Genomic DNA, 57,671 nt, shown 5'->3' with positions numbered 1-57,671 from the left:
CACAATCTGGTCGAGCGTCTGGCTGTACGATTTGCTCGATTGATCGTAAATGTAGGATTGGATTTTATGATACGTTAGAAACCCGACCAAGCTGACGGCGAAGATCATCAGGCTGCCGTAGCTGATGAGCAGTTTGTTGCGAAGCTTGATATTGTTGAGGGCTTTCATTCGTGTCCGTGAACCTCCTTGTTACCGTCTGGATGCGTTATCTCGATATTCTTTCGGGCTGATTCCATAGATGTTCTTAAATACGACGCTAAAATAGGAGGTGCTGTTATATCCCGTCTGCTCGGCGACTTCATAGATTCGAACGGACTCGTCGGCAAGCAGGCGGACGGCGTGTTTCATTCTTATTTTCGTCAGATAGTCGATGATGCTCTCTCCAACCGCTTCTCTAAAAATGTTAGAGATGTAATTGGGAGTAAGATGTACGTGCTTGGCAAGCTCATCGATAGATAGGGGCTCTGCATAACGGGTTTCAAGAATATGAATGATGTTCCCGACGATAGTCGTATTTTTCCGAATTCGTTTCGAATGCAGGTGACGACAGGTCGACGCGACCGTTTCCTTCAGCCACTCGCGCATTTCCGGTAAAGTATCGAGAGTCTGAAACTGACCCCAAAATGCATGCTCCTCTCCAAACACCGCTTCGACCTTCTCGTTGGCTTCATGAATGATACGGAAGACGTCGCTTATGATTTTGAAGCAGAAGGCTTTAACGACGGGTTTCGGGGTTGCAGACGTATTGGCGAATGCGTTAAAAATGGCGTCGAGCGACTGCTCCGCTTGTTGAATATGGCCGATCTCCATGGCTTGAATCAAGCTTTCATAAGGCGCTTCGTATTGAGGGGACAACGGTTGTTCGGGCATGCTGTCTTGATAGAAAATGTCCTGGCCTTTGCCGAGATAAAATTTCTGCTTGGACGCATGTGCGCATTCCCGATAGGCCTCGTTCAGCTGGTTTAATTTTGCTTTGCGGCTGCTGACGGAGATCGTCAGAGCATGGCGGTCGGCAGGCGGCAGATAGTCTCTGATCCGGCGGATCGCGCAAAGCGTAGAGGAACGTTCGTCCGGTCCGTGCGCATACAGCACGACGACAAATTCATTTTCCTTCGTTTGCAAGAGTTGTCCCTGATTCTCGGTTACTGCTGTTTGGGCAAGCTGTCTAAGAAATTGCAAGTCGGCTAATGGGTTTTCCGTATCCATATCCGTACTCGGGCGATCCGAAGGATGGTCCAACTGCAGCAGCAAGGTGTCGAAGCCGTGCTCGGGGATTGGGATAGACAGCGTTTTCATTTTATTGCGAATCCGTTCTTCATCTGTCAGAGATCCGTCCAGCATATTCTTAAATAACTTCTCCGCAAGCACCGGCTTGCTTTCCTCGACCTGGTCTTGCAGAGAAGAGAGCGCTTGCCGTTGGAGCTGTTCCTGTTGGATCTGCAGGCTTAATTTGTCCAGTTCCTGGTTGAGCTTGTTAAAGGGGATCGGCTTCAGCAAGTATGCATACGCTTTCAATTCGATAGCGGTCCTTGCATATTCGAAGTCGTCGTATCCGCTGATGATCAGGATCTTAAGCTGAGGATTAAATTGCTTGGCGCGCTCGGCAAGCTCCAGACCGTGCATTCTGGGCATCTTGATATCAGTAATGAGCAAGTCGACTCCGTTCTTGTCGATTAACTCCAAGGCTTGCAAACCGTCTTCGGCCAGTCCGACTACCTGCATCCGATAAGCCGGCCAATCGACATGTTTGGCAATGCCCTCTCTTTGGATTCGTTCATCGTCCGCGATTATGACTTTAAGCATGGCTGCTTCCCCCTGTCTGTTCCAGATGTGCTTTTATCCTCATCATAAAGGCTCGCAACACTATTATAAATAAGGATTTCCCGCATAAGGCAAAGGATTGCGAGATATCGTAGAATAGTAGAAATAGGTTGTAGAATATTTAAACGATCCGCATGTGTCCCGCAGGCCGGCGATGCAAATTGACAAAACAATAGCGATATGCGAGATTTGGATTAGCTAAATTAGCTAAAATTAATTTCGCATAGGGGGAGAGCGCATGAAAGTCAGCTCTACCGAGGTGCAAAACAACTTCGGGAAGTATTTGGCTATCGCAGCGCACGAAGACGTCATCGTAACGCGCAACGGCAGGGAGATCGCCAAGCTGACGGCGGTGGACGAGAGCAGCGCCGGAGTCGTCGCGGAGCGCAGAGCCTCGTACGAATTCGGAAACCATGGCGGCCGGAAGGCAACGTTCGAAGAGTTTCAGGCGCTGTCGAAGGACAATGAAGAGGAACGGTACGAATATATCGACGGCGAGATCTACGCGATGGCCTCGCCCAAGACGGATCATCAGATCGCACTGATGGAACTGGCGGTTATGTTCCACAGTTGGTCTCAAGGAAAGTCGTGCCGGCCGTTCGTCGCGCCTTACGATATTCAGTTGCGTCGAATCGAAAGACAGGACCAGCTCAACGTCGTGCAGCCTGACCTCATGATCATTTGCGATCTGGAGGAGCATCTTGACGCAGACGGGTACTACAAGGGCGTACCGGCCTTGCTTGCGGAGATCTTGTCGGAAAGCACCCGGCGCAAGGATCTCCTTCGCAAAGCCGATTTGTATATGAGGAGCGGCGTGAAGGAGTACTGGATCGTGAACCCGTTCTCGAAGGAAATTACGGTATACCGGTTTGCGGATGGGGAGATCGCGGAGAACGCGACGTTCCGGCTCGGAGAGACGGCTAAGTCCTATATCTTCGAGGAGTTGAGCGCGGAGCTGAATCGCCTGTTTCAGTAATGCCTCGAAGGAATAGCCGGGGTCGCATTTTAATCCGCGCTTGATCTGGTGTACACTGAAGATATCACGACATTTCGAGGAGGTTCGATCATGGGAATTTATGATTTCAAAGCGAACACGATCAAGGGAGAAGAAGTCGGGCTCGATACATACCGGGGCCAAGTCGTCCTCATCGTCAACACGGCCAGCAAGTGCGGATTGACGCCGCAGTACGAAGGGCTCGAGAAGCTGTATCAGCAGTACAAGGATCGCGGCCTCGTCATTCTGGGCTTCCCTTGCAACCAGTTCGGCGCCCAAGAGCCCGGCTCCAACTCCGAGGTGGAACAGTTCTGCCAGGTCAATTACGGCGTATCGTTCCCTCTCTTCGAGAAGATCGACGTCAACGGAGACGCCAGGCACCCGCTGTACGCCTATCTGACCGGGGAGAAGCCGTTCGAAGGCTTCGACCAGACGCAACCGTCCGGACAGAAATTCCACGCGATGTTTGCCAATAACATGCCGGACAAGCTGCTGGACAACGACATCAAATGGAACTTCGCCAAGTTTCTCGTCGATCGCGACGGTCAGGTCGTCGCTCGGTTCGAGCCTCCCGTTCTTCCGGAGGAGATCGCTCCGGAAATCGAGAAGCTGCTGTAGACGCGCGAGTAAGCGGACTTGTTCCACGAGAAGTCACGGAGCAACAACTAGAATTATCGGTGGACATGAACAGGGTATGTATCTCCTTCCGCTGCTGTTACGGTCATGAAATCGGAATAGTTAAACCCGTGGCAGGGTAATTTCATGACCGTAAGAGGCAGGCGCTTCGCTCTACAGGAGATACATACCCTATTTCTATCTCGATAATATTCCGTTGCCTGACTTACGGGACAGCCCCACTTTGTTTAACGATTCAGCAAGTATAAAAATCCGCTATCCTTATCTGAATCGTCTCCGACAAAACGCATTCATCGTCCAGAGGACGCCGAAGACGTTTTTGCTTGCACCCCCGCAACAGTGAGAGAGAAGCCATTAGCGGCTTACGCTCCTACCGGTTGCGGGGGTGTTTTTGTCATGCGGCAAAACGGAAGACGATTACTGCAGTAAATCGAAACTTGGCCACATTGTTGGGGGAAGAGGGCGAATCCTATAATGAAAGCGCGAGAAAAATAGACATAAGGGTGAGAGAGCATGGAAAGCGGTACCGTGAACGGAGCTATTGCGAAGCTGTCTACAGGAACTCCGAAGAAGCCGGGCTTCTGGAAATACGTGCTGAGGCACAGAGCCTTCTATCTGATGCTGGTGCCCGGTATCCTTTATTTTCTGGTTTTTAAGTATTTTCCGCTGTTCGGCAGCGTGATCGCGTTTCAGGATTTCAACATTTTCAAAGGGTTCTCAGGCAGCGATTGGGTCGGTTTCAAATGGTTCGAGCAGTTGTTTACGTACGACAAGTTCACGAGGCTGCTGCGCAATACGCTGATTATCAGCCTCTACCAGATCGTGTTCGCGTTTCCGCTGCCGATCGTCCTCGCTTGCCTGCTGAACGAGGTCAGATCAATGGCGTACAAACGCATCGTGCAGACGGTGCTGTATTTGCCTCATTTTATTTCGTGGACGATCGTGTTCGGCCTTACCTACATGCTGCTGTCTCCTTCCCAAGGACTGGTCAACCAGTTGATCGCGGCGACGGGCGGCGAATCGATCGCGTTCCTTCAGAAGCCGGAATATTTCCGAACGATCATTATTTCATCGGGAATCTGGAAAGAGATGGGCTGGAACTCGATTATTTTCATCGCGGCGCTCGCGGGTATCAACCCGGCGCTCTACGAGGCGGCGCGCATGGATGGGGCGAACCGTTGGAAGCAATTCCTACACATTTCCCTACCCGGCATACTGCCGGCCATCATGATTCTGCTCATGCTGAAAATCGGACATGTCATGGATTCCGGCTTTGAGCAAATCTGGCAGTTCCTGAATCCGGCGACGTACGAGACCGGCGATGTATTCGACACCTACACCTACCGCGCCGGCATTTTACAGGGGCAATACAGCATTACAACCGCAATCGGGCTGTTCAAATCGGTCGTCGGGTTCGTACTTCTGGTGATCGCCAACCGCGTCAGCAAGATGACAACGGGCGAAGGACTCTATTAAAGGGGCGGAATGCAAGATGAAAATAAGGCGATCATGGGGAGAGAAAGTATTCGATTCTGCGAACATCGCGGTGCTGCTGCTGTTTTGCGTGGCGGTCATCATTCCGCTGCTCAACGTTATCGCGGGCTCGCTCAGCTCGAACGAAGCGATCATTCATTCACAGGTTAAGCTGTGGCCCGTCGGCTTTAATCTGAAAAACTACGAATACGTCGTGCAAAACGGGGTGTTCTGGCGCTCCTTCGGTGTGACGCTGCAAATCGTGCTCATCGGCACAACAATCAACATGCTGCTGACGATTCTGACGTCATACCCGCTGTCGAAGAGTTGGCTGGGCGGGCGCAAAATCATACTCCTGTTCATCATTTTCACGATGATTTTTCAGGCGCCGATCGTACCGATGTATTTGCTGATCAAAAATTTGGCGCTGCTCAACAGCATATGGGCGCTCATTATTCCCGGAGCGATCAGCGCATTCAACATGATGCTGTGCATCACCTTCATACGAACGCTGCCGGAGGAGATGTTCGAAGCGGCAAGGGTGGACGGCATGTCCGAATACCGCATCGTCTGGAAAATCGTGGCCCCGTTGATTATGCCGATCAACGTCACCTTGATTCTGTTCTACGCTGTGGGCCACTGGAACAATTACTTCGGGCCGCTGCTCTACATTACGGATCGGGCGCTCCAGCCGCTTCAATTGTACTTATACAACCTAATTTCGCAATTCGATATGGATTCCGTCGGAGGCGGAGAGTCGCTGCTGGAGCTGTCGACCGCCGTTACGCCGCAAGGGTTGCAGATGGCGACCATCGTCGTGGCCACGGTGCCGATCATTATCGTGTATCCGTTTTTGCAGAAGCATTTTATTAAAGGAGCGCTGTTAGGGTCGGTGAAGGAATAACGCCGGATATTCCGGCCGGAGGTGATGCGGCTTCAACGGTGCATGAAGGCATTATCGGCAGGGGTCAGCTATTATAACTAGGGAGGCATTTCTAAATGAAGATTAACGGGACAAAGTGGGTCACAGCATTATGCAGCGTCGTCTTGCTCGGCAGTTTGGCGGCTTGCGCGTCGGGCGGCGGGAATACTTCGCAGCCGTCTCAGTCGGCGCCTGCGGCTTCGGCCGACCAGACGAAGGCTAGCGAAACGCCGGCGGCGCCGGCGAAAATCTCATTGTTCATCTCCAACCATGCTCAGCAGATTCCGGCGGGCAAGTCGATGGACCTTGCTACGGTCAAATATTTGGGCGACAAAACCAATACCGATCTCGATATTACGTTCCTGCCGCATGAAAACTATATGGAGCAGCTCCGGCTCAAGTTCGCTTCCGGAGACATCCCGGACGTTCATCAGGTATGGGGCATCGAGAATTCGGAGCTCGTCACGAACGGGCTTGCGCTCGACTTGAAGCCTTACATCGACGAGTACGGCCCGAATTTGAAGAAGTACATCTCCCAATCCGCTTGGGACGCCGTGACGCTGAACGGTCAAATACTGGCTATCCCGCAAATGGCGCAAGGCAACGCTCCCGCCGAACGCGTTATCTTCGTCCGTAAGGATTGGATGGACAAGTTGAACATCGACGTGCCGAAGACGTCCGACGAATTTCTCGACATGCTGCGCGCATTCCGCGACAACGATCCGAACGGCAACGGCAAGAAGGATGAAATTCCTTTCTCCAGCCGCGAGAAATTCGAATGGGCAGACAACATCTTCGGCATGTTCGGAATCAATGTAGATGCGAACATCATGAGCAATGGCGAAATTATTCCGGGGCATGTACACCCCGACATGAAGAACGCGCTCGGGCTGCTGCGCACGATGTATGAGGAGAAGCTGATCGATGCGGAGATGCTGACGAACACAAGGGCGATCTGGGATCAGAAGATCAAGTCCGACCTTGTCGGCTCGTGGAACCATGTCGTGTTCGGCGTATGGGATCCTTGGCAAAAGGAGCTGAGTACGTTGCTGCCGGACAAAAATCCGAACGTAGTCGCCATCCCTACGCCTAGAGGCGCAGGCTACGAAGGACCGCTCGGACGAGTGGAGAAGCCCGTCCTGAAGACGTTCGTCGTGCATAAGGATGCCAAAGATCCGGCCGCGATCGTGCAAATGTTCGATTGGCTCATTTCCGAAGAAGGTCAGCTATTCACCGAGCTCGGCATCGAAGGCGATACGTATACGAAGAACGGCGACGCTCTCTCGTACAATTCGGATGCCGATACCGACTTACGCTGGCGGACGGCCGTCTTCACGCTGCACGGATTCCACGAGCAGGCGCAGAAGGTGCTGATTAACAACGAAGAGTCCTACAACAAGCTGGTTGAGACCATCAAGACCTCCCAGGCGGAGGGCTTGCCGAACCTGACTGCCGGCATGCCGCCGTCGGAGACGCTGACGAAGAACGCCGATTTGTCCTATAAAGGTTCGTTCCAGGAAGCGGCGGCGAAGATCATGCTTGGCGAGAAGCCGCTTGATTACTTCGACGAATTCGTCGAAAGCTGGAAGAAGCAAGGCGGCAACGACGTGATCAAGGAGTTGACCGACTGGTATAACGCTAACCGCCAATAGCAATGCAGCACCCCGCCTGAAGCTACAGCGCTTCGGGCGGGTCGCATACGCTCGATATTTGAAGAGAAAGGATGGGGAACGTGAAACGAACAGGTTGCAAGATGCTTTCTTTCCTGTTGGCGTGCTTGCTGCTGCTGACGCCGCTGCAGTCCTTCACGGCGATGGCTCAGCCCCTGACGGAAGAAGAATTGAACGGCTTGCCCGGAATCGAGATCGTCATTGCCGATCTGGCGGCACCGGGCGCCGCGCTTAACCCGGAAGCTCCGTCCTATGGCGAGGTGGATGAAATAGCCGCGGAAGGTCAGCCATTCTCATCGGCGTTGCGCTTTACGACCCATGTGGAGCCGCCGGGCACATATTTGCTGCAGTACGTCATTCCCGTAGAGGCGGCTATCGAGAAGGACGATGTGCTGCTGGCGTCCTTCTATGCCAGAACGATCAGCTCCACGCACGAGACGGCCGAAGGCCGACTGTCGCTCGTGATGGAGAAGACGGAAACCTGGGAGAAATCCGTAAATGAAACGGTTTCTGTGCCTTCCGAATGGAAGCGCTTTCTGATTCCGATCAAAGCCGCGTTGACGATGGAGGAGGGGACGCCGCAAGTGACGCTGCGGCTCGGTTATAAGCCGCAGGTGCTTGAGGTGGCCGAACTGAAGGTGATCAACTACAAGAAGCTGGTCACGATCGATCAGCTGCCGAGCACTCCGATCTACTATGAGGGGATGGAAGACGATGCGCCTTGGCGCGACGAGGCGAACGCGCGCATCGAGCAAATCCGAAAAGGCGATCTGGAGGTGCAGGTGGTGGACGGGGACGGCTTGCCGGTCGCCGGGGCGGACGTGCGCGTAGAGATGAAGCGCCATGCGTTCCGATTCGGCACGGCGGTCAACAGCAGTCTGCTGTTCGGAAACGGTGCAGATTCGGACCGTTACAGAGCCCTGCTGAAGGAAAACTTCAACTCCGTGGTCATGGAGAACGAGATGAAATGGGCATGGTGGGAAGCGGATAGGGCAAGAACGGTTAATATGTACAATTGGTTGGGCGAGAACGGATTCGACATACGCGGACATGCGCTGCTGTGGGACGGTCCTACCCGCATGCCTGCCGACATCGGCGGCCTGCTCGGCGACAAGGCGGCGTTGGAAAAGCGCATTCGGGATCATTTTCACGAGCTTGCGGGTTACTTCCAGGGCAGGCTGTTCGACTGGGACGTGCTGAACGAGCCGGTCTTGAACAGCATGATCCGCAGCGTGCACGGGGAAGAGACGATGGCCGACTGGTTCATGTGGGCGAAGGAGGCCGATCCGGCCGCGAAGCTGTTCCTGAACGAGACGCAAATTCTCGGGGTCAGCGCGCCGGTAATCGGGAATCTGACGCATTTGCTTGAAGTGCTGAGGCAGCGCGAAGCGCCGATTGACGGCATTGGCATACAAGCCCACTTCGGCAGCACGCCGGCGAGTCCGATGGCGTTCTACGATCAGTTGACTTACTTCGCGCAATACGCGCCGGAGATTGCGATAACCGAATTCGACTTCAATACGCCGCGGGAGGACATTCAGGCGAAGTTCACGCATGACTTGCTGCTGGCGACATTCAGCCATCCGAACGTCACCTCCTTTACGATGTGGGGATTCTGGGACGGAGCGCACTGGCAGAGCAACGCTCCGCTGTACCGCAACGACTGGTCGCTCAAGCCTTCCGGCGAGCAATGGCGGAGCTTGATTTACGATACGTGGTGGACCGACCAATCCGGCGTCACGGATGCGGAAGGCCGTTACGGCACGCGGGGCTTCTATGGCGATTACGAAGTGACGGTGGACTACGGCGGCGTCATCCAGACGGTACGAACCTCCCTTGTCCAAGGCGGGGACAACCGCTTGATCGTTGTTCTGGGGCAGCCCGGCGAGACGGAAAGCGATGCATTCGAACCGCTGCCGGTGCCGACCCAGACCGGCGACATCACGGCGCCGGTCTGGCCTTACGGAAGCGTCTTCGCCGTCTCCGAAGCTTCTCCGACATCGGCGACGATCGTATGGCCGACCGCATACGACAATACGGGAGTCGCGCGCTATGAAGTGTATCGCGACGGCAGCCTGGCCGCGGAGCTGCCCGCCCATGTTACCTCGTACGATGCCTCCGAGCTGGAGCTGGGCCGTTCTTATTCGTTCGCGATAGCGGCGGTAGACGGAAGCGGCAATCGCTCCATTGCAAGTCCGTCAATCGCGGTCGCCTCCGCCGAAGGAGAAGATGCGACGCGCCCCGGCTGGAACAAAGGCTCGTATTTGACCGTCTCCGATCTGGGCCGCAACGGCGTCAGCCTCTCCTGGCCGGCCGCGGTCGATAACGACGGCGCGGCGAGCTACCGAATTTATTTGAACGGACAGCCTGTCGGAGAGACGAACGAAAGAAGCTATCGACTTGACGGACTGGCGGATTACATGCTCTATACGGTGTGTATAGAGGCTAAGGACTGGGAGGGGAATCTGTCGCAAGGCGGGCCGATTGTCACCTTCCGCACATTGGGCGCGGCAGACTCGACGCCGCCGGTCTGGACGAATCCGTCCGTCCTCAGTGTCGCCGACATTACGGCAGACGGCGTCACCGTGAGTTGGAGCGCCGCGCAGGATGCAAGAGGAGTGACCGCTTACAGGCTGTTCAAGGATGAGATGGAGATCGTGACGCTTCCGTCGTCGGTTCGCTCCTATCGGATAGGCGGCTTATCGCCCAACACGGCTTACGGCTTCAAGGTGGAAGCGGCCGACGGCAGCGGCAACTGGTCCGCGTCGGGCCCGACCGTTGAAGCGCGTACGGCGGCCGAGACGGACCAAGAAGCTCCCCTTTGGCCGGATACGCGTAAGCTGGCTTACAGTTCGCTCGCCGACAGGTCGCTCTCCTTGTCCTGGACGGCCGCGCACGATAACATTGCCGTTACCGCATACAGAGTGTACGGGAATGACGGGGTGATCGCCGAGCTTGAAGCCGCGGAGACCGGCTTTAGCGTGACGGGACTTGAACCGGGAGAGACGTACGCGTTCCGCGTGGAAGCGGGGGACGCGGCTGGCAACTGGACGACGAACGGGCCCTCGGTCGAGGCGAGAACGTTCGAAGGGGTCGTCAGAACGGAACATAAGCTTTTCCCGAGCGACGACGCGTTCATCCAAGCTCCGACGACGCTGGGAGGAGACGGCACAACGAACAACTTGGACTATCTTCGGTACAAGAATGCCGCCGGTTTGTCCGGAAGCGAGCAGAACAAGAATACAGGGAACAACAGACGGGCTTACTTGAAGTTTCCGCTGGATTCCCTCACGGGCAGCGTGTACGAAGCTTCCCTGAATCTGTACGTTTTTGCGGTGCAGACTCCGAACATGGACATCGGCATGGATCTATATGCTGTCGGGGACGGCTGGTCCGAAACGGCCGTCAACTGGGCCAACAAGCCTGCGGACGGAGAACGGCTCGGAAGCGCCGTCGTCCGCAACCAGGGCTTCTGGAAGACGTTCGAGGTTGCCGATTACGTGACCGGGCAAGCGACCGGAGACGGAGCGGCCAGCTTTAAGCTGCAAGACGATTCGTGGGTCGATCAGAACGTGGATTTCTATTCGAAAGAAGCGAGCGGCGCGAACGAGCCGTTCCGGCCGTATCTGTTCGTCAAAACCGAGGAAATTCCGGCGGATGAGGAGTCTCCCGTCTGGACGGACGGAGAGCTGACCCTTACGGACGTAGCCCCCCATGCGGTACGTCTGATCTGGTCCGGCGCGGAGGATGATCGAGGCATTAACGGTTATGTTGTCTATCGGAATGGAAACGCGATTGCCGAGCTTGGCGCGGATGCCCACAGCTACGAAGCAAGCGGCCTGTCGCCGGATACGGCGTATACGTTCCGCGTCGAAGCGCGCGACGGCGTGCGGCAATCCGATACGGGACCGTCGGCGGCATTGACGACCCCGGCGGCCGATACGATCGCTCCCGTGTGGCCGCAGTCGGCTTCGCTGGACATTACGGACATCGGGCGACATTCCGCCTTGCTGACATGGAGCCCCGCCGAAGACAACTATGGCGTAGAAACCTATGCCATATACAACGGAAGCGCGCTTATCGCTACTGTGCAGGGGGACGTCTTGTCCTATCGCGCGATCGGACTTACGGCAGGCACGGAGCACCGCTTCTCCGTAGCGGCGCTTGATGCCGCGGGCAACGAGACGGAGGGACCGGTCCGTTCCGCAACGACGCTGACCGCCGATACAAGCGAACCGATATGGGCCGGAGGAAGCTCCCTGCAGGCGAACGGCATTACCGCATCCGCCTTGTTGCTGGAATGGCCGGAAGCGACGGACGACACGGGAGTGCAGCGTTACGTTATTTACGGTAACGGCAGTCCGATTGCAGAAACGGCAAAAGAGGTAACGAGCTATTACATTACGGGGTTAAATGAAGGAACATTATACGACTTGGCCGTCGTCGCTGTCGATGCGGCAGGCAACCGGTCCCAGCCGCTGGGGCTGAACGAGGTTCGGACGCTGGATGCGGACACGATTACGCCGCAATGGCCGACCGGCTCTCGCGTGACGGCGGAACGACTGAGCGACCGTACCGTATTGCGATGGGACGCGGCGGTGGATAACGTCGGCATTGCCAAATACGACATCTATAGAGACGGCGTATGGATGGCAGAGGTAACGGGTGACTTGACGGAGTATACGGTGTCGGGAGCCCCGGATGAGGCAGACGTATATAAAATCGAGGCGCGCGATCCGACCGGCAATGCAACGGTGTTCGGTCCGGCGACGAGCGATCCCGACATTCCGGTGCCCCGCGATACGACGCCTCCAGGCTGGCCGGCCGGCAGCACGCTCGCATCGGAAGCCGTAACGGCGACATCGGTGAAGCTCGTATGGAGCGAAGCTGTCGACCGCATGGGCGTAACGGGATATCGGGTCTATGTGAACGGGCAGCTTACGGCGACAACGGAGCAGACGGCTTGGCTTACGAGCGGGTTGAACGGCTCGACCACGTATACGTTCAAGGTGGAAGCCGGCGATGAAGCCGGCAACTGGTCGACTAACGGTCCGAGCTTGCAGATCGCGACGTTGCCGGTTTCCTCCGGGCAACCCTCCAATCCCGGAACAGGAGCCGGATCGGGCGTTGCCGAGAGCGCAAGCAGCCCGTCGATCGAGGAACGGAACGGCGGAGTGCAGATCGTGTTTTCGACCGGGCAGCTGAAGCTGGACGGACGGCAAGCGAGCGCATCGGTGGATGCCGACACGCTGAGGAAGGCGTTCAGCAAGACGGAGGCGAAAGGAGGAGCGGCGACAGGAAGCCGCATATCCGTTGTGCTGCCCGTGACAGCGGGAGCGAGCGGATATCGGCTCGAACTTCCGGACGCATTCCTGGCCGAGGGCGCTCCGGGCGACAGAATTGAAGTGGTAACGCCGCTTGGCAGTCTGCTGCTTCCCGGACGTATGTTGCAAGGTGAGGTCGGGGAAGCTCAGCGAGATACAATCTCGATCGGCATCGCATCCGCGGAATCGGTCAACCTCGCAGCCGTCAGAGGCGAGATCAGGACAGCGATTCGGCTGGAAGCAAGCACGGGAGGCAGGATGCTCTCCTTCGACAGCGCGTCCGCGGAAATAGAAGTCAGACTTCCGTACGCTCTAACCGCAGGGGAGCGGAATCGAGCCGATTTGCTGAATGTTTGGCGGATCGGCAGCGACGGAACGACGCGTCTCGTACCGTCCGGACGGTACGACGAGGCTTCGGGAGAGATCGTATTTCTCGCGAATCCGCTCGGCGTATTCGCCGTCTCCTACTTGCAGCGAAGCTTCCGGGATCTGTCGGAGGTGCCATGGGCTTCGGATGCCGTTCTGGCTCTCGCCGCCAAGGGGATGATCGACGGCGTGTCGGAGCATGCGTTCAAGCCGTCCGCCGCCATTACCCGCGCGGACTTCGCGAAGCTGCTCGTGGCCGCGCTTGGCCTGAAGGCCGATCCCGCGGGCTCCTTCGCCGATGTGAAGGAAGGAGACTATTATTACGAGGCAGTTGGCATCGCTCATAAGCTGGGCATCGTGAACGGGAGAGGCGGCGGTCTCTTCGCCCCCAAGGAGAAGATTACCCGCCAAGATATGTTTGTGATGCTGGCAAGGGCGCTGTCCATCGCCGGTAAGCCGCTTCCGGAAGCGACGGCGGATTCTGCAGACGCTTACCTCGATCAGGATAGCGTCGCGGATTATGCCCGTCGGGCGATCGCGGCGCTGGGAGAGGAAGGGCTCGTACAGGGCAGCGGCGGCAACATCAATCCGCTGCGCCATTCTTCGCGAGCCGAAGCGGCCGTCATGCTGTATCGTTTGTTCTACTACGTTTACAGATAGTTGTCGTTGCTGCGCCGCGTCCTCCAGCCAGAGGCGCGGCGCTTTTCGATCGAATCGTACGTTCCCTGCAGTGTATCGGATTCTGGCCCTATTGCGGCGCGCCGTCATCCGTTCTATCATTTGGGGTATCCTATTATGCAATATGCGCCTGTCCGATATACTGTATACACGACGATCACGGTTTTCGCAGAAGGAGGGGCAGCTTGTTCCGGCATCTGGCCAAGATGTACATGCATTCGCTGAAATGGAAGCTGATTTCGATCATTGTAGCCATTTTGATTTTTACGGTGGCGATGATCGGCTTTCTAAGCTATACGGGAACGACAGGCTACGTCAGAAAAGATATCGATCATCTAAGCTTTCAAATTTTGCAACAGGCCAATTTAAACTTGAACCGCTATTATTCGGAATACGAGCTTGCCTTTCTTATGCTTGGCAACAGCGTCGACGTAGGGGACTGGATGCGCTTGTCGCCGGGCGGCATTTCCTCCGATCTGATTAAATCGTACACTCGGATCAAGGACAATTATTTGAACCGTCTGTTTCTGCAATACCCCGAGGTGCTGTCGGTGACTCTGTACAATCCCCGCGGCAGGGAGCAGCATTTCGCCAACAAGTTCGCGCTGCCGCTGTCCTACAGCATTCAGGACGAGCCCTATCTGCTCGGGACGGGCAGTTTCGAGAAGGTCAGATTCATGACCGGAATTTCGGAGAGCTACTTGAATCCGGAGCACGAGCCGATGAGTCTGCCGGTGCTGACGCTGTTCAAGCCTTTCTATAACGGTTACGTGAAAATGGATATTTCGCTGGATCCGTCCCAATCGGTCATGGACCAGATTCATATCGTGGATTCGGGCGTCGCCATCGTGATGGACGAGGACGGCCGGATTATTCATCATTCCCTCGCGGAACGGATCATGGGCCAGATGGACGAAAGAATCGTTCGCATCGTGAACCGGGACAGGGCGGGTTCTTACTACGACCCGGCCGGCAAGGAACTTATCGTATACCAGACAATCGCGATGACCGGATGGAAAATCGTCGCCGTCCTTCCTTACAGCGAAATCGCCCAGAGCATCCGCTACACGCGCACGATTACGATTGCAGTCGCGATAGGCGCATTGATCGTATCGGTCGCGCTGACTTATTTCGCAGCGTCATCGATTACAAGACGGCTATCGGGTCTGCGCAAAACGATGAAAAAAATGCAGCTCAAAAACGATTTCGCGATCAGAGCGGACGTGCAAGGCACCGACGAAGTGGCCGACTTGAGCGTCTCCTTTAACAATCTGCTGGGCCATCTGGAGCAGTCCGTCAACGACTACGCAGAAATGAAGGCGCTTCAACACCAGGCGGTCATCTCGGCGCTTCAATCGCAGATCAACTCCCACTTTCTGTACAATACTCTGGAAACGATCAATTCGATGACCGTGATCGCCAAGCAGCCGCATATTGGCCGCGTGGCCGTCTCGTTGTCCCGCATGCTGCGCTATACATCGGATTACAAGCGCTATCAGGTGATGCTTGGGGAGGAGCTGCTGCAGTTGGGCAGCTTTATGCAAATTATGCAGGCAAGGTTCAAGGACGAGGTTGCGTATGCCGCCGACATCCCGGAAGAGCTGCTGGAGGCGCAATGCTGTAAGGCGCTGCTGCAGCCGCTGGTAGAAAACAGCATCAAGCATGGACGAGAAGCGACGGGAAACGCGGTGCATATCGCCATTATTGCCGAAGCGGTGCGAGCGGACGAGGAGAAGCTTGATGCGCGACCTGACAAGCTCAAGATTACCGTACGGGACAACGGCCCGGGCTTCGCCTCCGACGTGCTGGCGCGGCTGAGGAGAGAGCTCGCCGTCTCCCGCGCCGGCGATTATACGTATACGCGAGTCGGATTGTCCAACCTGATCTACAGATTGCGCAGCTTCTACGAGACGGAAGCTTCCGCCGCCTTCTACAACGATCCCGTTCATGGAGGCGCCGTGGTGGAAGTGCTGCTGCCGCTGCGATACGACGCGGACGATGCGGAAGGAGAACGGATGCCGGATGAATAGGATCATCATCGTGGACGACGAGGAATTGATTCGCGAGAGCTTGACAATCCAGTTGTCGGACCTGAACGGGGCTGTCGTATCGGCGGCGCTGCCGAACGGGAGCAAGGCTCTGGAATGGCTGGAGGAGCATTTTGCGGATATTTGTTTGACCGACGTGCGGATGCCTGTAGTGGACGGATTGCAATTGATTCAGGAAATCAACGCCCGTTATCCGTGGATGACGAACATTGTCATTTCGAGTTACGACGATTTTCAATACGCGAAGAAGAGCATGCTGCTCGGAGCGGTCGACTACGTGCTCAAGCCAGTGGACAACGAGTTGCTTAAGGCAGCCGTCGACAAAGCGATGGACGTCGTACGCAAGCGTCGCCGTTACGATGCCAATCAGATGCTGCTCGAGAAGCTGTCCAATCACAAGGCGATGCTGGACCGATGGCTGGAGATGGTACTGTCCGTTTATTTGCATGGACAGCCGCTGCTCATCGTCGATACGCTCGGCATGTTCGAAGGATGGATAGGGGAACGGTATGAAATTTTGAACGAGCTGTCCATGGCGTGGATCTCCCTCTTGGTCGAGGAACTTAAGAAGCAGGGCATCCATGCGCAAGTCGAAGAAGGGGAGGACATCGGGCTCGGCGAACAAAGCCTGCTCCATTCGGAAGCAAGGCGGTATTTCCGGCTGTGCGCCGTAAGACGGCTGGAGCAGGCGGCTAACCGACTGATGGACGAGGCCCGCAAAGCGAAAAATCTGCAAAGAGAGAGTGCCATCGATCAGGTCAAGCGGTACATCGACGAGCATTACGCCGCAAGCTGGGGGCTGCAGGATCTGGCGGATCACGTGGCGGTCAGCCGTTCCTACTTGGCCAAGCTGTTCAAGGAACAGACGGGCATGACGATCTGGACGTATTGCGTAAGCGTCAGAATGAGCAAAGCGAGGGAGCTGCTTCTGACGACCTCGTTAAGAAGCTATGAGATCGCGCTTCAGGTCGGTTATGGCAACAGCATCCACTTTTCGCGCATCTTCAAGGAATATCACGGCATCAATCCGATGGAGTACAAGGAGAAATTCGGCAAGGACTAAGCTGCGGCCGGCTGCAAAATTATCGATGAAACAAGAAGGGCATCTATCTCCCGGAACGCCGGAAGGAGATAGATGCCCTTTACCCTTCATCCGTCGATAATCTTCTAAGAACCCACCAACTCATACCGAGGCAATCGGGACAGAGGAGCATCCACTTCCGTCAGGCAAGGCCCGACGATCGTCGAGCCGTCGTCGCCCAGCCACTGGCCCCGCGGAAAACGGATCAAGCGCCGTCGCTCGCCTTGCTTGACGACCGGGGCAACGAGCAGGCGATCGCCCAGCATGAATTGATCGTTCGCATCCTCCAAGCCTTCTCCCGGAAATACGTACGCCATATGGCGCATGATCGGCTCTCCGGTATGCGCCGCGTGCCTCGCGAGCTCAAGGAAGGTGTCGCCCAACTCCGCATGGAGCTTGGCCGCGGCGATGCAGCAATCCAGATGCTCGCGATCCAGGACGCGCCAAGGCGCTGTGGAGAACTGCATCATCGGGAACAAGGCGGAGCATTGGGCGTATCGCACGAACAGCTCCTGATCGATGCGAAAATCGGGATTGTTCTCCACGTCCCCGATCAGCCCGCCCCCGATCATGTCGGGGCAAATGTAAGCATAGCCGGCGAGCCCTTGCGCCAGCCCGTTGGGAATGAGCGAGGCCAGCCCGTTGTCGTCCCAGCTGTGCTGTCTGTCCCGGAGCCGCTGCACGAGCGGCTGTCCGGCTTTTTTCCAGCAGGCTCTGTATTCGTTGAACGAGTACCGGAGCCCGACGTTCGCCCAAGCTTCGCAATGTCCGTTCGGGTGCTGCGGCGCCGCGCTGCGATCGGAAGCGCGATAATATTCGGGGTCTCCGGCGTCGAACTTGAAGCCGTCGATTCCGTACTCCTCCATAAGCCCCTGCAACTGCGCGTGATACCAATCCGCGGCAGAAGCGTTCGTCATATCCAGAACGGCGCTGTACCCGTTCCACCATCTGCGGATCGCGATCTCGCCGTTCTCGTCGCGGAGGAGATAATCACGGCTTTCCAACCAGCGGAAATTCGCGGCGTTATCCGGACTGACGAACGGACATGTCCACAGCATGACCTGAAAGCCGAGCCGATGCAGCTCGTCCGTCATCGCCTTCGGATCGGGAAACCGGTCGCTGCGGAATTTCCATACTCCGTAATCCTCCATCCAATTGTCGTCGATCATCAGAATGCCCGGGGGCAGGCCGTTCGCCAACACGTCCTTCGCGTATTGGAGCGTTCGCGCCTGGGTCGGTTCGTATTGCATTTCAATCCATAGATTGTATTGCGGAACCGTGAAGAACCGGGCGTCGGGCAGCGAGTCCGCGGGCGGAAAATAAGCGCCGGAAGCGGCCCGGAACGCACTGCGAAGATCGCTCCCGCGCTCCTCCAGCACCAGCTCTCCCTCTTCGCATTCCGCCGTCAAGATGTTATCCTTGAACTGAAACCGGATCGGATACTCGGACCAGACGAACCGGCCTTTGCTCGAAACGAGCAGAGGAACCGCCTGATTGCCGCCAATGCCGGCGATCAAGTCTTTGGCGAACGTCTTCGGACCGTAAGGCATCGCGCCTCCGTCCGTAATATCGCCTCCCCACCATACTTCTCCTTCTAATAACGAAACTTGCAGTCGTCGCTGGCTCATGGCTCCCATCCTTTCTCTTATTGCTTATGAGCATATCCGAATCGCGAAGTTCGGAATAGGGGCGACCTTGCGTTCTTTTTACACGATCTTGCGAAAATAGGGGGCTGGGCCATGTCTGACAAAGGATCGAACGTATACTTGATGATGCTTGGCGACGCTTATCCGTATAATGTGTTCGAGCCCGAATTCAACAATGGGCATACGATATTCTCCTCACACTGGCACGAAAGCTGCCTTGAAATGATTATGGTCACGCGCGGGGAAGTCGAACTGCATATCGGCGGCAAGCCGTTCATCGGAGTGCCGGGCGATATTTTCCTGATCGAGGAAGGGGTCATCCACAGCGGATACGTGGTCGATGAACCTCCGGGTTATTACACGATCTTGCTGGATCGCGACAGATTGGCAAGCTCGGATTTCATGAATGTCGCGTCCCGTTCTTTGCTGACCGGCAATCTTCGCTTGCCTGCGAGGCTCCGCAGCGGAGAGGATGCGCCGTACGAAGCCTGCGCGCTTGCGATTCGCGCCATTATCAACGAATTCACGCGGAAAGCGGAAGGGTACGAGATCGCCATGAAGTCGTATTTGCATATTTTGCTGTTGGAACTGGCCCGGAGCTACGGGGAATTCTCCGCGCGAACCGAGCGAAGAAGCGAGACGGCGGAGCGCAATATGGAACGGCTCAAGGAAGCGATCACGTACATCGAGTCCAATTACAGAGAGCGGTTAACCGTCGGAGAAACGGCGCGGGTCGCCGGAATGAGCCCCTATTATTTCTGCCGCATGTTCAAGCATGCGGTCGGCCGAACGTTCACGGAGTTCATCCATCTGTACCGGATCTGCCAAGCGGAGACGCTGATCCGTACGACCGGTCTGCCGATCTCTCTTATTGCCGAGCGGACCGGGTTCGGCACCTCTCAATACTTGGACGAGCTGTTCAAGCGGTACAAGGGGTGCACGCCGACGCAACTGCGCAAGCAAACATTGCCATGAACCGAATATTAACGCTGAAGTGCGAGGAGCCCCGCCGCTGCCGATGAGAGCAGCGGGGAGCGGCCTCGACGTTTCAGAAAGCATAAAATCCGCCATCCTTATCTGAATCGTCTCCGACAAACCGCCTTCATCGTCCTGAGGATGCCGAAGGCGGTTTTGCTTGTATTCTTTCATTATTCTTTTATTGGCGTCTGGTATAATCCACGTAAATCATGCCGAGAGGAACGGACCAATGCCGAAAACAGTCGAAGCGCGCAAAGGGGAAGAAAGCTCCGCCCGGAGCAGATCGTCGTCCCGGGTCGACGAGGATTTGCAGGAGCAGGCGGAGGAGGAGAGCCAAGAGTCGGACAAGTCCGCCATCTTGGAGCGGCTGAAAGCCCAGGGGGCGGTTCAGGTGTTCCCGGGTATGGGAGCGGGAGAGCGAGCGCGAGAGCAGACCCCGAGCCCTGAAGAGGCGCCCGAGGCGGAAGAGGAAGTTGAAGAAGCGCCGGTGCAGGCGCCCGCGCCGGCCGTGGAAGCTCCGTCGGAAGCGCCGGTCGCGCCCGAAGCCGAAGCGCCGAAGTCCGGTGGAGAGTCCGAATCGTCCGGGAGCGAATCGGAGGAGGCCGGAGGAATCGACCCGGCGTTTCACGAACGCGTGCAGAAGATGACCGACGCGGCCAACAATCCGAAGTGGTACGATATTCCCCAACATATCCGCAACAAACGTCACGGGAAGTGGGACTTGTCCCAAAGCCGCGATCGGAGCGGCAACCGCGCCCGGGACGAAAATCTCGAAGAGGACGTACGAACGAACAAGATCGAGAATCGGCTGATGCCGGGCAAGTTCGATGTGAAACAGAAAGCCAAAAACGCGGTTAACGATATCGTGGATAACCCGGGGCAGACCGCCGTCGGCATGATTCCTCTGTTAGGCAAGGGACTTAAGCAGAAGATGGCCGAGAAATACGACGTAAAGGAACGCGATTTGCTCAAGGGCATAGCGGCGACGACAGGCAATGAGGCGATCAAGACGAGCACGTCTGTTCAAGCGCAAGCGGTCGGCACGAAAATCACGGCCGACCGGGTGAAGGCGGGAATCGGCACCGTGACGGGAATCGTCGGAGACCTCGTACCCGGAGCGGGAGTCGCGACCGGGGCGGTGAGCGCGGCGGCCGGGGTGGCCAGCGATCTCGCCACTTCCGGCTCGCGCAAGCAGGTGAACCAGGCGCGGGCGCGTCAGGAAGCTCGCAGAGATATGGGCAAGAAAGAATTCTCGGCGTACGAGAATATCGACGAATTCATCGGCCTGGAGAAGCAACGGCATGCGCTCGTCGCGGCGGGCAAGGGCAAAGCGGATGCGGGAGCGCCGGCCGTCGACAGCGACGAGCAGGTCAAGCGGCTGACCGCCCATGCGCGCGGAGAAACGGCGCATCACAAATACTACAAGCAACGAGCCAAGGAAGTGGAGAAGGAGCGGGCGGAGGCGGCCAAGCCGAAATCGGAGGAAGGCGGGATGATGTCCCGCATGAAGCGGTTTTTCGGCCGGTCGTAACGTTCGGTTTCTACTATTCTATCGTTCGGCTGGAGGGGCAAAATGGAGCAGGCTGTCGCGGGAACGGGAATGGAGACGGGATCGGAAGTGGATGCGGCAGATGTCGAAGCTGGGAGCGTGACGCCTTTTCGGGACGGAACGGATTGCGTCAGGGGATGGCTGGAGTGGCTGGACGCGGGCATCGCGCTCATGCTGCATCGACGGGAGAGGCTGGATAAGGAGCTCGTTTCTGCGGCGGAGGCATTCGGACAGGGAGCGGATGCTCGAGATCGGGGAGACGGGTCGCCGGCCGCAGGGCGAGAGGATGCAGACGAGCAGAAGCTGTTGCTTCAATGGGAAGACGCACGCGGCAGGGCAGAGCTTGCTGTAAGCCTCGGCGAACGCGACGGCGCGTTTCTGCCGCTTCCGTATTTGGCTCGTCTGTTCGGGCTGACTGCGCTGGAGCAGAGAATCGTCGTCGTCTGCCTGGCGGCGGAGGTGGATCGGAAGTACGAATCGGCGTTCGCGCTGCTGCAAGGCGAGCGCGGCGCGACGTATCCGAGCCGGGATCTGGCCGCGTCGCTCGCGGCGAGCGATGCGGACGAACGCAGGCTGGCGGTCCGGATCATGCGGGACGACGGCGTATTGAACCGCTATTTCCTGCGGGAAGCGGCCGGCGCGCGCAAGGGCGGTACGACCATCAACAGATTCTGTCGCCTGGACGAACGCATGGTCAGATTTGCGCTCGATTCCATCTCCATGCCGGAAGAGCTGGGGCGTTATATGGAGATCGTGTCGCCCTCCGAGGAGCCGCCGCCGCTGCTGGGCCATTTCGACATTCAAACGAAGCTGCGCAGCTGGTTGACCCGTCGAATCGCCGAGGACGGAGCCTCGTTGGTCGTCTCTCTATGGGGAGCGGAAGGAGCGGGGGGCAAGACTCAAGTCGCCCATGTCGGGGCTCACTTTAAGGAAGCGCTGCTGTACGTGGATATGACCAAGCTGCCGGAGGCGGACGAGAGCGGGCCGGACGCCCTGGACGCGGTGTTTCGCGAGGCGGCCATCCAGCAGGCGATTCCCGTGTTTTACGGCTTCCGGGCCGCGTCCGACGGAGAAGCAGCGGACAGACGCCGCAAGATCGCGCTGCTGGAACGGCTGGCCCGACTTCCGGGCACCGTTTTCCTGCTGTCGGAGGAGCCCTGCCGTCCGCTCGATCGCCGCGGCGTCATCGGACTGGAGCTGGAAGTTCCGGGATTGTCGGAGGAGGAGCGGATTGAGGCGTGGCGAACCCTTGCGCTCGCTTACGAGCTGGAGGACGGCATCGATTGGGGGGCGCTGTCGTCGCGCTTCGTCTTCCATCCCGGACAGATCGAGAGCGCGCTGGCAGCGGCTCGCGCTTCGGCCCAGTGGAGAGCGGCCGGTGGGGGACGGGAGCTCGTCGGCTGGAGCGACCTGATTCAAGCCTGCTACAAGCAGCTGAGCCATAACCTGGGCGCGAAGTCGAAGCGGCTGTCGCCGAAGCATCGCTGGGACGACCTCGTGCTTCCCGAGCCCCAGACCCGCAAGCTGCAGCATGCGTGCAACCATATCCGCTACAAGCATACGGTGTACGGCTCATGGGGATTTCAGCGCAAGCTCTCCTACGGCACAGGAGTCAGTCTGCTGTTCTCCGGACCTCCGGGCACGGGCAAGACGATGGCGGCGGAGATCGCGGCCAACGAGCTGGATATGGAGATTTATAAGATCGACCTGTCTCAGATCATCAGCAAATACATCGGGGAAACCGAGAAAAATTTGCGCGACATTTTCGACGAAGCCCAATCGAGCTATGCGATTTTATTTTTCGACGAGGCTGACGCGCTGTTCGGCAAGCGTTCCGAGGTCAAGGATTCCCACGACAAGAACGCCAACACGGAAGTCGCATTTTTGCTGCAGAAGATGGAGGAGTATCGGGGCATTTCGATCCTGGCGACCAACTATTTGCAGAACATGGACGAAGCCTTTTTGCGACGCATCAATTACGTGATCCGCTTCCCGTTCCCGGACGAGAAGCAGCGGGAGACGATCTGGAGAAGCATCTTCCCGCGGGAGACGCCGCTCTCTTCCGATCTCGACTGCGGCTTCCTGGGCCGCAAGCTGCAGATGTCGGGCGGAAGCATCAAGAACGTCGCCCTCACCGCGGCTTTCCTGGCGAGCGGAGTCGGAGAGGCGGTCGGCATGAAGCACGTTTTTCAGGCGTACCAGTATGAGCTGGACAAGACGAATCGCACAATTACGCGGGATGAGCTGGGGGAATACGGCTACTTCTTCGAGGAGATTCGCAACGGCTAGGGCGTGTATCTGCTATCCTCGGAGGTTGCATATACGCCCTGGCTCGCCTTATGTCGAAAAAACGATTCGGACTCCGGTCTTCGGATGTTATGATGATAGCGAAGGGATTAAATTCCCGAACCGGACCGAGGAATTCCGACCCGGTCGCCAATCATCGCAAGCAAGGGAGCCGTCTTCGTGGATATTAAGCAGTGGATGTCGATCTTCCTGTTCGCCGCCGCGGCGATTATGCTGTTCATCTCATGGCTTTCCTACCGGAAGCGCCATCTGCCCGCAGCCAGAACGGTTCTATTCATGATGCTGACGGCGGCCTTCTATGCGTTGGGCTATGGGCTGGAGGTGCTCAGCCGAACTCTGGATGAGTTTAAGCTGTCGCTGCAGATCGAATATTTGGGCATTCCTTTCGTTTCCACGCTGTGGCTGATTCTCGTCATCCAGTTTACGGGGACCGCTGCGAAGCGCCGGAGGCAGCTGTCCGCAGCGCTGATGGTCGTTCCGGTGCTTGTATTCGGATTTCACTTGACCAACGATTGGCACCATCTCGTATATGAGCGTTACATCTTGAATACGGATTCCGCGGTTCCGCTGTACACAACGATCAAAGGCTTCTGGTACGAGGTGCACGGCCTCTACAATTATGGCGTGATGGTGTGCGGAATGTTGCTGTTTATTCCGATGTTTTGGCGTTCTCCTCCCATCATGCGCAAACAGATCGTCATTCTCGCTTTGGGCGGGGCCGCTCCGATGCTGCTGAATGCGATGTTCTGGTTCGGCGTTCAAGTCGACTTGACGCCGTTCGGATTCGTCGTGTCGGGCATCGTGTACGTATGGGGAATCTATCGCTTTAATCTGCTGCGGCTCATGCCGCTCGCGCACGCGAAGCTGTTCGATACGATTCGGGACGGGGTTGTGCTGATTGACGGAGATGACCGGATCGTGAGCTTTAATCGGGCTGCAGCGTCCGTACTAAGCGAGTTGTCCGACATTGCCCGCTATCCGGCGGAGGCCGCCAAGGCGTTGTCCGTTCACCCGGAACTGCTGGAAAGCATTGTCGGCGCCGGTACGGGAGAGGCTCAGTTCCCGTTTCGCCGAACGGACGGGGAACGGACCCGGCATTACGCCTGCAGCTTAACTCCGATTGTGGAAGCGGACACGCAGCCGATCGGCAAAATTCTCATGCTCAACGATATTACGGAGCTGAAGGAAAATGAGGAGCGGCTGCGCGAAAATGCCCGTCAGCTCGCCGAGCTGAACGCCTTCAAGGATAAGCTGTTTACCGTCGTCGCGCACGATATCCGGGACCCGATCGCGCTTCTTGTCAGCCTGACCGAGCTGCTCGGCGAGGAGCTGGCCGCCGCCGAACAGGAGCATGCCGAGCTGTTCCGCGAGCTGAAGGACCAGGTGCACGGCACGTTCCATCTGGTCGAGCAATTGTTGGATTGGTATCGCAGCCAGAAGGGCCAAGTCCAATTCCGTCCGATGAGCTGGAATTTGCAGCAGGTCGTCCGCCAGGCGCTGTCGCTCGCGGGAGCGAAGGCGGGCATTAAGCGGATCGCGCTGACGGAGCGGATCGACGATCGGCTTGCGGTGCGCGCCGACAAAGAGATGCTGGACTTGATCTTGCGCAACCTGCTCTCGAACGCGATCAAGTATACGGGAATCGGAGGCGAGGTCGAGGTCGGCGCCGCCTTGGAAGGCGAGTCGGTCGTCGTCTCCGTGCGCGATAACGGAGCGGGGATCGATCCGCGAATTTCGGAGCTGCTTCGACTGGAGGAGCCGTTCTTCAAGCCGACGGTTCCCGGGGACGATTCGGCCAGCGCCAGATTCGGTCTCGTCCTGGCACGGGAGTTCGTGCGGATACACGGCGGAAGGCTCTGGTTCGACAGCGTTCCGGACGAGGGGACGACCTTCTATTTCTCGTTGTCCGGTTCCGCGGGCGGCCGGGAAGAGCACGTCGACGCAAAAGGGAGGCGGGAGGCCGTTGAAAGCGATTTTGGTGGACGATGAACCGACGATGCATCTGATTTTGCGTAAAATGCTGGCCAAGCTGCCGGAGATTCAGGTGGCGGGCGCGTTTACGGATACGGGAGCGGCGGAGGCTTATTTGCGGCAGAACGGGGACGTCGGCCTCGCTTTCGTGGACATCTCCATGCCGGGCGAGAGCGGACTGAGCTTTGCGGCCGGCATGAACGCGGCCGGTTCTCCGGTGCAGATCGTCTTCGTCACGTCGCACAAGGAATACGCGCTGGATGCTTATGAACTGTCCGTGCTGGATTACTTGGTGAAGCCCGTTACGCAGGAGCGTCTTCAACGTACCGTTCAACGCGCGCTGAAGGCGGAGAATCGGATGTTGCCTCAGAAGGCTCCGGCAACGCTTGAAGCGGACAAGACGGTCGTCACGCTGCTGGGGGACGTCGTCGTGAGCAACGCGGCGGGTCGCATCAAATGGATCTCTCGCAAATGCGCCGAGCTGTTCGCTTATTTGCTGCTCCACAGGGGCCGAAGAATTCCGCGTTCCCGGCTGATCTCCGATATTTTCGGAGGCATGGAGCACGAGCAGGCGCTGAAATACTTGAATACGTCGATCTACCAGCTGCGCAAATCATTGGAGCCTCTCGGCTTGCGCGATGCGGTGCGCTCCGAGAACGACGGCTACGCGCTCGAGCTGGCGGCCGATTCCGCGATCGATTGCGCGGAGTTCGAGGCTCAGGCGAACCGGCTGAGTACGATTACGCCCGACAACGCGGAGCTGGCCCAGCGGATCGAGCGCTCCTATACCGGCGATCTGTTCGGAGACAGGGCGTACGTCTGGGCCGTTCATGAAACGGAGCGTTACGCGGAGCTGTACGCATCGCTCGCCGTAAGACTTGTCGAAGCCTATCTCTCCATGGGCAACGCGACGGCCGCGATAAGCTTGCTTATGAAGCTGAACCAGCGCAATCCGCTGGACGAATCGGTCGTCCGCCTGCTGATGCTGGCGCGCGCGCAAATCGGGGACAGGAACGGAATCAACGCGCTGTATGCCGATTACGTTCGGCTGCTTGACCGCGAGCTGGGCATCGGCCCGTCCGACGATTTGGCCGGCTATTATGAGGAGTTGAACGGTTAAAGCCGCGAAGATGCTTGCAACTTAAAACCGGCGATGTCAGGTGCAATCACCTGGCATCGCCGGTTTTTTGCGCGATTTAGAAAGTGCTCGTTGTCCGATTACGAAAGCTCGACGAGTCGCGGCGTCAGCATATGTTTACGCGGCTCGGTTCCTTTTGCGATGGAATCCACGATCATTCGCGCCGCGATCGTACCCATTTCAAACGGAGATTGGTCGATATAAGCAAGCGGAGAGACGCAATCCGGGTACAGAAGCGGTTGGTCGCAGCAAATGATGCGGACATGCTGCAGGCCGAGCTCGGCGCAAGCTTTCCCGACGTAACGGGCCAGCAGCGCATCGACGGCGGCGATGGCGTCAAGATCTCGGTTGTTCTCCAGAAATTCGAGGATTTCCGGAGGGATGTCGTCCATACTCGATTGCTCGAGTATAGAAGTAGATACCGAGAGGATTCTTCCCGGAGACAACGGTTCTTTCCCTTTACGGGCAAGAGCGGTTTGAAACCCGTTTACCCGATCGCTTACGCCGATCGTGTATAAGGGAGGGTAGGTTACGAGCCCGATCGATTGGACATTCCGCTCAATGAGGTAATCTACCATAAGCGTACCAATTTCTTTCGTATTGCAAAATACACCGTTGGTACGAATGTCGCGCATCGTTCTCTCGACGAGAACGACGGGATGCTTGTTCAATACGAGGCGGACGATATCATCGTTGAAATGCTGCTCTCCTTGGCTGGCCACGATAATGATTCCGTCCACTGGGATGTTCAGAAAGTCGTGGATCGCCTTGGATTCCTCCTCGCGGTTTGAGATTCTCTTGAATACGAAGTGATAGGAAAGCTGAGTCAATGCGGACTCGACGCCGGAAATCAGCATGGACGAGTAGTGGGACTCCATCCACGGCATGATGAAACCGATCATCTTCGTGCGGTGCTGCAGAGGAAGGAGGGGCGTCTGATGGGTTTCCGTTGGGATGGAGCTTTGGTTTCGATCGGCGACGAAGGTTCCTTTACCTCGGTGCCGGTAGAGGAAACCGTCGTTCACCAAACCGAGCATGGCATGTTTCGCCGTGATTCTGCTGACCTGAAACTGATCGGCGATTTCCCGTTCGGGAGGGATTTGATAGTGCGGCGGCCAAAGGCCTCTCTCTATCTGCGCGATAATATAATCCTGAATTTGCGAGTATAAGGGCTTCTTCGCGTTCATGTTCTGGATCCACTCCGGAATCGTTGATAAAATCGAATCCCTGTTTTCGGGATTTTGATGAAAGTATATAACATTAATATTGATATATCAATAGAAGGTGTTATGGAGCGGCCCAATGAAAACTTTCGAAAGTGTACCGATGGTTGATTGATCCAGATGCTGATTTTGCCCCCATTTTTTCTGATATGATAATACTAATATAACTTTAAAATTAAAATAACGTATTGACATGACCAATTTCTCGGTGTTAATCTTGATCTGCAAACGCTTACCCTTAGAGTGGCGGGGGTTTATCGCTTTTTGTTTCTGAGAAATTGGATATAACTTTTAACGGGAGGTTGGAGAACTATGAACGGAAACATCGTGGATTTGTCGTTGGACATTTACCATGCCGCGCCGACATTTCCTCTGGATCCGAAATGCGCGGTCATCGTCCATCACACGGTCGACAGCATGGGGTATAACATTTCGCAGCTCGTCATGAGCACCCATCAAGGCACTCATCTGGATGCTCCGTTCCATTTCCTAGACGACGGGAAGACGGTGGAGCAGCTCGATTTGAACAAGTGCATCGGGGACGCGCTGCTCGTCGATTTGTCGCATAAGAAGCCCAAGGAAGAAATCACGGTCGAAGATTTCGCTTCCGTAGCCTATCGAATCGGCGAAGGAACCCGACTCATCTATCGGACGGACTGGTTCAAGCAATATCCGCAGCAGCACTATTTTTCCGATTTTCCCTATATGACGATCGAACTGGCGCAATGGCTGGCAGAACGCAAAATCGCGATGATCGGCATGGACGTCCCGACGCCGAATCCGACCGATTTCGACCCCGTTCACAAAATTTTGTTGAAGGCGGAGATCGTCATCGTGGAAGGGTTGGCGAACTTGGGCGACGTTGGGGCGGACGAATTCTTTTTCATGGCGGCTCCCTTGCGGATCAAGGGACGCGACGGTTCGCCGGTAAGAGCGCTGGCGATACGGAAATAAACGGAGGGGAAATATGAGCAACTACTTGGTAGCAGTTACGGATTCCGGATTTCCCGACTTGGAGCAGGAGAAGAGTATTTTGCAGCCGCTGGGTTTTGCTTTCGCCGAGGGGCAATGCCGGACGGCAGCCGAGGTCGCCGCCCTGTGCCGCGATGCGGACGCCGTGTTGACCCAGTGGGCGCCGGTTACGGCGGAAGCGATCGAATCGTTCGAGAAATGCCGGGTGATCGTGAGATACGGCATCGGCGTCGACAACGTCGATCTCGAAGCGGCCAAACGCAAAAATATCCCCGTCGTGAACGTTCCCGATTACGCGGTCCAGGAAGTGGCCGATCATACACTTTCCTTGATGTTGGCCATCGTTCGCAAAATTCCTCAAGTCGTGCAACGGGTGAGAGACGGCATATGGGAGATTTCCCCTTGCCGGCCGATTGTTGGTCTGCAGGACAAAACGATCGGCTTGGCCGGATTCGGCAATATCGCGAAAGCGGTGCTGAAGCGAGCGGAGGCGTTCGGTCTGAAAGCGATTTCCTACGATCCGTACATCAACGAGTCGGCTATGGCCGAAATGGGCGTGGAGAAGGTGGATTGGGAGACGCTGCTCGCCCGCAGCGATATTTTATCGGTCCACATGCCGCTTACGCCGGCGACAAAACGGATATTGGACGCGGAGGCCTTCGACAAGATGAAGCCGACAAGTTTCCTGGTCAATACCTCACGCGGAGGAACGGTCGACACCGACGCCTTGATTGCCGCGCTTCGCGGCGGCCAGATCGCGGGGGCTGCGGTCGACGTGCTGGAGCAGGAGCCGATTGCTTCCGACAGCCCGTTGCTGAAGCTGGACAATTGCCTCGTCACGAGCCATTGCGCCTGGTATTCGGAAAGCTCTCTTCTTCGTCTACAGGAGTATGCGGCGCTCGAAATCAAAAGATTGTTTTCCGGGGAGCGTCTGCTGCACGTGGTGAACGGAGTCGGCAAAGATTAGTTTGAAACGGAACGTAACCGAAGCGGCGGAGGTTGGAAGCAGCAAATGAAATCACTTGTATATCTGGGAGCCAGACAGTTGGCAGTCGAGGAGAGAGACGTTCCGGAACCGAAACCGGACGAGGCGATCCTCCGCGTCGAAGCCGTCGGGATCTGCGGCAGCGAATTGGAAGGGTATTTGGGACACAGCAGTATTAGAAAACCTCCCCTCGTGATGGGGCACGAATTTTGTGGATCGATCGTTCGTTTGGGGAGCGATGTACACCAATTCGCGATTGGAAGCAAGGTCATCGCGAACCCGCTCGTCTCTTGCGGGACGTGCGACCGCTGCCGGATCGGCAAGGGGAACATCTGCCGCAACCGGCAGATCGTCGGAATTCACCGTCCGGGAGCGTTCGCGGAATTCGTCGCCGTACCCGCAGCCAATCTGTATTCCGTACCTGCGGCAATGGACTCCAGCCTGGCCTCCTTGGCGGAGCCGCTCGCGGTGTGCATCCATGCGGTCAAGCTGGGGTTGAAGCCGTATGAAAATTTGATGATCTACGGAGCCGGGCCAATCGGGCTGCTGACACTGCAAGCGGCGTTGACGATGGGCGCCGATCGCGCGCTGGTGATAGACAGACAACCCGACAGACTTGCTTTCGCCAAGCAGCTCGGCGCCGAGACCGCGACACCGGAGCAGGCGGAGAAGGCGCGCGAGAAGTTGTTCGGCGCGCGCGGAGTGGATACGATCATCGATTGCGTAGGCGTTCAATCCACCCGCGAGGATGCGGTCCGGAGCATTAATCCCGGCGGCACGATCGTAGCGGTAGGACTGGGACAGGATCAATCCTTGCTCTCCATGAATCATGTCGTGCGCCAGGAAATCGCGATCGTCGGATCGTACACGTATTCGGACGAAGATTTCGAGCAGGCGGTCAAATTGTTGTCTCAAGGCAAGGTAACCGGGGAGGGCTGGTCGTCGACATGCGGATTGGAGGATGCGGTCGGAGTGTTCGCGGATCTTGCCGACGGTAAGGCCAAGTTCAGCAAATATATCATAAATCTTTCAGAAGGAGCGAGGTAAAATGAGCAGGTTAGCGGGCAAAACGGCTATCGTGACGGGCAGCACCAGAGGGATCGGCAGAGGAATCGCCGTCCGCTACGGCAGAGAAGGGGCGAACGTGGTCGTATCGGGCACGAACGCGGAGCTGTGCGAGGAGGTGGCGGAATCGATCCGCCGGGAAGGCGGATCCGCGATCGGCATCGTGTGCGACGTTTCCGATCTCGATCAGATCAATCGACTGTACGACAAGACGCTGGAGAAATTCGGCGAGATCAACATCGTCGTGAACAATGCGGGAATCGCCGTATTCCAGCCTTTTATCGAAGTCGAACCGGAGACGGTGAGGAAAATATGGAACGTCAATCTGTTCGGAACGTTCTTCAGCGGCCAGCGGGCGGCGAAGGAGATGATTCGGCAGGGCAAAGGCGGGAAAATTATCAATATGTCCTCTATTTCCGAAGAAGTCGGCACGGCCGATTTGACCCAGTACGCCATGACCAAAGGCGGCATTAAAATCATGACCAAGTGCATGGCGCTTGAGCTGGCCCAATACGGGATCAACGTCAACGCGATCGGCGCCGGCGTCATCGATACGGATATCAGCATGGAGGAGTTCTCCAAGCCGGGCATGAGAGAAGAGACGGTCAAGAGAATTCCGTGGGGCCGCATGGGAGAGCCGGAAGATCTGGCTGGCACCGCGGTGTTCCTGGCTCACGAGGATTCGGATTACGTCACCGGAACTACGGTGTACGTCGACGGCGGCTTGCTCGCGATGTAACGCCAAAAAATAAAAAGAAATCAGGGAGGGTACTTCAAGATGTCAAAAGTCATTCGTACAGCACTGTTCTCATTGTCCGCCGCCGCTTTAGTCACCGCCGCCGCATGCGGCGGCAATAACGCGAGTCCTTCCAGCTCAAGCACGCCGCCGTCTGCAGGCTCTTCCGAGTCGGCCGGGTCGGCGAACACGGATAAAAAGGTTACGATCTCTCATGCGGTAGGCGGAGACAGCCCGAGCCGCGACGTGTGGATGAAAGCGATCGGCGAAGCGGTCGGCGTCGAGCTCGACATTCAGGTGCTGCCGCTGGAGCAAATGGAACAGATCTACAAAGTAAAGGCCGGTACGAACGATCTTCCGGATTTGATCAGCTATCACCCGGGCGCGAGGACGCGAGACGACCTGCAGGCGAAGGATAAGCTGATCGATCTGTCGGACATGCCTATCATTCAAAATATTTTGGACGACATTAAGCCCTATTACGTAGAACAGGACGGCAAAGTGTACGGCGTGCCGGGACAGGCGCTGAAATTCGGCGGTATCGCGTATAACAAGAAAGCGTTTACGGAAGCGGGCGTCAGCATTCCGCAATCGCTCGACGAATTGTTCGCCGTCAGCGAGCAGCTGAAAGCGGCCGGCAAGGTTCCGCTCTACCTGTCGGCGAAGGATTCCTGGACGCTGCAAATTCCTGGACTTGCCGCCTTCTCGTACGATCAGTTGCAGAGCCCGGGCATTCTGGACAAAATCAATACGAATCAAGCTACGTTCAAGGACGCTGCCCATTTCATCGAAGCGTTCGATACGATGAAGAAGATGGTCGATCAAGGCTACGTGAACAGCGACTATTTGTCGGCTACGTACACGAACGGCTTGCAAGCCATTTCCGAGGGCAAGGCGGGCATGTATCCGGTGCTGACGAGCGCCTTCAGCACCATTCTAGACACGACACCCGATCTGATCAACGATGTGGGCTTCTTCCCATGGCCGGTCGAAGGCGACAAGACGGTTACCGTATGGCCTCCGATGATCTACGGTATTCCGCAATCGAGCAAAAACGCCGACGCCGTCAAGAAGTACATCGAATTCTTCGCCTCTTCCGAAGGACAGAAGATTTACTTCGACACGTTGCCGGCAGCCGGCGTACCGGCTTACAAAGGCGTCGAGCTTGACGAATCGAAACTGCTTGATCCGGTGAAAGAAATGATCGAAGTCACCAAAACAGCGAAACAGTTCGCTACAGTCGACTTCAGCGTCGTCGCCAACATGGGCGCGTTCGGTCAGACGGTACAGGAAATTCTGATGGGCCAGAAGTCGGGTGCGGATCTTGCCGCGGAGTTGTCCGACATTCTTGCGAAGAACGCGAAAGCGAAAGGCGCCCCGGGATTCTGATGGACGGCATAACGGATATTGGAGCCCCGTACGGGGCTTCAATATCGGATAGGGGAGATCACATTGCATAAATTGGAACGCAAAACCTACTCGATTAGCTTCGCTATTCCTTGGCTGCTCATCTACGGCATTTTTTTCGTTTTGCCTACTTTGTTCAGCTTCTACTATGCGTTTACTGACTGGGATTTGACATCCGCGAAGTTTTCCGGGTTCAGCAACTTTGTCGAGATGTTCAACAATCCGGTGTTTTCCACAGCGCTGGCCAATACCGCCATCTTTACGATCCTGTCGATCATCCTTAAAGTCGCCGTTTCTCTTGCGCTGGCGATGGCGCTGTATCATTGCGTCGCCAGCAACTTTTTCCGTACGATCTTCTTCTCCCCTTACGTTCTGAGCTATATCGCGATCGGCGTCCTGTTCACTGCGATCATGCACCCGGAGATCGGTGTGCTGAACAAAGCGCTGCGAGCGATAGGACTGGATTTTTTGGCGCTAAATTGGCTCATCGAGAAAGGGCAGGTCATTTACTCCCTTGTCTTCATCGACGTCTGGAAGTCCGCCGGTTTCCACTTGGCGATCTTTATCGCGGCGCTGCAGACCATCCCTTCCGACATGATGGAGTCGGCCTCCATAGACGGTGCGGGACCCTGGAAGAAATTCCGCTATATTACGTTTCCGATGCTTGCGTCGGCGTTTAACGCCAACGTCATTTTCGCGCTTATCGTCGGTTTGACGAAATTCGATCTCGTGTTCGTCACGACGGGCGGCGGACCGGGTTATTATTCGGAAGTGTTGAAAACATTGGTCTACAAGCAATTCGCCATGGGCCGATACGGATTGGCTACCGCCGGCGAGTTGATTATATTTGTGATCGTGATTACGCTGACGGTTACCATGAGGAAATTTCTGGACAAGCGGGAGGTTGAGGTCTAATGAAGTCGCGTTCCCTTCCGTATGGACAAATCGTTCTCATTGCCGTGTTATCCGCTTTGAGCCTGCTTATCCTCGTTCCTTTTTACCTCATCTTCATCAATTCGTTGAAGTCGCCCGCTGAAGCGAGCGAGTTGGGGCTTGCTTTCCCTTCGAAGCTGGAATGGAGCAATTATTCCAAAGTGTTCGAAGTCGCGGATCTGCCGCTCGCATTTACGAACAGCGTCGTGCTCACCTTCTCGAGCGTAGCGATCATTCTGATTTCGGCCGCAATGGCCGCATTCGTGATACAGCGAAGAAAAGACGGTTGGAGTTCGGCATTAAACGTATTGGTCATGCTGGGTCTCGTCGTTCCTCCAGCCATCGTTCCGCTTTACAAGGTGCTTAGCTTTTTCCATCTGAACGGAACGATCCTCGGCGTCGTCCTGATCAACGTGGCGACCCGTTCGCCGCTCAGCGTATTTTTGGCGAACCAGTTCCTGAAGAGCATTAGCAAAGAGATCGACGAAGCCGCCATCATCGACGGCTGCGGCAAATATAAATTGTTTTTCCGGATCGTTCTTCCTCTAATGGGACCGATCATGGTTACGCTGTTTATCTTTAACTCGACCTTCGTCTGGAACGACTTTATGTACGTGCTCTATTTCTTGTCCAGCGGTAAACAGATGACTCTGCCGCTGACGATGTACTTGTTTACCGGACAATTCGGATCGATGTGGAATCTTGTTTTCGCCAACATACTGATCATCTCGGCTCCGCTTCTGATCATTTACTTTTTTGCGCAGCGGTTCATCATTGCCGGCATGACGGCCGGCGCTATCAAAGGCTGACTTAACCGACAAACCCAACGAACGAGGTGCTCAAATGGCATTCCGCCCAGAACGCTTGAGAGTCGAATATTTGGAAAATCCGCAAGGCATTGACGAGCTGCGTCCCCGGCTCGGCTGGACCATGGAAGCTTCGGGAAAAGGAGCCCGGCAAACGGCCTATCGCATTCTCGCGGCGACAGAACTGTCGCTTCTCGATGCCGAAGACGGCCGTGTATGGGATACCGGCAAGGTGGCGTCGGAGCAGTCGGAGCACGTGGAGTATGCGGGCGCGGAGTTGCAATCGGGGCAGCAGTATTATTGGAAAGTGAAAATATGGAATCAAAATGACGAGCCCTCCGCCTGGTCCTACGGAAGCTGGTCGATGGGGCTGCTGCGCCGTGACGAATGGAAGGGCAAGTGGATCGGCCTGAAATCCGACGTCGTGCCGAACAATGAGTTTCAGAAGCCTTCGGTTTATTTGCGCAAGGCGTTCGAGATTGCCAAGCCGGTCAAGCGCGCGACGATGTATGCCACGGCGCTCGGCTTGTACGTTTGTCATATCAATGGAAGCAAAGTCGGCGAATACGTCTTCTCTCCGGAATTCACCGATTACAATACCCGGGTGTATTATCAGACCTTCGACGTGACCGGAATGCTTCGGCAAGGCGGCAACGGCATAGGGCTGACCCTTGGCCAAGGCTGGTATGCCGGTTACGTCGGGTTGTACGATTTTCAAAAATACGGTACCGATCCTTTTGCCTTGATGCAGTTGAACATCGAGTACGAGGACGGCAGCTCGTCGTACGTGGCGACGGACGAAAGCTGGAAAGCTTCCTTCGGGCCGATTGTTTCCTCCGATCTGATCATGGGCGAAATGTACGACGCAAGAGTCGAGATGCCGGGATGGAACGAATTCGGGTACGAGGCGCCCGGTTGGCTGGACCCGAGCGTCAACTTCGACTACAAAGGGTATTTGAACGCACAATGCGGTCCTGATATCAAAGTGACGATGCGTCTTAAGCCGCAAAAAATAACGCGGGTCGCGCCTCGCAAATATATTGTCGACATGGGCCAAAACATGGTTGGCCGAGTGATCGCGAAGCTTCCGGAGAATGCCAAATGGGGCGACCGGATGACGATTCGCCACGGCGAGGTGCTCACTCGCGAAGGCGAGCTGTATACGGATAATCTTCGCAACACGAAACAACTCGACGTCTATATTGCGAACGGTTCCGGAAACGAGACGTACGCGCCGACCTTCACCTTTCACGGCTTCCGGTTCGTCGAGTTCGACGGGTATCCCGGGGAGTTGACGGAAGAATGCCTGGTCGGCGAAGTGATTCACTCCGCGATGGACGTCACCGGCCAGATCGAGACTTCGGACGAGATGGTGAATCGCCTGTTCAGCAACATTTTTTGGACGCAGCGCGGCAATTTTCTCAGCGTGCCTACGGATTGCCCGCAGCGCGACGAGAGAGCGGGCTGGATGGGAGATGCGCAAATCTATTCTTTTACGGCCAGTTTTAATATGGAGGTCGCCTCGTTTTTCAAGAAATGGATGATCGACGTTGAGGATGCGCAGAAACCGACGGGGGCTTTTACCGACGTCTCGCCGCATTTGCCGTATTCCACGATCTCGGCTTATCCGCTAGTCGGTTCTTCGGGATGGGCGGACGCCGGCGTCGTAATTCCGTGGAACATGTATCGGATCTACGGAGACAAGCGCATTCTCGAGCGGCATTATGGGGCGATGAGCCGCTGGATTGGCTATAACCGGATGTTGTATCCGCGTCATATCCGGTGGAATAAGCCGCAATACGGGGACTGGCTGTCCATTCCTGCGGCCGATCTGACCGACGAACAGCATGGCACCACTCGTTACAGCGCGTTCTCGACGACGCCGTTCGAAGTGTTCGGAACCGCTTATTACGCTTATGTCGCCGGCATGATGCGGGATATTGCGGGTGTTCTCGGCAAGTCGGAGGACGAGCGACAATATGCTGAGCTGCATGAAGAAATCAAAGAGACGTTTAACCGGGAGTTCGTGGACGCAGACGCGCGCATCAGCGGGAATACGCAGACGGCTTACGCCATGGCGCTGTTTATGGAGCTGCTTCCGGAGGACCAGCGCGAGCGAGCGGCCCGGCATCTCGTCGGCCGCATCGAGATCGAGGATTGGCACATTACTACCGGTATCCATGGCATCCGCTTCCTGCTCCCCGTATTGTCCGAGTACGGTTACGACGACGTTGCTTATCGTCTGCTGCAACAGGATACTTATCCGTCCTGGATGTACACGATCCATGAAGGCGCCACGACGATCTGGGAACGGTGGGACGGATGGACGGAGGAGAAGGGATTTCAGAATACGTTAATGAATTCCTTCAACCACTATGCGTTAGGCTCGGTCGGCGAATGGATGTACCGCTATATGGGAGGCATCCATCCGGCGGAGCCGGGATACAAGAAAATCGTCATCCAGCCGAGAATCAACGAGCGGCTGCGCAAGGCCGACGTCCGCTATCGCTGCATCAAAGGGTTGATCGAGTCCGCTTGGGAAGTGACCGATCGGGGCGAATTGGAAATGCGCGTGACCATACCGCCCAACGCTTCAGGAGAGGTCGTCATTCCGCTGAAGTTCGGAACGGCGGTTACCGAAAGCGGCGTGCCCGCCGAACAGGCGGAAGGCGTTGCTCTCCTGAGACGGGACGAAGAAAGTGCAGTCTATCTTTGTCAGCCGGGCACTTACAGCTTTACGGTCACGGCCTGACGGCAGGGGCTTAAAGCGCGACGTTTCGGCGGAGGGATAAAAGAGGCCATGCGAGTAGAGCGACTTAAGTTGTGGCAGGATGCCGGCCACGCCTATCTAGAAATCTATTTGCCGGATGAGGACGATCTCGCGTCCGGCGATAATGGGAGGAGCGGCCCCGCTGTCGTCGTCTGCCCCGGCGGGGCCTATCTCTTCGCGTCTGAACGCGAAGGAAAACCTGTGGCGTTAAGATTTGCCGAGCGTGGATATCGGGCTTTCGTTCTTCACTACACGACACGCTACCGGAACAAGGACGAGTTCGTGCTCGGGTTGGCGAATCTGGCGGAATCTTCGGAAGAGGACGAGGAGCCGGTCCTGCCTCGTCCTCTGTTCGATCTGGCCAGAGCGATGCTGCTCATCCGGGAACATGCGAAGCGTTGGCGGGTCGATCCGGATCGAATCGCCGTTTGCGGTTTTTCGGCGGGCGGTCATTTGGCGGCAAGCCTGGGCGTGCACTGGCACGCTGAACGGTGGAGGGATACGTTCCGACAAGACGGCATGCTGCTCAAGCCGAATGCGCTGATCTTGGGATACGCGCCGGCGGACTTTGCGATACAGGACGGGGGAGACGCTCTTAGCGCTTCTTACGGAAGATTGCGCGAGCTGGCCCATCGGGCTATGTTCGGAACGGCCAAGCCGACAGCGGAGCAATTGGAACGGGAGAACACGGTCCGTTACGTCTCGCCGCAAACTCCTCCTACCTTTCTGTGGCATACGGCGGATGACCGAATCGCGGACGTAAGCCATGCGCTTATGTTTGCGTCCGCGTTGGCGCGGCAGCGCGTTCCCTTCGAACTGCATGTTTTTGAGAGCGGCGGGCACGGCCTGTCCCTGTGCGACGAGTCGACCGCCCAGCACGAGGGACAAATTCGCCCCGATTGCGGCGTATGGGTGGATTTGGCTCTCAACTGGCTGCGCAAGCAATTTGCTCAGCAGAATCAACATTGAATACGGAGGACGGGGAACTATGAAACTGTTAACGTTCATCAGAAACGGAAGACAGCAGCTTGGCGTGAAAACGGACGCCGGCGTCGTAGACCTGGCTGGGGCCGGGTTGACTTGCGACGTTATGGAAGTCATTGAAGGCGGCGCGGAAAAAGCGGCGGAGCTGGAGCGGGCGATCGGGGGATTGGACTTGTCGGCTTCGTCAAAATACGTGCTGGACGAATCGGCTCTGGAGTGGGGGCCATGCGTCACGCGGCCGAACAAAATCATCTGCGTCGGTCTGAACTACCGCAAGCACGCGGAAGAGACGAACGCGCCGATTCCGGAGTATCCGATTCTGTTCAACAAGTTCAACAACACGCTGACCGGACACTTGAAGCCGATCGTCGTGCCCGAAGTCACCCGTAAGCTGGACTACGAAGCGGAATTGGCCGTCGTGATCGGCAAGAGAGCGAAGAATGTCGCCAAGGAAAGCGCTCTTGAACACGTATTCGGCTATGCTTGCGTGAACGATTTGTCCGCGCGCGATCTGCAGCTTCGCACCCATCAGTGGCTGCTTGGCAAGACGTGCGACGACTTCAGTCCGCTCGGGCCGTACCTGGTGACGGCGGACGAAGTCGGGAATCCGAACGCGTTGGCGATCCGCGCGATCGTGAACGGGGAAGTCCGCCAAAGCTCCAATACGTCCGACATGATTTTCTATGTCGACGAGATCGTCAGCTACATTTCCCGGCATATGACGCTGGTTCCCGGGGATGTGATTTTGACGGGTACACCGGAAGGCGTTGTGCTCGGACTGCCTCCGGAGCGGCAAGTGTACTTGCAGCCGGGCGACGAAGTGACGATCGAGATCGAGAAGCTGGGCTCGCTGACGAACCGATTTGTCGCCGAGCTTTAGCTCGCCGCGATTTCGTCCTCTGTCCGTTATCCTGGCATAGGGATTGCGAAGGGGCTGTTCCATAAGTAAAGGCGTACAAGAGGATCGATGGAAAAGAAGAAGCATCTATCTCCTGGAGACTGCCTCATACGTTCCTGAAATGACCCTATCACGGGTTAATCAGTTCAAATTTCAGGATCGTATAGCATCGGAAGGAGATAGATGCGACTTACACCATTCCATCGATCATCGTTCGGTACGACTCTTTGTATTTATGGGACAGCCCCTTAGCTATGGCCCTTTATGCCTCCATCTTCTGAGCGCTGTACAGTTTGTAGTAACGGCCCCGCAAGGCGAGCAACTCGTCGTGCGAACCGGACTCGGCGACGCCTTTGTCGGAGATGTACATAATGCGGTCGCAGTTCTTGACCGTGGAGAGACGGTGCGCGATGATGAACGACGTTCTCCCTTTGAGCAGCTCGTTCAACCCTTGCTGAAGCAGACGCTCCGTCCGGGCATCGATGGACGAAGTCGCCTCGTCCAGGATGAGAATGCGCGGATTGGCGAGCAGCGTTCTGGCGAACGAGATCAGCTGGCGCTGCCCCTGCGACAGCTTCGATCCACGTTCGTTGACTTCCGTCATATAGCCCCGCTCGAACTCGCGAATAAACTCGTCGGCGCGCACCGTTTTGGCGGCGGCGATCACTTCCTCCTCGGTCGCGTCGAGCTTGCCGTAACGGATATTGTCCATAATCGTACCGGAGAAAATAAAGCTGTCCTGCAGCATGATGCCCATCTGACTGCGCAGCGACTGCAGCGTCACCTCCGCGATATCTTGACCGTCGACGAGAATCCGGCCCCCCGTTACATTATAGAAGCGGGAGATCAGGTTGACGACCGTCGTCTTACCCGCACCCGTCGGGCCGACAAGGGCGACGCTTTCTCCGGGCTTAATATCGAAGCTCAGATGCTCCAAAATGTTGTGTCCCGGCTCGTAAGCGAACGTCACGTCGTCAAACGTGACCCGACCTTGCAGCGTCGGCAGCTCGCGCGCATCGGGAACATCGTTAACGGTGATCGGTTCGTCCAGCGTCTCGAAGATGCGCTCCAAGTAGGCAACCGCGTTGATAAAGCTGTTGTACAGGTTCGACAGGTTCAGAATCGGCTGCCAGAAGCGCGCCGCATAGCCGCTCATGGCGAGAATGACGCCGAAGGTCACCTCGGCCGGTCCCATCCACAGCAGTCCGACGAAGAAAAGCGCAGTCGTGACGATCGTCGTCAGGTTGTCTACTGTGAACGGCACGAGGAAGTTCAAATACATCGCCTTCATCCACGCTTGGCGGGCATTGCCGGACAAGCGAGTGAACAGGCCTTCGTTGCGCTCCTCGCGGGTGAAGATTTGCGTGACGCGAATGCCGCTGATGCTCTCCTGCGTATAGGCGTTCAGGTTGGAGCTTTTGTTGGATATCGCCTGCCAGGCCCGACGCTGCTTGGTCTTGATGAGCATGATAATGGCGAGGAAAATCGGCAGTCCGCCTAGAATGATCAGCGAGAGCCGGGCATCCACCGCAAACATGAAGGCGGCGATAAACAGCAGATTCATAATTTCAAGTATAAAGTTGATGATCCCGTTGGACAACACATCCGAGACGGAGTTGACGTAGTTGACGACGCGGATGAGAATTTTGCCCTGCGGCCGATCGTCGTAATATTGGAACGGCAGCTTCTGCAAGTGCTTAAACAGATCGTGGCGAATCTCGAAAATGATGTCCTGGCCGACGCGCGTCATGATGCGCGAACGGATGGTGGCGAGAATGACGCTGACGACAATGGTAGCGAGAACAAGCAGCGACCAGCCGACCAGGCCGGCCTTGTCCTTGGCGGGAATCGTAACGTCGACGACATGCTGAATAATGAGTGGAGCGGAGAGCCCGATGCCGGCCGACAGCGCGCTCATGACGAAAGCGACGATCATCGGATTCTTCTGCCGTTTAATATAGACGAGCGCACGCCGGAAATGCCGAATATTAAACGGTGATTCCAGTTCTTCGTCGATGTCGAATTTATTTCTGGCCATTCGCGGTCGCCTGCCTTCCGATGCCTTCGTTCTGCAGCATGAATACTTCGTAATAATAGCCCCGCTTGGCAAGCAGCTCCGCATGGGTTCCTTCTTCGATTACGCGTCCGTTATCCAGAATGAGGATGCGGTCGGCCTGCGCCGTCGTGGATACGCGCTGCGCGATGATGATTTTCGTGCAGGAATAGTCCAGCTCGCGCAAGCTCTTCTGAATATGCTCCTCCGTCTCCAGATCCACCGCCGAAGTCGTATCGTCGAGAATGAGAATCGGCGGCTGCACAGCCATCGCCCGCGCCAGAGCGATACGCTGCTTCTGTCCGCCCGACAGACCGACGCCGCGTTCTCCGACGATCGTATTGTAGCCTTCCGGCATTTTGCGGATGAAGTCGTGCGCGGCGGCCAGACGGGCGAACTTCTCCACATCCTCCTCCGGCATGTCCGGATTGCCGAAGGCGATATTGCCGTCGATCGTGTCGGAGAACAGCAGAACATCCTGCGTCGCTACGCCGATGTTGCCGCGCAGCTCATCCAGCTCCAGCTCGCGCACATCGGTCCCGTCGACCAGAACGCGTCCCTTCGCGACGTCATAGAAGCGGGGGATCAGGCTGATCAGCGTCGTTTTTCCCGAACCTGTGGCGCCCATAATGGCGATCGTCTCCCCAGGCTCGACCGTGAAGCTGATATTTTCCAACACCATCGCATTGTCGTACTTGAAGCTCACTTGATCGAATTGCACGCGACCCTCGTAACGCCGCTTTGCGCCGCGCTTATGCTCGTTGACGATTTTCGGCTGGGCGTAGTAGACTTCGACGATTTTGTTCAGGCTGGCGAAGAAGCGCTGAATATCGTTAATGATGATGCCGATGTTGCGCATCGGGTTGGACAGCCCCCAGATCAGCGCAGAGAAGGCGGAGAACTCCCCGAAGGTAATGCGTCCGTCCATGACGAACAGTCCCCCGACGATCATCAGAATAACGATGAAGCCTTGGGCCAACGTTTCCAGATACGGAAAATAATCGAGCCACACCATAGCCGCGGCTTTGTTCGCCTTGGCGTAGTTGACGTTTTTTTCGTTGAATTTCTCGACCTCGTACTCTTCTCTTGCGAACGCCTTAACGACGCGATTGCCCGCAATGTTCTCCTGAGTGGTCGTATTCAACTGCGACAGACGCTCCCGGAGATCGGTGTACATAGGGCGAACGCGTCTGGCGAACAGAAAGGTTACGATAAAAATCGGCGGGGACAGCAGCAGCAGCCACCAGGTCAGCGCCACGTCGATATAGAAGAAATAGGCGACCGCAGCGATGAATACCGTTAACGATTCGATGATCGTTTTGAAAATCCAGGCCACCGTATGCCGAACCATATCGAGGTCGCCCGTCATTCTGGTCATGAGGTCGCCTGTGCGATGGCGGTCGTAATAGTGCATGTCCTGGCCTTGAATTTTGTTGTACAGGTAAATTCGGATGCGGTAGAGCATGTTCTGCGAAGCGCGCTCGTACATCAGAGTCGTGAAATAAGCCATGCCCGTACGCAGCAGGGAAAAGCCGATCATGCCAAAGCACAACCCGATGAGCAGCGCCCGCTCATCCGTCAGTTTCTGCGCCGCATCTGCCCCTGTGATGAACGTATCGACGATGAGCTGGCCGATGTACGGGTTCACGATCGTGAGCGAGGAGCCGACGACCGAGAGCAATAGGGCGAGAACGTAGCGTACCCGATCTCCTTTCAAATTGTGCCATAGCCATTTAAGCTGAAACATTCCATCACCGGCTTTTGTAGGTTGTAGGTGAGTTCGCATCTCAAGGTGTCGGAGAGCCGAGGAAGGGCTCCCTCCCGATTTAAGCAAACTATGGAGATTATATCACGCTTGGCAAGAAAGCTATCGCAGACAAATCGGGAGAAATGAGGATAGAAGGGCAAATAGAACGAACATGTGACTCGGGGACGGTGCAATCTTAGTTTTTCGCGAATCGCTTCGTATTTGCTTCCGTTTACGCCGACCTGTCGCATGATGAATCGCAACGGCGAAGACGGCGCTCTCCGATTCCATCATTCTTCTGTCATTGGCGAGCGTTATGCTTGAGGTTACGCGTTCAGTCAAAAGCAGAAGGAGAAGAGAACAAGTGAACTTAAGTAAAAGGTTCGTTATCGGAAGGAAGCTAAGTTTGTCGATCGTTCTGTTATTCATTGCGGCTGCGGTCAGCGGGTGCATCCATACGATGGGAGAACTCCAATTCGAAATTGAAGGCCATACGCTGCAGGCCAATGAACGGCTTTATTTGCGTTTGCAAGACGGCACGCCGCCGCTTACTTCGGACAATCAGGCCGGACAAGCTTCATTCTCCATTATGAATCCCGAACATAAACAGATGATCGGAGGGTTCGTTCACGACTCCGCGACAGGGGTCAGTTGGGTTCCCCGGTTTGAATACGAGGATGTGTATAACAGCTCCAAGGTCTATCTCTCGGAGATCGCCGAGAGCAAGCCCCGGGCCAAGCCGGTCGCGGCCGTTCAGGCGGGCCGACCGGTCGCGGACCTGAATAAACCGGGATTTGTGAGCGTAACTTATGCAGTTTACGGGAATAACAGGGAGCCGGTGGACGACCGAACCGAAATTTACATCGAAACCTCGGAGCAAGTGACGTTTTACGACAACGAGCCCCGGCATAATGGCCAAATGTTGAGCAGGGCGATGTCCAGCTTCACGGATAAGGGTCTCGTCACGTTCACGATGATGTCGAGCTTGATCGATAGCAACGAGCCGGATCTTTCCGCGATTCCGGTCGTCCTGTACTCGGGACCGACTCCGATTCCGATCGTGACGAGCGGTCATGCGGAATTAAGCGCATTATCGTTGTCGGAAGGTTCTCTCTTCCCGGAATTCGACCCTGCGATCACGTCCTACGCAGTCGATGTGGCCTATGGAGTGTCCAGCTTATCGGTCACGGCGAGCGTATATGACGTCCATGCCTTGTTGACGGTGAACGGAACCGGAGTCTCCAGCGGACAAGCCAGCGAAGCAATCGGTCTGAACGTGGGAAGCAACCCGATCCGAATCGACGTGACGCCGCTAATCGGAGACGCTAAAACCTACACGGTGACGGTAAGGCGAGGAGCGGCCGGATCTTCTTCCTATGGCGGAGGCTCAGGTCCGGCGTCGCATGACGACGGACCTTTGAGTTCCACGAACGGCCGTTTGACGATTCCCGCCGGGAGAGAGGGGCTGCTGAGTCTCGGCGAGGCGGTTCGCGTATCGGTTCCGGCCGGCGCCGCGGAGCGGGAACTGACCCTCGTCATCGAAGAAGTGCTGGACACCGGCAAGCTTCTATTCGACAAAGAGCGTTTGCTCAGTTCGATCTTCGAAATCACGAAAAACGTTCCCGAGAACTTCAAGAGGCCGGTCACATTAAAGCTGGCTTACGAATCTGCTCGATTGGCGGAAGGTCAGAAGCCCGTCGTATTCTATTACGACGAAGCGTCGGCGCAATGGGTGGAAATCGGCGGCGCGGCGGACGACGGCCTCCTCTCGGTCCAGGTGGACCATTTTACGAGATTCGCGGTGTTTGCGGTAGGTTCGGAGCGGAAGCCCGTGAAACCTAAGTTCAGCGACATCGACGGACACTGGGCGGAGGGCGCCATCCTGGAGGCGGCCGGGAAAGGTCTCGTATCGGGATATGCGAACGGATCGTTCCGGCCGAACGCCGCCGTGAGCCGGGCAGAATTCGCGGTCATGCTGATGAACGCGCTCGGAACGCCGGCGGCGGACGAAGCTGCGGAATCCGGGTTTACGGATGCCGCCGCGATCGGAGAATGGGCGAGGAAGGCGATTGCTCAGGCGTCGCAAGCCGGAATCGTATCTGGCTACGCGGACGGATCGTTCCGGCCGAACGCGAACGTTTCGCGCGCCGAGATCGCCGTTATGCTGGCGCGAGCGTCACAGCTATCGCTGTCCGAGGAATCGGCGACGCCTTTCACGGATGATCGCGACATTCCGGCGTGGGCGAAAGCCGCGGCCGAGGAATTGAACCGGCTGGACCTCATGAAGGGCAGGGGCGGCAACTTCTTCCGTCCGAATGAATCGACCACGAGAGCGGAGGCGGCGACGGTCATGCTGCGTTTCGCGTCTCATCGTACGGAATAGGACCATTCGGCTTTTTTCTTCGCGAACCCTTGATATAATGGGAAGATGAATGTGCTCAAAGATTTCTTGACGCAAATGGCGATTATCGCAACGATTGTATCGATTTCTCAGATTTTCAATGCGGGGAGGAGGTCGGACAAGCCGCGCTCGAACGTCATCCTGTCCGCGGCGATGGGATTGGCGATCCTGCTGTGCATGTCCTTCCCCGCCTATATGGCGCAGGGCATACGGCTGGATATCCGGATTGTTCCTCTGCTGCTTGGAACCTTATACGGCGGGACGGGAGCGGGCTTGGCCCTGTCGGCGCTTATCGTTCTCTATCGGTTGTTCATGGGGATGGACGCGGGCTTTTACACGACTCTGTTAACGCTTGCCTTCAGCATGCCTGCGATCCTGTACGTCCGTAAACGATTTTTCGCTGCCGCGGGAAGAATGAGAATCGACATCGCGGCGGCGTTGGCCATGTTCTACTGCGTCGTCGGCCTTATCGTCGTCTCGGTCGTCAGAGGCTTCAGTATGCACACGCTGCAGATGCATGGAATCCATGCCGCTATTATCGTCGGATCCGTCCTGGTGTTCACGGCGTTAAGCGAAACGATCAATGATATGCTTCGGAGAAATCAGCAGCTGCAGGCCGAGACCAAGGATGCGGAAATCGCCTTTTTGCGTTCCCAGATCAAGCCGCATTTCCTTTATAACACGTTGAATTCGATCGCGACGCTATGTCTCAAGGACCCCCGTAAAGCCGAGGAGTTGGCGCTGGAGTTTTCGCAGTATTTAAGAAAAAGCTTTGCCTTCGATCGACTCGATTCCCTGACCTCCGTTGCCCATGAGCTGGAGCTCGTCAGGGCTTATCTAAACGTGGAGAAAGCGCGCTTCGGGGCCCGATTGGTCGTGGAATACGACGTAGATGCCGTCCGTCCTCATACTCCGATCCCGCCGTTGATCTTGCAGCCGTTAGTGGAAAATGCCGTGAGGCACGGGTTGATGTCCACGCTGCGCGGCGGAAAGGTGAAAATCTCTGTCGTTCAACATCCGGACGACGAGCTTACGGTAGCCGTGGAGGATGACGGATGCGGGATGAGCGCGGAGCAGTTGGAAGCCGTGCGCAAGCGGAAGACGAAGGGCGTGGGGCTGCGGAATATCAGCGAACGTCTCGAACTGCTGTACGGCAGAAGCTTGCGGATTGAGAGCGCCGAAGGCGCCGGAACGAAGGTCGTTTTCCGCATTCCCGCGGGAATGTCCGGATCGACGGGAGGGTGAAGCGGATGCGGCTGAGAACGATGATCGTGGACGATGAGGAGCTGGCCGTAGAACGGTTAAAGATGATGCTGTCCGAGTTCGACGAGATCGAAATCGTCCATATGACCCAGAATCCGTGGGAAGCGTATCAATACGCGAAGGCGAACCGGCTCAACCTGGCTTTTCTGGACATCTCGATGCCCGAGCTCGACGGCCTGCGGCTGGCAAGCCTGCTGGGCGAGATCGATCCCGATATCCGCATCGTGTTTGCGACCGGCTACGAAGAGTATGCGGTTCGGGCGTTCGAATTAAGCGCGCTTGATTATGTGATGAAGCCGGTAACTGTCCGGAGAATGTCGCTCGTCCTGGACAAGCTCAGCCGAAGGGACAGGATCGCGGACGATGAGAGTTTCCGACCCGGGCCATCTCCCAGGAACGAGAGACCGCCGAACAGCGGAATATTGACCGAGCAGGAAATGAGAGTCATGCTCCTCGTTTTCGAAGGGTTGTCGAACAAAGAAATCGCCGCACGGCTGAATATCGCCGCCGAAACCGTCAAATGGCATATGAAAAACGTGTATCGGAAGCTGGACGTGAGCAATCGGGTACAACTGCTTCGGCGAGCCGAACAACTTCACATTTCTTTCTGAAAATCCCCCCTGAACGGGGGATTTTTTCTTTGCCCGTTTCCTTATAAAATGAATAATCGCGAAACAACGACCACAGGAGATGAGATCATGAATCAGCGGGAAGGAGGCGGCTCAATAAGAGCGATTGTCGTCGACGACCAAGGGTCCATGCATCCGATTATATCCGGAGTGCTCGGCAAGCTGCCGGATGTCGAAGTCGTCGGATGCTTCTCGGACGCGGCTGCCTCCGTCCGCTTCGCCGAAGAGGAGGACGTTCATTTGGCGTTCATCGATATCCGCATGCCCGGGGAAAGCGGATTGCGCCTGGCCGAGCGCTTGATCGCTCTCCGACCGGACCTTTCGATCGTTTTCGTCGCCTCGCATAAAGATTACGCTGTGCAAGCGTTCGAGCTTCAGGCGCTCGATTATATCGTCAAACCCGTATCATTGGAGCGAATCGAGCGTTCGGTAAAGCGCGCGCAAGCGTTCCGCCGGTTATCCGAGTCATCTCGTTTACCCGAATCGATGTCGCCGGGGAAGAAGGAGCTCGGCTCCATTCGGATTTATGCGTTGGGCGGGCTTGAGCTGTTTAGCGGCGGAGAAAGGGTGAAATGGAATTCCCGGAAAAGCGCCGAGTTGTTCGGCTATCTGCTGCTGCATCGCGGCAGGATGGTATCGCGCGCGAGGCTGATCTCCGACGTATTTGGCGATTTGCCGCCCAAAAACGCGGAAATCTATTTGAACACGTCCGTCTACCAATTGAGAAAAGCGCTGGATTCGCACGGCTTGAAAACCCTGATTCAATCGGACGCCGACGGTTACGGAGTACATCTTGTCGGCGTCTGGATCGATTTCGTCGAGTTCGAGGGCCGATTGAGGCGGAATGACGGAATTGCCGTCTTCAATTCGGGGACGGCTCTGGAGATCGAGAAGCTGTACGCTGGGGATTTGTTCGGCGAGAAAGGATACGCCTGGGCGTTGGGAGAGGCGGAGCGTCTTTCCGCCGTGTATGCCGGATTCGTCAAAAAGCTGGCTCGCAAGCTGATGGAGCGCCGGCATACGGACGTTCCCCTTCGGCTTCTGAGCAAGCTGTCCGATCGCAATGAACTGGACGAAGAGAACGTCGAATTGCTGCTTCGCGCCTATGCAATGAAGAAAGATCAAGCCTCCTTGGCGAAACGCTATGAAGCCTATGTAAAAATATTGCGACAGGAACTGAATATCGAGCCTTCCGAGGAGTTGCGGGAGCTGTACGCTCATTTGCAGTCGACGATCGGCGCCGGGTAGTCGAGTTGTCATTGTTGTATCATTGGCGCGCGCTACACTTAATCACGGATCAAACATCATACGAGGCTTGGAGGCAGAATATGTTCGCAAGAGGGATGAAACGAGTCGGCGCGCTGTTATCGGCGCTGCTGGTATCAGGCGGAATTTTGGGAGCGATCGGAGGGCCGGTCGCGGGAACGGCGGAAGCGGCGCCCGCCGCGCTGGATTGGGGCGAGGTCGGAGACCCGGCCATCACGGAGAAGGGCAGCCGGACGTCCATCGCCGTCTATGACGGCGCTCCCTATGTGATGTATCTGAACGAAGATGGCCAGGCGAAGCTGATGAAGCACGGGGGCAGCGGTTGGGAGACCGTCGGCAATCCGGTGGAAGCGGACAGTTGGCTGGATCAGCCGCTTATGGAGCTCGACGGGGCCGGTACGCCCTACGTCGCTTATATGGACGGGGACAACGACGGCAAAGCAACGATGAAGAAATTCAACGGCAGCGGCTGGGAGACGATAGGCCAAGCCGGATTTACCGCGGGAGGGGCGTATTCCATGTCGGTAACCGTCGCTGTCTACGGCACGCCTTACCTGGCTTATCGGGATCAGGCCAACGGGTGGGGAGCGACGGTGATGAAGCACGACGGTAGCGATTGGGTTACGGTAGGCCCCGCCGGCTTCTCCGGGCAACAGATCAGCGACATCTCCGTTGCGGCGGACTCTTCCGGCCATCCTTACGTCGTTTATCGGACTATGCTCGGCATGGAAGTGATGAAGTATGACGGCAACCAGTGGGCGCCGCTTAGCTCTCCGGGAACGTCCTTTGGAGGCGTCTTGGCGATCGACAACGATATTCCGTATTTGATCTATAAGGACAATGACGAAAGCTCTCGAGCAACGGTGAAAAGGTATGACGGCAACGATTGGGTGACGGTCGGCGACGCCGGATTTTCGCCCGGTCAGGTCGACGACCTCTCGTTGTCCTTCGATCGCGGTACGCCTTATGCGGCATTTAAGGACTGGGATAATGGCGGAAAGGCGACCGTAATGAAATACGACGGCGTCGAGTGGATAACGGTCGGACGAGCAGGGTTATCCGCGGAGCCGGTATCGACCCTCTCGTTGGCCGTATCCGACGGCATCCCGTATTTATCCTATCGGGAAGAGGACAGCGGAAGAATAAAAGTGATGAGTCTCTTCCGATCTTCGCCGGCGTTGGCGGAGGATACGATCGATAACGATGACGGACACGACATCGAGATTACGTTCCCGGACGATGCGGCTTGGCGTTCGGCCGTTACCGCGGTGAAGGTCGACGGCGTCGCGCTTGCCGCAGGGACCGAATACGAGATAACCGAAGGGAAAATCACGATATCGAAAGGCGTGTTCACTCCGGGCGTTGCGTTGATCTCGGTATCGGCGGAAGATTACGTCCAGGCAAAGACGTATCAGATTGTGAAGGATACGAGCCATGAATGGCATTCCGTCGGCGGCATCGTCTCCTTCGGAGAAGCGGATGCCGGGAACCCTGTGTCTTTCAGCGTCGACGACGGAATTCCTTATGCGGCGTATACCGATGAAGCCGAAGGCCGGAAAGCGACCGTCGCGAAGTATCAGGACGGAGCATGGCACCCCGTGGGCGGAGCCGGATTCTCGGACGACGAGGCTTACAATGTCGCGGTGCACGTGGAAGAAGGAATTGTCTATGCGGCATACTTCGAACGAGTAACCAATTCTATTTCGGCCGTCAGAGTGATGAAGCATGAGAACGGAAGCTGGGAGCCGATTGGTTCTTCCCCGTACGAAGACTATTATGCCGGTGGAGCTTTGTCCGTGACGGTAGACAACGGAATTCCTTACGTTGCGTATCCGCAGACGGATGGCCAAATTGTCGTTCGAAAATATATCGGAGGCGGTTGGTCGCCTGCCATAGAAGATGAGGACGGCCCCCGGTATGTGAATATCGGAAGCTTGGAGATAGAAGACGGCGTCATTTATTTGGGATTGCATGACGACGAGTTCGCTTTGGTAGCGAAGTATGAAGGCGGAGAGTGGGGCTTCTTGGGCGGAATGAATCCCTTCGAAGGCTATTCGTCCGAGATCGCGTTCGCAATAGACGGCGGCGTTCCTTATGCGGCATTCTTGGACCGGCGTTTGGGCGGCGCGGCTACGGTCGTGCAATACGAGGCTTCGCTGGACAAATGGCTCCTCGTAGGAGATGCGAACCTCTCGACGGGACAAGCGGCAATCGTGGGGCTGTCCGTAGACGACGGAACTCCCTATGCGGCCTTCTACGATGAAGGAGGACCCTTCATCCGGCGAGCTCTAAGTACGCTTCGGGACTTGACCGCGTTACATCTGTCGTCCGGCGCGCTGGATCAGGCGTTCGACCCGGCCATGACCGATTATACCGCAACTGTGGCGAGCGGGATCGCCAGCATCACGGTAACCCCGACCGCGCAAGCCGGTCGCAAAGCGAGCGTGACGGTTAACGGCGAACCGGTCCCAAGCGGGCAGATAAGCCGTCCGATCGATCTCGTCGCCGGCAGCAATACGATCACGGTGGAAGTCGTGGCGCAGAACGGCGCCGAGAAGACCTATACGATCGCAGTAACGAAGCAGAGCGGAGGCGGTTCCTCCGGCGGAGGCGGGTCTCCCGGCAACGGCGGCAACGTAGGGGGAGGCGGAAGCGTGTCGCCCGCCCAGCCGGATCAAACCGATGCCAATCTCGCAGTAACGATTGACGGCAATGCGGCGGAAGCCGTCGCGACCGCGAAGATCGCCCATCAAGACGGACAAACAGTGGCAACGGTGACCCTGAACTCGGCCAAGCTGATCGAACGATTGAAGGAAGCGGGAGATCGTCCGGTTGTCGCCATCCCTGTTTCCTTAAACGCGGATAAGGTGAGCGTGGTCCTTACGGGGGAGGCCGTCAAAGCGCTGGCGGAGAAAGGCGCCGTTCTGGATATTCGTACGCCGAACGGCAGCTACAGGCTTCCGGCGGCCGAAGTGCCGATCGAACGGCTGCTGGCGCAGTTCGGGGCGGGAACGCTGCCAGAGAACGTCGCCGTTCAGGCGGATATTGTCCGAAGCGACGGCGCAAACGTCGAACGACTCCGGAAGGCGGCGCAAGACGGCGGATTCAGCCTCGTCGCTTCACCGATCGACTTCGAGGTCACGGCCTCATCCGGCGGTCGTACGATTCGGGTGACGAGCTTTAATTCTTTCGTGGAGCGCGAAATCCCGATTCCTCAGGGAACCGAAGCGGGAACTGTCACGACCGCTGTAGTGCTGCACGAAGACGGAACGATCCGATCGGTACCGACGAAGCTGGAAGTTCGCAACGGAACCGCGTATGCGGTCATCAACAGCTTGACGAACAGCACGTACTCTCTCGTATCGAATTCGGTTGCGTTCAAGGACGTCGAACAGCACTGGGCGAAGGGCGCCGTCAACGGCATGGGCTCGCGAATGGTCGTGGGCGGAGTCGGCGACAATCAATTCGGCCCCAACCGCGACATTACCCGCGCCGAGTTCGCGACTATGATCGTGCGCGCCCTGGGACTCCCACAGAGCGCCGACGCGAACGTCTTTAAAGACGTGAAGGAATCCGACTGGTATGGCGGCACGGTACAAACGGCTTATGCCTATCGGTTGATTAACGGCTTCGAAGACGGAACGTTCCGTCCGAACGACAAGATAACCCGGGAGCAGGCGATGGCGATGATCGCCAATGCGATGAAGATTACGGGATTGAGCGAGAGGGCTCAAGATTCTTCGGCCGAGGAACGGATTCGCTCTTACGGGGATGCAGGCAAGATTTCTGCCTGGGCGATCGGCGGCGTTGCGCAGACGATCGAAGCCGGTATCGTAACAGGGAAGAGCGACGGCTTGCTTGCACCTAAGGAATTGATCCGAAGAGCGGAAGTGGCTGTGATGATCGAGCGGCTTCTGCGGAAGTCGGGATTGATTTAACGAATGGATATCGGACGGTTTTTCAAGAGCGGCGCTCTTGGAAAACCGTCTGTTTTCGCGTTACGGGTAACGTATGCGCCATTCACCCAACGGTTAGAGATACTGAAGCGAAGACATTTCCCGTCGATTGGAAACAAAAACGACTATCCGCGAACGTTGGCGACAGAGCGCTTAACGAAATCTATTGTACAACTTCGAGGAGACGATCAAGGCCTCCAAGCCGAACAGCGTGATGTCCGCTTACAATCGGGTTAACGGGACGCTGGCTTCGGAAAACGACGGACTCCTGACGAAGGTGCTGCGTGTGAAGTGGGGGTTCGACGGCGTTGTCATTACGGATTGGGGCGCAATCGGCGACAGGGTGAAAGGCGACCGCTCAGCCTTAGTTTCTCTCGATTCGTTTCGTCCGTACTTCCATTTGCTCAGCCTCGCTCAAAATGGATCGGCGCTGCGGATTCGCCCCGGAGCGACGCCGTAAGCGTCCTTGAACAAGTGGTAGAAATGGCTCAAGTTCTCGTAACCGGCTTCGTAGGCGACGTCGACGATCGGCAGTTGCGTCGTCAGCAGCAGGTTTTTGGCATAGCTCAGCCGCAGATGGTTCAGGTAGGCGGTCGGCGTCATGCGCAGGTGCCGCTTGAACATCCGGTTCAGATGGCCGTCGCTGTGAGGGGTCAAGGCGCGCAGACGATCCAGGCCGGCGGTAAAATGCTCCTTGCGCTGCAGCTCGGCGAGCAATTGGTTGAACCATTGCGGCATCGCTTTGCGATTGTCGTTCCGATAATGGAGAAAAAATAACGTCAGCGCGTCGTTCAGAAAGTTACGGGCCATCGTGCGCGCCTTCAGCTTGTCCGTCGACGTGAACAGCTGGATCTGCGTGCTTTTTGCGGCCATCGCTTCTTGATCCTCGGCAGCCAGCCTGACGATCGGCGGCAGCGGCGGGCTTTTGAGCGCTTGGGCGAAAGCGGCGTGGCCGATGTAATCGAAGGCGCTCTCCACGACTTCCTTGTAGAAGTTGACGTTGACGAACCGGCAGTCCTCGCCCTCGAGCAGATCGTAGCTGTGCGCATCCTCGGGGCGAACGAACACGATATCTCCCTGCTTCAGATGCTGTACATCGCCGTTGACGGAGTGCGCGCATTGGCCGGAGACGATCATGAAGATTTCATAGAAATCGTGGCGGTGCAGCGGGTAAGCATGCTTCGCCGAATAGATGATATGGGAATTGGATTGCACGAGCGGGTCGATCAAAGCCGCTGCGCGCAGCATGGGGATGGTCATGTCGGCCGTCTCCTTTTTTTAGTTTGGGAGTTGCTAACCTATAGAGATCTCGTCAATCCAAGCAACTCAAAACAACCTGTTTGAAGCCGGCAAAGCCATCTCTTTTGGAATGTAATGGACTTCCTCTTCATGGGTTCAATTATATTGAGGTTAATATAGCACAAAAAAGGAACGGACATCACAAGACGTTCGCCGCTCCCCGATGCTACGATCGCCTTGGATCGAGCGCGCAAACCGATGAGCAAGCGGATTAATGCGCATCATTCCGGTACAAATCCGATACGAAGGCAGGTAGAGCGAATGCGCGAATTGACACTGAACGGCGAATGGGAGATGAAGAGGACGGACGAGGCGGAATGGATCGGGGCGACCGTGCCCGGGTCCGTATTCCAGGACTTGCTCGCCGCGGGGCGGATGGAGGACCCGTTTTTTCGCGATAACGAATACGAGACGCTGGAGCTGACCAAATTCGATTACGAATACCGCAGAAGCTTCTTCGTCGACGCGGAGCTGCTGAAGCATGAGCGGGTGCTGCTGCGCTGCGAAGGGCTGGACACGCTGTGCGAGGTGAGCGTGAACGGCCGTCTTGTGCTGCAGACGAACAATATGCATCGGACGTACGAGGCGGACGTCAAGGAGACGCTGAGCGAAGGGAGGAACGACATTGTCGTCGTCATCCGCTCGGCTACGAACTATGTGCTGGCCCGGGATCGCGAATACCATCTGACAAGCTGCGCGGATGCCGTACCCGGCATCTCCCATCTGCGCAAGGCGCACAGCATGTTCGGCTGGGACTGGGGCCCTAAGCTGCCGGATATGGGCATCTGGCGCGGCTTGTCGCTGCTCGGCTGCGATGGGGGGCGCATCGAAGACGTCTATGTGACTCAGCGGCACGAGGACGATCGCGTAGGCCTGGAGATCGATGCGACGCTGGAGCGCTGGTCCGAGGCCGCCGAGCTGCGCCTGTTGGCGACGATCGATACGCCGGACGGCAAGCGGCTGGAAGTATCGGCGGAGCGGGCAGCGAACACGAACAGGCTGACCGTCGATATCGCCGAGCCCAAGCTGTGGTGGCCGAACAATCTGGGCGATCAGCCGCTGTATACGCTGCGGATTCGGCTGCTGAGCGGGGAGCGCGAGCTGGACGAACGGACGATGAAGCTCGGCCTTCGCACGCTGCGCGTACAGCAGACGCCGGACCAATGGGGCGAATCGTTCGCGTTCGAGATTAACGGGCACGAGATTTTCGCGATGGGCGCCAATTTCATTCCGGAGGACAACGTGTTCGGCCGCCGCAGCGAGGAGCGGATGGAGAGGTTGATTCGCAGCTGCGTCGAGGCCAACTACAACTGCATCCGCGTATGGGGCGGCGGCTACTATGCGGAAGATTACTTCTACGATCTGTGCGACCGCTACGGCCTGATCGTCTGGCAGGATCATCTGTATGCCTGCGGGGCGTACGATTTTAACGACGAGTTCAAGGAGAACGTGCGGCTGGAGACCGTCGACAATATGAAGAGAATCCGCCATCACGCGTCGCTGGGCATCTGGAGCGGCAATAACGAGCTGGAATACGCATGGGCGTACTGGGGCTGGACCGAACGCTACGGCGAGAAGCTGCGCGACGACTATCTCGAACAGTTCGAGCGATTTTTGCCGGAGCTGTCGAAGTCGCTGGACCCGAACACCTTCTACTGGGTGTCGTCTCCTTCCTCCAAGGGCGGCATCGACGATCCGAACAACGAGCATGTCGGGGACATGCACTATTGGGACGTCTGGCACGGGCGCAAGCCGATCACGGAGTTCCGGACGCTGTTCCCCCGCTTCATGTCCGAGTTCGGCCTGCAGTCGTTCCCGTCGCTGCGGACGGTGGAGACGTTCACGCTGCCCGAGGACCGCAACATTTTCTCGCGCGTCATGGAGGCTCACCAGAAGAACGGGACAGGCAACGAGAAGATCATGTATTACGTCAGCGAGTATTTCAAATATCCGAAAAACTTCGAGACGCTGTTGTACGTATCCCAGCTGATTCAAGCCGAAGGGATGCCCGTCGGGGTGGAGCATTGGCGCAGACACCGCGGCAGATGCATGGGCGCGATCTATTGGCAGCTCAACGACATATGGCCGGGTGCGTCGTGGTCGAGCCTCGACTATTACGGCCGCTGGAAGGCGACGCATCACGCCGCCCGCCGATTTTTCTCCCCGGTGCTGGCGTCCGCTTGCGAGGAAGGGACGAAGGTGTCTCTGCACGTGACCAACGAGACGCTGCAGCCGATCGCTGGACGGCTGCGCTGGCGTCTGCTGGACCACCGGTCGGCGCCGATTGCCGCCGGTGAAGCGGAAGCCGAGCTGGACGCGCTTTCCACCCGCGAAGTTGTCGTGCTCGACTTCGCGGAGACTCTGAGCGACAGCCGGCAGTTGCGCCGAAGCTATCTCGCGTTCGAATGGCTTGCCGACGGGAGGACGATCAGCTCGGGGACGGTTCTGTTCGTCAAGCCCAAGCATTTCGATTTTCTGGAACCGGGCATCCGGCTGGACGCGACCGAAGAAGACGACCGATTCGTCGTTACGGCGACAAGCCGCGCGTTCGCGCGCTTCGTGCTGCTGGAGCTGGACGGCGCGGACGCCGAATGGAGCGACAACGTGTTCGACTTGTCCGCCGACCGGCCGCACGTCGTCACGGTGCGCAAGGCCGGTTTGTCGGAGCCGCTTGATCTGAAGGCGTTCCGCGAGCGGCTGAAGGCGACGAGTCTGTTCGACACTTTCGAATAAACCGACCATCGCGATAGAAATCCAATCGTTGTTGCGTAGTGCGGCAATCGCGCCTCTTTTACAATGAAGGAAAGAAAGAGGTGATACGATGTTAGCCGCCATAAGCAAATACAGATGGCAATATCTCATGGTCATGCCGGCCGTCGTGCTGCTTCTGCTGTTCAGCTACGTGCCGATGGCCGGCATTCAGGTCGCGTTCAAAAATTTTCACATCGGCTACACGATATGGAACAGTCCCTGGACCGGCTTTGAAAATTTCTCGTTCCTGCAAGACGGCCAGTTCTGGCTCGTCGTCCGCAACACGCTGTACATCGCGTTCCTGAAGTTCGTGACCGGATTTCCGGCTCCGATCCTGCTCGCGCTGATGATCAACGAGGTTCGGCGGGGAGGCTTTAAGCGCTTTGTGCAATCGGTCAGTTATCTGCCGCATTTTTTCTCCTGGATTGTAGTCGCTTACATTTTGCAATCGCTGCTGACTCTGGACAACGGACTCGTCAATCAACTGATCGTGTCCCTGGGCGGCGATCCGATCTTCTTCCTCGGATCGACCGACTGGTTCCGGCCGATGATCGTTGCCAGCGGTTTGTGGAAGGAAGTAGGCTGGAATACGATTTTGTATTTGGCGGCGATTACGACGATCGATCCGCAGCTGTACGAGGCGGCCAAGGTGGAGGGAGCGGGGCGTCTGGCGCAGATGAAGCATATTACGTTCCCGGGCATTCTTCCGACGATCTCCATCGTGCTCATACTGAGCATGCCGAGCCTGATCGCGGTCGGCATGGACCAGATCTATCCGCTGATGAATCCGGCCAACCAACCCGTCGCGGACGTGCTGGACACCTACATTCTCCGAAGCGGGCTGCAGCAAGGCTACTTCGGCATGGCTACGGCGGTCGGTCTGCTCTCCTCGGTCATCAGTCTGCTCTTGGTGCTCCTTACGAAT

General features: G+C 56.7%; 38 protein-coding genes and 1 pseudogene (2 of these 39 cut by a window edge). 31 read left to right on the top strand and 8 right to left on the bottom strand.

Annotation, left to right across the window (positions count from 1 at the left end; translation table 11 throughout):
- Nucleotides 1-168, bottom strand: partial view of a sensor histidine kinase gene (locus B0G52_RS29260; RefSeq protein ID WP_094049938.1) — the beginning only. The gene continues 1,593 nt to the left of window position 1, outside the view; only the first 168 of its 1,761 coding nucleotides appear in the window; the start codon lies at nucleotides 166-168; its stop codon lies beyond the left edge, outside the window.
- A gap of 21 nt (nucleotides 169-189) precedes the next feature.
- Nucleotides 190-1,803 (bottom strand): response regulator, encoded by a 1,614-nt coding sequence (locus B0G52_RS29255; RefSeq protein ID WP_094049936.1) that lies wholly within the window; start codon nucleotides 1,801-1,803, stop codon nucleotides 190-192.
- A gap of 256 nt (nucleotides 1,804-2,059) precedes the next feature.
- Here B0G52_RS29255 and B0G52_RS29250 point away from each other — a divergent pair, with 256 nt between their 5' ends.
- The 8 genes from B0G52_RS29250 (at nucleotide 2,060) to B0G52_RS29215 (ending at nucleotide 16,995) form a co-directional block, all read left to right on the top strand.
- On the top strand, nucleotides 2,060-2,797 hold the full coding sequence (locus B0G52_RS29250; RefSeq protein WP_094049934.1) for a type II toxin-antitoxin system prevent-host-death family antitoxin: 738 nt from the start codon (nucleotides 2,060-2,062) through the stop codon (nucleotides 2,795-2,797).
- 90 nt (nucleotides 2,798-2,887) lie between these two features.
- Nucleotides 2,888-3,433 (top strand): glutathione peroxidase, encoded by a 546-nt coding sequence (locus tag B0G52_RS29245; protein WP_094049932.1) that lies wholly within the window; start codon nucleotides 2,888-2,890, stop codon nucleotides 3,431-3,433.
- 531 nt (nucleotides 3,434-3,964) lie between these two features.
- Complete coding sequence (locus B0G52_RS29240; RefSeq protein WP_233163182.1) at nucleotides 3,965-4,927, top strand: ABC transporter permease; 963 nt, start codon at nucleotides 3,965-3,967, stop codon at nucleotides 4,925-4,927.
- Nucleotides 4,928-4,943: 16 nt separating this feature from the next.
- Nucleotides 4,944-5,828, top strand: coding sequence for a carbohydrate ABC transporter permease (locus B0G52_RS29235; RefSeq protein ID WP_094049930.1), 885 nt, complete (start codon nucleotides 4,944-4,946; stop codon nucleotides 5,826-5,828).
- A 95-nt stretch (nucleotides 5,829-5,923) separates the two neighbouring features.
- Nucleotides 5,924-7,498, top strand: coding sequence for an extracellular solute-binding protein (locus tag B0G52_RS29230; protein ID WP_094049929.1), 1,575 nt, complete (start codon nucleotides 5,924-5,926; stop codon nucleotides 7,496-7,498).
- Between the two features lie 80 nt (nucleotides 7,499-7,578).
- A complete protein-coding gene (locus B0G52_RS29225) occupies nucleotides 7,579-13,866 on the top strand; it encodes a fibronectin type III domain-containing protein (RefSeq protein WP_158223932.1) in 6,288 nt (2,095 codons plus the stop codon).
- Nucleotides 13,867-14,069: 203 nt separating this feature from the next.
- Nucleotides 14,070-15,914 carry a cache domain-containing sensor histidine kinase gene (locus tag B0G52_RS29220; RefSeq protein WP_094049925.1) on the top strand — a complete coding sequence of 615 codons (1,845 nt, stop codon included), beginning with the start codon at nucleotides 14,070-14,072 and terminating at the stop codon, nucleotides 15,912-15,914.
- Nucleotides 15,907-16,995, top strand: coding sequence for a response regulator (locus B0G52_RS29215; protein WP_158223931.1), 1,089 nt, complete (start codon nucleotides 15,907-15,909; stop codon nucleotides 16,993-16,995). Before B0G52_RS29220 ends, B0G52_RS29215 begins: the two co-directional genes overlap by 8 nt.
- A 104-nt stretch (nucleotides 16,996-17,099) precedes the next feature.
- On the opposite strand, the gene B0G52_RS29210 is transcribed toward B0G52_RS29215, so the two are convergent.
- The gene (locus B0G52_RS29210; protein ID WP_094049921.1) at nucleotides 17,100-18,641 is read right to left on the bottom strand and encodes a glycoside hydrolase family 31 protein; all 1,542 of its coding nucleotides are present in this window, start codon (nucleotides 18,639-18,641) and stop codon (nucleotides 17,100-17,102) included.
- 111 nt (nucleotides 18,642-18,752) lie between these two features.
- On the opposite strand from B0G52_RS29210, the gene B0G52_RS29205 reads away from it, so the two are divergent.
- The 5 genes from B0G52_RS29205 to B0G52_RS29185 all read left to right on the top strand — a co-directional run bounded on the left by B0G52_RS29205 (nucleotide 18,753) and on the right by B0G52_RS29185 (nucleotide 26,584).
- Complete coding sequence (locus B0G52_RS29205; RefSeq protein WP_094049919.1) at nucleotides 18,753-19,634, top strand: helix-turn-helix domain-containing protein; 882 nt, start codon at nucleotides 18,753-18,755, stop codon at nucleotides 19,632-19,634.
- A gap of 232 nt (nucleotides 19,635-19,866) precedes the next feature.
- Nucleotides 19,867-21,168: a hypothetical protein gene (locus B0G52_RS29200; protein WP_094049917.1), complete on the top strand. Its 1,302-nt coding sequence runs from the start codon at nucleotides 19,867-19,869 to the stop codon at nucleotides 21,166-21,168.
- 42 nt (nucleotides 21,169-21,210) lie between these two features.
- Nucleotides 21,211-23,475, top strand: a complete 2,265-nt coding sequence (locus tag B0G52_RS29195; RefSeq protein ID WP_094049915.1) for an ATP-binding protein — start codon at nucleotides 21,211-21,213, stop codon at nucleotides 23,473-23,475.
- A gap of 177 nt (nucleotides 23,476-23,652) precedes the next feature.
- Nucleotides 23,653-25,482 carry a sensor histidine kinase gene (locus B0G52_RS29190; protein WP_094049914.1) on the top strand — a complete coding sequence of 610 codons (1,830 nt, stop codon included), beginning with the start codon at nucleotides 23,653-23,655 and terminating at the stop codon, nucleotides 25,480-25,482.
- Nucleotides 25,457-26,584 carry a response regulator gene (locus tag B0G52_RS29185; protein WP_094049913.1) on the top strand — a complete coding sequence of 376 codons (1,128 nt, stop codon included), beginning with the start codon at nucleotides 25,457-25,459 and terminating at the stop codon, nucleotides 26,582-26,584. Before B0G52_RS29190 ends, B0G52_RS29185 begins: the two co-directional genes overlap by 26 nt.
- Before the next feature lie 98 nt (nucleotides 26,585-26,682).
- On the opposite strand, the gene B0G52_RS29180 is transcribed toward B0G52_RS29185, so the two are convergent.
- Both B0G52_RS29180 and B0G52_RS36760 read right to left on the bottom strand, forming a co-directional pair.
- Nucleotides 26,683-27,504 (bottom strand): substrate-binding domain-containing protein, encoded by an 822-nt coding sequence (locus B0G52_RS29180; RefSeq protein WP_233163180.1) that lies wholly within the window; start codon nucleotides 27,502-27,504, stop codon nucleotides 26,683-26,685.
- 135 nt (nucleotides 27,505-27,639) lie between these two features.
- A pseudogene (locus B0G52_RS36760) lies at nucleotides 27,640-27,789 on the bottom strand (GntR family transcriptional regulator); the annotation flags it as partial.
- A 348-nt stretch (nucleotides 27,790-28,137) separates the two neighbouring features.
- Here B0G52_RS36760 and B0G52_RS29175 point away from each other — a divergent pair.
- The 10 genes from B0G52_RS29175 to B0G52_RS29130 all read left to right on the top strand — a co-directional run bounded on the left by B0G52_RS29175 (nucleotide 28,138) and on the right by B0G52_RS29130 (nucleotide 39,363).
- Nucleotides 28,138-28,779: a cyclase family protein gene (locus tag B0G52_RS29175; RefSeq protein ID WP_094049911.1), complete on the top strand. Its 642-nt coding sequence runs from the start codon at nucleotides 28,138-28,140 to the stop codon at nucleotides 28,777-28,779.
- A 13-nt stretch (nucleotides 28,780-28,792) separates the two neighbouring features.
- Entirely contained in the window at nucleotides 28,793-29,764 is a 972-nt protein-coding gene (locus B0G52_RS29170; RefSeq protein ID WP_094049910.1) for a C-terminal binding protein, read from the top strand.
- A gap of 45 nt (nucleotides 29,765-29,809) precedes the next feature.
- A complete protein-coding gene (locus B0G52_RS29165; RefSeq protein ID WP_094049909.1) occupies nucleotides 29,810-30,829 on the top strand; it encodes a zinc-dependent alcohol dehydrogenase in 1,020 nt (339 codons plus the stop codon).
- A gap of 1 nt (nucleotide 30,830) precedes the next feature.
- Nucleotides 30,831-31,586, top strand: coding sequence for an SDR family NAD(P)-dependent oxidoreductase (locus B0G52_RS29160; protein WP_094049907.1), 756 nt, complete (start codon nucleotides 30,831-30,833; stop codon nucleotides 31,584-31,586).
- 39 nt (nucleotides 31,587-31,625) lie between these two features.
- Nucleotides 31,626-32,972, top strand: coding sequence for an ABC transporter substrate-binding protein (locus tag B0G52_RS29155; protein ID WP_094049905.1), 1,347 nt, complete (start codon nucleotides 31,626-31,628; stop codon nucleotides 32,970-32,972).
- A gap of 63 nt (nucleotides 32,973-33,035) precedes the next feature.
- On the top strand, nucleotides 33,036-33,905 hold the full coding sequence (locus B0G52_RS29150) for a carbohydrate ABC transporter permease (protein WP_094049903.1): 870 nt from the start codon (nucleotides 33,036-33,038) through the stop codon (nucleotides 33,903-33,905).
- Nucleotides 33,905-34,732: a carbohydrate ABC transporter permease gene (locus B0G52_RS29145; protein WP_094049901.1), complete on the top strand. Its 828-nt coding sequence runs from the start codon at nucleotides 33,905-33,907 to the stop codon at nucleotides 34,730-34,732. Before B0G52_RS29150 ends, B0G52_RS29145 begins: the two co-directional genes overlap by 1 nt.
- Before the next feature lie 34 nt (nucleotides 34,733-34,766).
- Nucleotides 34,767-37,481 carry an alpha-L-rhamnosidase gene (locus B0G52_RS29140; protein WP_094049899.1) on the top strand — a complete coding sequence of 905 codons (2,715 nt, stop codon included), beginning with the start codon at nucleotides 34,767-34,769 and terminating at the stop codon, nucleotides 37,479-37,481.
- A 48-nt stretch (nucleotides 37,482-37,529) separates the two neighbouring features.
- Complete coding sequence (locus tag B0G52_RS29135) at nucleotides 37,530-38,468, top strand: alpha/beta hydrolase (RefSeq protein ID WP_094049898.1); 939 nt, start codon at nucleotides 37,530-37,532, stop codon at nucleotides 38,466-38,468.
- A gap of 19 nt (nucleotides 38,469-38,487) precedes the next feature.
- Nucleotides 38,488-39,363, top strand: a complete 876-nt coding sequence (locus B0G52_RS29130; RefSeq protein WP_094049896.1) for a fumarylacetoacetate hydrolase family protein — start codon at nucleotides 38,488-38,490, stop codon at nucleotides 39,361-39,363.
- Between the two features lie 280 nt (nucleotides 39,364-39,643).
- On the opposite strand, the gene B0G52_RS29125 is transcribed toward B0G52_RS29130, so the two are convergent.
- Both B0G52_RS29125 and B0G52_RS29120 read right to left on the bottom strand, forming a co-directional pair.
- Nucleotides 39,644-41,419 carry an ABC transporter ATP-binding protein gene (locus B0G52_RS29125; protein WP_094049894.1) on the bottom strand — a complete coding sequence of 592 codons (1,776 nt, stop codon included), beginning with the start codon at nucleotides 41,417-41,419 and terminating at the stop codon, nucleotides 39,644-39,646.
- Nucleotides 41,406-43,181 carry an ABC transporter ATP-binding protein gene (locus B0G52_RS29120; protein ID WP_094049892.1) on the bottom strand — a complete coding sequence of 592 codons (1,776 nt, stop codon included), beginning with the start codon at nucleotides 43,179-43,181 and terminating at the stop codon, nucleotides 41,406-41,408. Before B0G52_RS29120 ends, B0G52_RS29125 begins: the two co-directional genes overlap by 14 nt.
- 364 nt (nucleotides 43,182-43,545) lie before the next feature.
- Here B0G52_RS29120 and B0G52_RS29115 point away from each other — a divergent pair, with 364 nt between their 5' ends.
- From B0G52_RS29115 to B0G52_RS29090, 6 genes are all read left to right on the top strand, one after another.
- Complete coding sequence (locus B0G52_RS29115) at nucleotides 43,546-45,564, top strand: S-layer homology domain-containing protein (protein ID WP_158223930.1); 2,019 nt, start codon at nucleotides 43,546-43,548, stop codon at nucleotides 45,562-45,564.
- Nucleotides 45,565-45,615: 51 nt separating this feature from the next.
- Entirely contained in the window at nucleotides 45,616-46,827 is a 1,212-nt protein-coding gene (locus tag B0G52_RS29110; RefSeq protein ID WP_158223929.1) for a sensor histidine kinase, read from the top strand.
- A gap of 5 nt (nucleotides 46,828-46,832) precedes the next feature.
- Nucleotides 46,833-47,456, top strand: a complete 624-nt coding sequence (locus B0G52_RS29105) for a response regulator transcription factor (protein WP_094049886.1) — start codon at nucleotides 46,833-46,835, stop codon at nucleotides 47,454-47,456.
- A gap of 87 nt (nucleotides 47,457-47,543) precedes the next feature.
- The gene (locus B0G52_RS29100) at nucleotides 47,544-48,722 is read left to right on the top strand and encodes a response regulator (protein WP_158223928.1); all 1,179 of its coding nucleotides are present in this window, start codon (nucleotides 47,544-47,546) and stop codon (nucleotides 48,720-48,722) included.
- Nucleotides 48,723-48,802: 80 nt separating this feature from the next.
- Nucleotides 48,803-52,678, top strand: coding sequence for an S-layer homology domain-containing protein (locus B0G52_RS29095; protein WP_094049883.1), 3,876 nt, complete (start codon nucleotides 48,803-48,805; stop codon nucleotides 52,676-52,678).
- Between the two features lie 184 nt (nucleotides 52,679-52,862).
- On the top strand, nucleotides 52,863-53,156 hold the full coding sequence (locus B0G52_RS29090; protein WP_094049881.1) for a glycoside hydrolase family 3 N-terminal domain-containing protein: 294 nt from the start codon (nucleotides 52,863-52,865) through the stop codon (nucleotides 53,154-53,156).
- Here the strand turns inward: B0G52_RS29090 and B0G52_RS29085 are convergent.
- The gene (locus tag B0G52_RS29085; protein WP_094049879.1) at nucleotides 53,111-53,956 is read right to left on the bottom strand and encodes a helix-turn-helix domain-containing protein; all 846 of its coding nucleotides are present in this window, start codon (nucleotides 53,954-53,956) and stop codon (nucleotides 53,111-53,113) included. The two genes, B0G52_RS29090 and B0G52_RS29085, sit on opposite strands and share 46 nt — an antisense overlap.
- Nucleotides 53,957-54,256: 300 nt before the next feature.
- Here B0G52_RS29085 and B0G52_RS29080 point away from each other — a divergent pair, with 300 nt between their 5' ends.
- Together B0G52_RS29080 and B0G52_RS29075 are read left to right on the top strand one after the other, a co-directional pair.
- Nucleotides 54,257-56,728, top strand: a complete 2,472-nt coding sequence (locus B0G52_RS29080) for a beta-mannosidase (RefSeq protein WP_094049877.1) — start codon at nucleotides 54,257-54,259, stop codon at nucleotides 56,726-56,728.
- A gap of 88 nt (nucleotides 56,729-56,816) precedes the next feature.
- Nucleotides 56,817-57,671, top strand: partial view of an ABC transporter permease gene (locus B0G52_RS29075; RefSeq protein ID WP_094049876.1) — the 5' portion only. The gene runs 39 nt beyond the window's last position; the window shows 855 of its 894 coding nt (coding positions 1-855); its start codon is at nucleotides 56,817-56,819; its stop codon lies beyond the right edge, outside the window.

The sequence above is a fragment of the Cohnella sp. SGD-V74 genome (assembly GCF_003001675.1).
In the GTDB taxonomy this organism is placed as follows: domain Bacteria; phylum Bacillota; class Bacilli; order Paenibacillales; family Paenibacillaceae; genus Cohnella.
This window is presented reverse-complemented; position numbering and strand designations above follow the sequence as displayed.

Coding starts and splice junctions, on each gene's coding strand:
- B0G52_RS29255 (WP_094049936.1), bottom strand. CDS start 1,803: ATGCTTAAAGTCATAATCGCGGACGATGAACGAATCCAAAGAGAGGGC.
- B0G52_RS29250 (WP_094049934.1), top strand. CDS start 2,060: ATGAAAGTCAGCTCTACCGAGGTGCAAAACAACTTCGGGAAGTATTTG.
- B0G52_RS29245 (WP_094049932.1), top strand. CDS start 2,888: ATGGGAATTTATGATTTCAAAGCGAACACGATCAAGGGAGAAGAAGTC.
- B0G52_RS29240 (WP_233163182.1), top strand. CDS start 3,965: ATGGAAAGCGGTACCGTGAACGGAGCTATTGCGAAGCTGTCTACAGGA.
- B0G52_RS29235 (WP_094049930.1), top strand. CDS start 4,944: ATGAAAATAAGGCGATCATGGGGAGAGAAAGTATTCGATTCTGCGAAC.
- B0G52_RS29230 (WP_094049929.1), top strand. CDS start 5,924: ATGAAGATTAACGGGACAAAGTGGGTCACAGCATTATGCAGCGTCGTC.
- B0G52_RS29215 (WP_158223931.1), top strand. CDS start 15,907: ATGAATAGGATCATCATCGTGGACGACGAGGAATTGATTCGCGAGAGC.
- B0G52_RS29210 (WP_094049921.1), bottom strand. CDS start 18,641: ATGAGCCAGCGACGACTGCAAGTTTCGTTATTAGAAGGAGAAGTATGG.
- B0G52_RS29205 (WP_094049919.1), top strand. CDS start 18,753: ATGTCTGACAAAGGATCGAACGTATACTTGATGATGCTTGGCGACGCT.
- B0G52_RS29200 (WP_094049917.1), top strand. CDS start 19,867: ATGCCGAAAACAGTCGAAGCGCGCAAAGGGGAAGAAAGCTCCGCCCGG.
- B0G52_RS29195 (WP_094049915.1), top strand. CDS start 21,211: ATGGAGCAGGCTGTCGCGGGAACGGGAATGGAGACGGGATCGGAAGTG.
- B0G52_RS29180 (WP_233163180.1), bottom strand. CDS start 27,504: ATGATCGGTTTCATCATGCCGTGGATGGAGTCCCACTACTCGTCCATG.
- B0G52_RS29175 (WP_094049911.1), top strand. CDS start 28,138: ATGAACGGAAACATCGTGGATTTGTCGTTGGACATTTACCATGCCGCG.
- B0G52_RS29170 (WP_094049910.1), top strand. CDS start 28,793: ATGAGCAACTACTTGGTAGCAGTTACGGATTCCGGATTTCCCGACTTG.
- B0G52_RS29165 (WP_094049909.1), top strand. CDS start 29,810: ATGAAATCACTTGTATATCTGGGAGCCAGACAGTTGGCAGTCGAGGAG.
- B0G52_RS29160 (WP_094049907.1), top strand. CDS start 30,831: ATGAGCAGGTTAGCGGGCAAAACGGCTATCGTGACGGGCAGCACCAGA.
- B0G52_RS29155 (WP_094049905.1), top strand. CDS start 31,626: ATGTCAAAAGTCATTCGTACAGCACTGTTCTCATTGTCCGCCGCCGCT.
- B0G52_RS29145 (WP_094049901.1), top strand. CDS start 33,905: ATGAAGTCGCGTTCCCTTCCGTATGGACAAATCGTTCTCATTGCCGTG.
- B0G52_RS29140 (WP_094049899.1), top strand. CDS start 34,767: ATGGCATTCCGCCCAGAACGCTTGAGAGTCGAATATTTGGAAAATCCG.
- B0G52_RS29135 (WP_094049898.1), top strand. CDS start 37,530: ATGCGAGTAGAGCGACTTAAGTTGTGGCAGGATGCCGGCCACGCCTAT.
- B0G52_RS29130 (WP_094049896.1), top strand. CDS start 38,488: ATGAAACTGTTAACGTTCATCAGAAACGGAAGACAGCAGCTTGGCGTG.
- B0G52_RS29125 (WP_094049894.1), bottom strand. CDS start 41,419: ATGGCCAGAAATAAATTCGACATCGACGAAGAACTGGAATCACCGTTT.
- B0G52_RS29120 (WP_094049892.1), bottom strand. CDS start 43,181: ATGTTTCAGCTTAAATGGCTATGGCACAATTTGAAAGGAGATCGGGTA.
- B0G52_RS29105 (WP_094049886.1), top strand. CDS start 46,833: ATGCGGCTGAGAACGATGATCGTGGACGATGAGGAGCTGGCCGTAGAA.
- B0G52_RS29100 (WP_158223928.1), top strand. CDS start 47,544: ATGAATCAGCGGGAAGGAGGCGGCTCAATAAGAGCGATTGTCGTCGAC.
- B0G52_RS29095 (WP_094049883.1), top strand. CDS start 48,803: ATGTTCGCAAGAGGGATGAAACGAGTCGGCGCGCTGTTATCGGCGCTG.
- B0G52_RS29085 (WP_094049879.1), bottom strand. CDS start 53,956: ATGACCATCCCCATGCTGCGCGCAGCGGCTTTGATCGACCCGCTCGTG.
- B0G52_RS29080 (WP_094049877.1), top strand. CDS start 54,257: ATGCGCGAATTGACACTGAACGGCGAATGGGAGATGAAGAGGACGGAC.